The organism is Megasphaera vaginalis (ex Bordigoni et al. 2020), assembly GCF_900240295.1.
Classification (GTDB): domain Bacteria; phylum Bacillota; class Negativicutes; order Veillonellales; family Megasphaeraceae; genus Megasphaera; species Megasphaera vaginalis.
The window spans coordinates 57,672-115,136 of sequence record NZ_OEQB01000007.1 but is presented as its reverse complement, the minus strand read 5'-3'; the positions used below and the strand labels follow the sequence as shown (position 1 = coordinate 115,136).

Annotated in this window: 48 protein-coding genes and 1 riboswitch (1 of these 49 cut by a window edge); of the genes, 45 read left to right on the top strand and 3 right to left on the bottom strand. The window is 53.0% G+C overall.

Annotated features, from left to right (window positions below; genetic code table 11):
- The 12 genes from C0977_RS09480 to C0977_RS09425 form a co-directional block, all read left to right on the top strand.
- Nucleotides 1-1,333, top strand: a 1,333-nt coding sequence (locus tag C0977_RS09480; protein WP_101913225.1) for a TrkH family potassium uptake protein, incomplete at its 5' end; no start/stop codon positions are given.
- Between the two features lie 15 nt (nt 1,334-1,348).
- Nucleotides 1,349-2,800, top strand: coding sequence for a TrkH family potassium uptake protein (locus tag C0977_RS09475; protein ID WP_200814261.1), 1,452 nt, complete (start codon nt 1,349-1,351; stop codon nt 2,798-2,800).
- A gap of 115 nt (nt 2,801-2,915) precedes the next feature.
- On the top strand, nt 2,916-3,458 hold the full coding sequence (locus C0977_RS09470) for a helix-hairpin-helix domain-containing protein (RefSeq protein WP_101913217.1): 543 nt from the start codon (nt 2,916-2,918) through the stop codon (nt 3,456-3,458).
- Nucleotides 3,425-5,560, top strand: a complete 2,136-nt coding sequence (locus C0977_RS09465; RefSeq protein WP_145995091.1) for a ComEC/Rec2 family competence protein — start codon at nt 3,425-3,427, stop codon at nt 5,558-5,560. Before C0977_RS09470 ends, C0977_RS09465 begins: the two co-directional genes overlap by 34 nt.
- A complete protein-coding gene (holA, locus tag C0977_RS09460; protein WP_023052819.1) occupies nt 5,557-6,582 on the top strand; it encodes a DNA polymerase III subunit delta in 1,026 nt (341 codons plus the stop codon). Before C0977_RS09465 ends, holA begins: the two co-directional genes overlap by 4 nt.
- The gene (locus C0977_RS09455; RefSeq protein ID WP_101913215.1) at nt 6,582-8,066 is read left to right on the top strand and encodes a VanW family protein; all 1,485 of its coding nucleotides are present in this window, start codon (nt 6,582-6,584) and stop codon (nt 8,064-8,066) included. Before holA ends, C0977_RS09455 begins: the two co-directional genes overlap by 1 nt.
- Before the next feature lie 28 nt (nt 8,067-8,094).
- Nucleotides 8,095-11,700, top strand: coding sequence for a PolC-type DNA polymerase III (locus C0977_RS09450; RefSeq protein WP_101913214.1), 3,606 nt, complete (start codon nt 8,095-8,097; stop codon nt 11,698-11,700).
- 98 nt (nt 11,701-11,798) lie between these two features.
- Nucleotides 11,799-12,110: a YerC/YecD family TrpR-related protein gene (locus tag C0977_RS09445; protein ID WP_101913213.1), complete on the top strand. Its 312-nt coding sequence runs from the start codon at nt 11,799-11,801 to the stop codon at nt 12,108-12,110.
- 90 nt (nt 12,111-12,200) lie between these two features.
- On the top strand, nt 12,201-12,638 hold the full coding sequence (mscL, locus tag C0977_RS09440) for a large conductance mechanosensitive channel protein MscL (protein WP_101913212.1): 438 nt from the start codon (nt 12,201-12,203) through the stop codon (nt 12,636-12,638).
- 14 nt (nt 12,639-12,652) lie between these two features.
- A complete protein-coding gene (locus tag C0977_RS09435; RefSeq protein WP_101913211.1) occupies nt 12,653-13,210 on the top strand; it encodes a hypothetical protein in 558 nt (185 codons plus the stop codon).
- A gap of 63 nt (nt 13,211-13,273) precedes the next feature.
- A riboswitch (FMN riboswitch) is annotated at nt 13,274-13,408 on the top strand.
- An 87-nt stretch (nt 13,409-13,495) separates the two neighbouring features.
- Complete coding sequence (locus C0977_RS09430; protein WP_234987637.1) at nt 13,496-15,019, top strand: FGGY-family carbohydrate kinase; 1,524 nt, start codon at nt 13,496-13,498, stop codon at nt 15,017-15,019.
- A gap of 332 nt (nt 15,020-15,351) precedes the next feature.
- Entirely contained in the window at nt 15,352-16,209 is an 858-nt protein-coding gene (locus C0977_RS09425; RefSeq protein ID WP_101913209.1) for a 3-hydroxybutyryl-CoA dehydrogenase, read from the top strand.
- A 91-nt stretch (nt 16,210-16,300) separates the two neighbouring features.
- On the opposite strand, the gene C0977_RS09420 is transcribed toward C0977_RS09425, so the two are convergent.
- A complete protein-coding gene (locus tag C0977_RS09420; RefSeq protein ID WP_101913208.1) occupies nt 16,301-16,831 on the bottom strand; it encodes a hypothetical protein in 531 nt (176 codons plus the stop codon).
- Nucleotides 16,832-16,984: 153 nt separating this feature from the next.
- Between C0977_RS09420 and dcd the strand changes: the two genes are divergently transcribed.
- Both dcd and C0977_RS09410 read left to right on the top strand, forming a co-directional pair.
- Nucleotides 16,985-17,506: a dCTP deaminase gene (gene dcd, locus C0977_RS09415; protein ID WP_023053222.1), complete on the top strand. Its 522-nt coding sequence runs from the start codon at nt 16,985-16,987 to the stop codon at nt 17,504-17,506.
- 11 nt (nt 17,507-17,517) lie between these two features.
- Nucleotides 17,518-18,489 carry a P1 family peptidase gene (locus tag C0977_RS09410; protein WP_101913207.1) on the top strand — a complete coding sequence of 324 codons (972 nt, stop codon included), beginning with the start codon at nt 17,518-17,520 and terminating at the stop codon, nt 18,487-18,489.
- Between the two features lie 37 nt (nt 18,490-18,526).
- On the opposite strand, the gene C0977_RS09405 is transcribed toward C0977_RS09410, so the two are convergent.
- Complete coding sequence (locus C0977_RS09405; RefSeq protein WP_101913206.1) at nt 18,527-20,089, bottom strand: DEAD/DEAH box helicase; 1,563 nt, start codon at nt 20,087-20,089, stop codon at nt 18,527-18,529.
- Between the two features lie 241 nt (nt 20,090-20,330).
- Here C0977_RS09405 and secA point away from each other — a divergent pair, with 241 nt between their 5' ends.
- The 18 genes from secA to C0977_RS09315 all read left to right on the top strand — a co-directional run bounded on the left by secA (nt 20,331) and on the right by C0977_RS09315 (nt 39,503).
- Nucleotides 20,331-22,790, top strand: a complete 2,460-nt coding sequence (gene secA / locus C0977_RS09400) for a preprotein translocase subunit SecA (protein WP_101913205.1) — start codon at nt 20,331-20,333, stop codon at nt 22,788-22,790.
- A 77-nt stretch (nt 22,791-22,867) separates the two neighbouring features.
- Nucleotides 22,868-23,978, top strand: a protein-coding gene (gene prfB / locus C0977_RS09395) for a peptide chain release factor 2 (protein ID WP_419177286.1) whose coding sequence is annotated in 2 segments (ribosomal slippage) — nt 22,868-22,924 and nt 22,926-23,978 — 1,110 coding nt in all. Because the reading frame shifts where the segments join, the coding sequence is not laid out codon by codon here.
- Nucleotides 23,975-24,658, top strand: coding sequence for a DUF2993 domain-containing protein (locus tag C0977_RS09390; RefSeq protein ID WP_101913204.1), 684 nt, complete (start codon nt 23,975-23,977; stop codon nt 24,656-24,658). The genes prfB and C0977_RS09390 overlap by 4 nt, the downstream gene beginning before the upstream one ends.
- 21 nt (nt 24,659-24,679) lie before the next feature.
- Nucleotides 24,680-26,737 carry a DUF5693 family protein gene (locus C0977_RS09385; RefSeq protein WP_101913203.1) on the top strand — a complete coding sequence of 686 codons (2,058 nt, stop codon included), beginning with the start codon at nt 24,680-24,682 and terminating at the stop codon, nt 26,735-26,737.
- Entirely contained in the window at nt 26,730-27,824 is a 1,095-nt protein-coding gene (gene csaB, locus C0977_RS09380) for a polysaccharide pyruvyl transferase CsaB (RefSeq protein WP_101913202.1), read from the top strand. The genes C0977_RS09385 and csaB overlap by 8 nt, the downstream gene beginning before the upstream one ends.
- 26 nt (nt 27,825-27,850) lie before the next feature.
- Nucleotides 27,851-28,537, top strand: a complete 687-nt coding sequence (gene ftsE, locus C0977_RS09375) for a cell division ATP-binding protein FtsE (RefSeq protein ID WP_101913201.1) — start codon at nt 27,851-27,853, stop codon at nt 28,535-28,537.
- The gene (gene ftsX, locus C0977_RS09370; RefSeq protein ID WP_036242997.1) at nt 28,527-29,414 is read left to right on the top strand and encodes a permease-like cell division protein FtsX; all 888 of its coding nucleotides are present in this window, start codon (nt 28,527-28,529) and stop codon (nt 29,412-29,414) included. The genes ftsE and ftsX overlap by 11 nt, the downstream gene beginning before the upstream one ends.
- Before the next feature lie 3 nt (nt 29,415-29,417).
- Entirely contained in the window at nt 29,418-30,590 is a 1,173-nt protein-coding gene (locus tag C0977_RS09365) for a murein hydrolase activator EnvC family protein (protein ID WP_419177927.1), read from the top strand.
- A gap of 24 nt (nt 30,591-30,614) precedes the next feature.
- Nucleotides 30,615-31,748, top strand: coding sequence for a S41 family peptidase (locus C0977_RS09360; protein ID WP_101913200.1), 1,134 nt, complete (start codon nt 30,615-30,617; stop codon nt 31,746-31,748).
- A 72-nt stretch (nt 31,749-31,820) separates the two neighbouring features.
- Nucleotides 31,821-33,092: a GTPase ObgE gene (gene obgE / locus C0977_RS09355; protein WP_101913199.1), complete on the top strand. Its 1,272-nt coding sequence runs from the start codon at nt 31,821-31,823 to the stop codon at nt 33,090-33,092.
- A 16-nt stretch (nt 33,093-33,108) separates the two neighbouring features.
- Entirely contained in the window at nt 33,109-33,402 is a 294-nt protein-coding gene (locus tag C0977_RS09350) for a YhbY family RNA-binding protein (protein ID WP_023054142.1), read from the top strand.
- Nucleotides 33,403-33,414: 12 nt separating this feature from the next.
- On the top strand, nt 33,415-34,542 hold the full coding sequence (gene proB / locus C0977_RS09345; RefSeq protein WP_101913198.1) for a glutamate 5-kinase: 1,128 nt from the start codon (nt 33,415-33,417) through the stop codon (nt 34,540-34,542).
- Between the two features lie 19 nt (nt 34,543-34,561).
- Nucleotides 34,562-35,812, top strand: a complete 1,251-nt coding sequence (locus tag C0977_RS09340) for a glutamate-5-semialdehyde dehydrogenase (RefSeq protein ID WP_101913197.1) — start codon at nt 34,562-34,564, stop codon at nt 35,810-35,812.
- Between the two features lie 144 nt (nt 35,813-35,956).
- On the top strand, nt 35,957-36,574 hold the full coding sequence (gene nadD, locus C0977_RS09335; RefSeq protein ID WP_101913196.1) for a nicotinate-nucleotide adenylyltransferase: 618 nt from the start codon (nt 35,957-35,959) through the stop codon (nt 36,572-36,574).
- Nucleotides 36,556-37,155 (top strand): bis(5'-nucleosyl)-tetraphosphatase (symmetrical) YqeK, encoded by a 600-nt coding sequence (gene yqeK, locus C0977_RS09330; RefSeq protein ID WP_101913195.1) that lies wholly within the window; start codon nt 36,556-36,558, stop codon nt 37,153-37,155. The genes nadD and yqeK overlap by 19 nt, the downstream gene beginning before the upstream one ends.
- A gap of 2 nt (nt 37,156-37,157) precedes the next feature.
- The gene (locus C0977_RS09325; RefSeq protein ID WP_234987636.1) at nt 37,158-38,264 is read left to right on the top strand and encodes an LCP family protein; all 1,107 of its coding nucleotides are present in this window, start codon (nt 37,158-37,160) and stop codon (nt 38,262-38,264) included.
- Nucleotides 38,261-38,611 carry a ribosome silencing factor gene (rsfS, locus tag C0977_RS09320; protein ID WP_023054101.1) on the top strand — a complete coding sequence of 117 codons (351 nt, stop codon included), beginning with the start codon at nt 38,261-38,263 and terminating at the stop codon, nt 38,609-38,611. The genes C0977_RS09325 and rsfS overlap by 4 nt, the downstream gene beginning before the upstream one ends.
- A gap of 1 nt (nt 38,612) precedes the next feature.
- Nucleotides 38,613-39,503 carry a S1 RNA-binding domain-containing protein gene (locus tag C0977_RS09315; RefSeq protein ID WP_023054061.1) on the top strand — a complete coding sequence of 297 codons (891 nt, stop codon included), beginning with the start codon at nt 38,613-38,615 and terminating at the stop codon, nt 39,501-39,503.
- 70 nt (nt 39,504-39,573) lie between these two features.
- Here the strand turns inward: C0977_RS09315 and C0977_RS09310 are convergent, their stop codons facing one another.
- Nucleotides 39,574-40,842 carry a M18 family aminopeptidase gene (locus C0977_RS09310; protein ID WP_101913194.1) on the bottom strand — a complete coding sequence of 423 codons (1,269 nt, stop codon included), beginning with the start codon at nt 40,840-40,842 and terminating at the stop codon, nt 39,574-39,576.
- Nucleotides 40,843-41,128: 286 nt separating this feature from the next.
- Between C0977_RS09310 and C0977_RS09305 the strand changes: the two genes are divergently transcribed.
- The 13 genes from C0977_RS09305 to mreC form a co-directional block, all read left to right on the top strand.
- Nucleotides 41,129-41,431 carry a DUF2325 domain-containing protein gene (locus tag C0977_RS09305; protein WP_023054073.1) on the top strand — a complete coding sequence of 101 codons (303 nt, stop codon included), beginning with the start codon at nt 41,129-41,131 and terminating at the stop codon, nt 41,429-41,431.
- 283 nt (nt 41,432-41,714) lie between these two features.
- Entirely contained in the window at nt 41,715-41,957 is a 243-nt protein-coding gene (locus C0977_RS09300) for a FeoA family protein (protein WP_101913193.1), read from the top strand.
- A 3-nt stretch (nt 41,958-41,960) separates the two neighbouring features.
- Nucleotides 41,961-44,345, top strand: coding sequence for a ferrous iron transport protein B (gene feoB, locus C0977_RS09295; RefSeq protein ID WP_101913192.1), 2,385 nt, complete (start codon nt 41,961-41,963; stop codon nt 44,343-44,345).
- 19 nt (nt 44,346-44,364) lie between these two features.
- Nucleotides 44,365-44,550: a FeoB-associated Cys-rich membrane protein gene (locus C0977_RS09290; RefSeq protein ID WP_101913191.1), complete on the top strand. Its 186-nt coding sequence runs from the start codon at nt 44,365-44,367 to the stop codon at nt 44,548-44,550.
- A gap of 32 nt (nt 44,551-44,582) precedes the next feature.
- Complete coding sequence (locus C0977_RS09285; protein WP_306306243.1) at nt 44,583-44,900, top strand: GNAT family N-acetyltransferase; 318 nt, start codon at nt 44,583-44,585, stop codon at nt 44,898-44,900.
- A 629-nt stretch (nt 44,901-45,529) separates the two neighbouring features.
- Nucleotides 45,530-48,931, top strand: coding sequence for an ESPR-type extended signal peptide-containing protein (locus C0977_RS09280; protein ID WP_101913190.1), 3,402 nt, complete (start codon nt 45,530-45,532; stop codon nt 48,929-48,931).
- Entirely contained in the window at nt 48,928-49,761 is an 834-nt protein-coding gene (locus C0977_RS09275; protein ID WP_234987635.1) for a YadA-like family protein, read from the top strand. Before C0977_RS09280 ends, C0977_RS09275 begins: the two co-directional genes overlap by 4 nt.
- A gap of 107 nt (nt 49,762-49,868) precedes the next feature.
- Nucleotides 49,869-50,681: an amidohydrolase family protein gene (locus C0977_RS09270; RefSeq protein WP_023054076.1), complete on the top strand. Its 813-nt coding sequence runs from the start codon at nt 49,869-49,871 to the stop codon at nt 50,679-50,681.
- Nucleotides 50,682-50,801: 120 nt separating this feature from the next.
- Nucleotides 50,802-51,263 carry a MarR family winged helix-turn-helix transcriptional regulator gene (locus C0977_RS09265; protein ID WP_023054129.1) on the top strand — a complete coding sequence of 154 codons (462 nt, stop codon included), beginning with the start codon at nt 50,802-50,804 and terminating at the stop codon, nt 51,261-51,263.
- A complete protein-coding gene (locus C0977_RS09260; RefSeq protein WP_023054071.1) occupies nt 51,260-52,345 on the top strand; it encodes an efflux RND transporter periplasmic adaptor subunit in 1,086 nt (361 codons plus the stop codon). The genes C0977_RS09265 and C0977_RS09260 overlap by 4 nt, the downstream gene beginning before the upstream one ends.
- Nucleotides 52,342-55,377: an efflux RND transporter permease subunit gene (locus C0977_RS09255; RefSeq protein WP_101913189.1), complete on the top strand. Its 3,036-nt coding sequence runs from the start codon at nt 52,342-52,344 to the stop codon at nt 55,375-55,377. The genes C0977_RS09260 and C0977_RS09255 overlap by 4 nt, the downstream gene beginning before the upstream one ends.
- 133 nt (nt 55,378-55,510) lie before the next feature.
- On the top strand, nt 55,511-56,551 hold the full coding sequence (locus C0977_RS09250) for a rod shape-determining protein (RefSeq protein WP_023054103.1): 1,041 nt from the start codon (nt 55,511-55,513) through the stop codon (nt 56,549-56,551).
- A gap of 2 nt (nt 56,552-56,553) precedes the next feature.
- Nucleotides 56,554-57,465, top strand: the 5' portion of a protein-coding gene (mreC, locus tag C0977_RS09245) for a rod shape-determining protein MreC (protein WP_023054099.1). The gene runs 9 nt beyond the window's last position; only the first 912 of its 921 coding nucleotides appear in the window; the start codon lies at nt 56,554-56,556; the stop codon falls past the right edge of the window.

Genomic DNA, 57,465 nt, shown 5'->3' with positions numbered 1-57,465 from the left:
GGCCGTCTGCGTGGCGGCGGCGACGGGACTGGCGCTGCGTCTTGCCGGCAGGCGGATTGAAGATTCTCTGACCGTTCGCGAAGGCATCGCCATCACGACCTTTGCCTGGATACTGATCACTTTTCTGGGTCTCGTGCCGTACGTCGCCGGCGGGCATCTTTCTGTTCTCGACGGCATGGTCGAGACGATTTCGGGGCTGTCCGGGACGGGGGCGACGGTTATCGACGATGTCGAAAGCCTGCCGCCGAGCCTGCTCCTTTGGCGCAGCATGACCCACTGGTTCGGCGGGCTGGGGATCATCGTCATTTTTATCGCCATCTTTCCCCAATTCGGCCGCGGCGCCGTCCATATGTTCAACGCCGAAAGCACCGGCCCGATGGCGGAACGGATCGTGCCGCGTATCAAGGAAATGGCCAAGGAGCTTTTTGCGGTCTACGTCCTGTTTACGGCGACGGCGGCGGCCGTTTTCTGGCTTTGCGGCATGACGCCGCTGATTGCCGTCGATCATGCCATGTCGACGATTGCGACGGGCGGTTTTTCGCCTTTTAACGACAGCGTCGCGCACTTCCACAGTCCTGTCATCGAAGGAGCCATCGCCTTTTTCATGATTATTTCCAGCGCCAATTTCGGCATGTACGTGGCGGCTTATCACCGCGGCCCGTCGCTGATCTGGCGCGATACGGAGTTTCGCGCGTACGTGGCCATCGTCGCGGCGGCGACGTTGCTGTTGGCCCTCAATTTGGCGGCGGCCGGTCAGGCGGAGCTGCTGCCGGCGTTGCGGCAGTCTTTTTTTCAGGCCGCTTCGATTTCCTCATCGACGGGCTTCGTTTCCGCCGATTTTGACACGTGGCCGGCGTTCAGCAAATATATCCTGCTGCTGCTCATGTTCGTCGGCGGCTGCGCCGGTTCGACGGCAGGCGGTCTGAAGGTGACGCGGCTGATCTTGTTGTTGAAAATGACGGGTATCTTGCTGCGCCATGTCCTGCGGCGGCGGCAGGTTTTTTCCGTCCGTTCCAACGGCGAAGCTTATTCTGACGAAGTTTTGTACGGTATCGGCCGCTTTTTCTTTGTCTATTTTCTGCTCGACGTTCTTTGGACGGTGCTGCTCGTCTGCGACGGCGTTCCCACCTTTGACGCCATCGGCGTCAGCGTTTCGACGATGGGCAGCTGCGGCCCCGCCTTCGGTCTCTTCGGCGCGACCTGCACCTACAGCGCTCTGCATCCGTTCAGCAAGGTCGTCGTCGCCGTTTCGATGCTTATGGGACGGTTGGAATCTTTTACCGTCCTGGTGGTTTTGCTGCCGTCGTTCTGGCGGCGCCGCAAGGGTTGGTAAGAAGGAGTCGAAACCGTGAATTTTCGTATTGTCTGTCAATTTCTGGGAAAAATTTCTCTGGCCGAGTCTGCCGTCATGCTCTTGCCGTTGGCCTTGGCCCTGGTATTGGGAGAAGACGCGGCCGTAGCCTTTTTCGGCGCCGCCGCCGGTTGTTTCGGCACCGCCTTGGTGCTGCTGCGCCGGGGGCAGGTCCGAAAGCGGCTGCTGACGATGCGCGAAGGCATTGCGATCACCGGACTGGGGTGGCTGCTGGCGACGGGACTGGGGATGCTGCCTTATGTGCTGAGCGGGCATCTGGTCCTGCTCGACGGCGTTTTTGAAAGCATTTCCGGCTTTACCGGCACGGGGGCGACGGTTATCGACGATTTGGAAGTCCTGCCGCAGAGTCTGCTCCTCTGGCGCAGCATGACGCACTGGCTCGGCGGTCTCGGCATTGTCGTCATCTTCATCGCTTTACTGCCCGAGTCGGGACAGGATTCTTCGTATATCTACAACGCCGAAGCGGCGGGGCCGACGAAGGAGCGGGTGCTGCCGCGGCTGCGCGAGATGACGCAGGTCCTTTTTCAGCTGTATATGGCGTTTACGGTCATTGCGCTGGCCGTATTTATCGGCTGCGGCATGGATCTTATCAGCGCCGTCAACCATGCCTTGTCGACGATTTCGGCCGGCGGCTTTTCGACGTACAACGAAAGCGCCGCCCGTTTTGAAAGCCCGGCCATCGAAGGGTGGATGACCTTTTTTATGATCTTGGCAGGCGGCAATTTCGGCCTGTACTACCGAGTCTACCAGAAGGGCTTTGCCGTGCTGCGCCGCAATACGGAGTTCAAGGCGTATTTGACGATATTGGGAGTCAGTACGTGCCTGGTCGTCATCAACTTGATGATGTCGCTGGCGATTTCCTTGCCGGAGGCGCTGCGTTTCGCTTCGTTTCAGGTCGCGTCGATCGCCACGACGGGGTTCGTTTCCGCCGACTACGACTTGTGGCCGCCTTTTTCCAAGGGTGTCCTGCTGCTGCTCATGCTGTGCGGCGGCTGCGCCGGTTCGACGGCGGCGGGGCTGAAGGTTTCGCGTCTCGTCATCCTCGTTCGCACGGCGTGGGCGGCGGCCGTTCATGCCGCCTTTCCGAAGCGGTTGGCGGCGGTTACGATGAATGGCTGTGAAATAGACGGCAGCACCGTCATCCGCGTCGGGCAGTTTTTTTTCCTGTATATGGTCTTTATCGCTTTTTGGGCCGCGCTTCTGACTTTTGACGGCATTGCCGGTTTCGACGCCATCGGCATCAGCATTACGACGATGGGCTGCATCGGCCCGGCTTTCGGCGTTACGGGCGCGACGTGTACGTATGCGGAATTGTCCTCTTTTTCCAAGACGATTCTCTGCCTTTCCATGCTCGTCGGCAGGTTGGAGATCTTCACCGTTCTCGTCATGCTTCGGCCCGGTTTTTGGCGGAAAAAGGGGAACTGGTAAGTTTATTAAAAGCAAATGAAATGAAGATTAACGTTTGATGAGAAAGAAGATGTCCGGCAGGACGCCGCAGGGAAACGGAGAAGGTTCTCTTCCATAGAGGAGAGGAGGATCCCTGATGAAAAAAGTACTGCTTGTCATTCTTCTTTTTATTTTTCTTTTTTTCCTTGCCGGCCGGGACATATGGGATAAGGATTTCGCGCCGGCGGCGCTGACGGCAGATGTGGCGCAGCCGAAGGAGCCGCAGCATCGCGATGCCTATGTCTATATCAGCGGCGCCGTCAGGCGGCCCGGCGTCTATTCTTTTCCCGGTGACGTACGCGTCGGCGATGTCGTCCATGCCGCCGGTGACGTACTGCCGTATGCCGATAACGGCGCCGTTAATTATGCGGCTCCCGCCGCCGACGGCACGCACATTCACATTCCTTATGATCTGGACGGCGCTCCCGGCGGCGCGGCTCCCGACGACGGCAAGGTTCATCTCAATCAGGCCGACGAGCGGCAGTTGGTGACGCTGCCCGGCATTGGGCCGGTCATGGCCGGGCAAATCCTGGAATACCGCAGACGCCGCGGCGCCTTTACCAGTACGGAAGAGTTGAAGGAGATCAAGGGGATCGGCGCGGCGAAGTGGGAACAGTTGAAGGATCTGGTCGAGTTATGACCGGTCCTTCCGTTTTCCTGGTCCTTGCCTGGTGCGGCGGCATCTTTTTCGGAGACCATGTTCTCTTGTCCCGGACAGCCGCCGTCTTTGCGGCCGTCTTGTTCCTTTTCGCCGCCATCGGCTGCAGGCGCCGCCGCCGGACGGCATTGGTCTTTTTGGGCGCGCTGCTCTTTGTCTGCGGCAGTGTCCGTCTGGATTATAGTGACGGGCAGTATGCGGCGCTGTCTCATGGACTGGTCGGCGAACGCATCGCGGCGACAGGCGTAGTTGAAGAGAAGAAGGCGTCGTACGTCACGGACCGGGGCAAAAATACGCGTTATCTCTTCCGCCTTCACACCGTCCGAAGGCCCGGCGGCGCGGAAGAGAACGCTGCCGGAGCGCTGTGGCTGACGCTGCACGGCGAGACGGATTACGCCGCCGGCACGGCGTTGACCGTGCAGACGAAGGTTAAGGCCTTGGAATATTACAAGAATTTCGGGCTTTATGACAGCCGCCATCGCGATCGGCGTTTGGCCGTTATCGGCAGCGCTTACGGCGAAGAGAAGGACGTGTCGGCCGTCGCCGCGACGGCGGGATGGCAGGCGCAGCTGCGCCGGATCCGCGACGGGCTGACGGAACGGTTCGCCGCCTTCTTGACGGCGCAGGAGGCCTGCGTCCTCGCCAGTCTGCTGTTCGGCGGCCATTATGAGGAATTGGCGCCGGAACTGGTCGAAAGTTTTGCCGTCACGGGACTGATTCATATTCTCTCCGTTTCCGGTTCTCACGTCGTTTTGCTCTTCGCCGTCATTCGGATTCTGGGCGGCGCCGCGGGGCTCAGGCCGCTGCCGCAATTTGCGGTGGCGGCGCTGGCCGTTTTCGTGTACAGCGCCCTGGCGGAATTTACGGGACCTGTCGTACGGGCCGCGCTGATGGGGAGTCTCTGCGCCTTGAGTACTGTCGTCAAGCGCGAGTATGGGGGGATTCATTCCCTGAGTCTGGCCGTTTTCGTCATGACGCTGGCTGATCCGTACCTGCTTTTTGACCTGTCCTTCCGCCTTTCTTGCGGCGCGGCGGCGGGAATCATCCTTTTTCGGCCGCGTCTTCTGCCGTTCTGTCGTTTTCTGCCGTCTGCCGCCGCAGCCGCGCTGGCCGTCTGCCTGAGCGCGCAAATACTGCTGGTGCCGCTGCTGCTGGCCGAGTTTTCGTCACTGCCGGTCTATTCGTTTTTGGCTAACGTAACCGTCGGTACCGTGCTTGACGCCGTCATCGTTCTCGGTTTGTTGGCGGCGGCAGCGGCCTATGTCCTGCCTGTCGCGGCGACGCCGCTTTTATGGCTGATCAAGATCCTGTTGAACGCGGCTGTCGGCGCGAATTACGTTATCGCTTCTCTGCCGGGCAGCCGTCTGTGGCACGGCGCGTTGCCCTGGTTTGCCGTCGTTGCATACTACCTCTTCGTTGCCGCTCTTCTTGCGGCGCCGTATCGGAAACGGCTGCTGCTGGCAGGCGGCGTGCTGTTGTTCTCTTTTTCGCTGGCAGCCTGGGCGGCGCAAGGGGAGCGCACGATATATGTTTTTGACGTCGGCAGTGATCGGGCCACATGTCGGGTTGATGCTGAAGGAAACGCCGCGCTGTGGTATAATAGAAGCCGGTGGAGCAGTCCCGTTCGAAGCCAGGCCGTTTTGGCGCCGGCCCTTCGGCATGCCGGCGTTTTTCAGCTTCGGGAGCTGCATGTCGGCGGCTTTGAAGCGGAGCGGACGGCGGCGCAGCTGGGCCGTGCATTCGCCTGTCAGGCGGAGCGGATTCACATCCGGACCGAACTGACGGCGCCGTTGCGCCTGACGGAGAGCAAAACGCCGTACTATCTTTGCGCTAGTGCGGCGGCCGTGCCCGAGATGGCGGCGTTGCTGGAGATACGTTCCTGCGGCGGCGGTGATGGACTGCCGGCGGCTGCGGCGCTCATCGTCTCGGCGGCGCCGGAAGAAGAAAGGCGCTGCGCGGCGTGGCGTCGTGCAGCGGCGCGCGCGGGCATTCCTTTTTTTTCTCCTGCCGTTGACGGCGAGATTATCGCCGAAGAGAAGGCAGGTATATGGAAGATCAGAACATATGGCGGTGAAACCTTTTGAACTATATCCGATTGATCAACGGGACGGAATCCTATCTGATGGAACGGGAACGGCGCCGTTTTCTGGACGCCTGCAACCGCGACTTCGGCGCGGCTGCGGACGTGCGCCTTTTTTCCCGCACGGCCTCTGTCGGCGACGTGATCGCCGCGTTAGCGGAAGACTCGCTGTTCGGCGGCGCTGCTGTCGTCATCTGGACGGATTGTCCTTTTTTGCCGTTGCAGCGCGGCGGCAGGACGCGGACTAAGGCGACGGCGGAGGAACGTGAATTTGCCGACTTCCTCGGCAAGTTGCCGAGCAGGAAGGCGCTCCTTTTTTATACGGCCGGCAAGGTCAATGAAAAGGCTCCTTTTTTTCGTCTGATCAGCGCGCTGACGGCGTCGTCTTATTATGAAAGCGTTACGGACAAAACGGTCATGCCCTATGTCGACGCATACTTGAAAAAAAGAGGCAAGGTCTTGACCGGGAACAGCCGCGCGTATTTGCAGGAAATATTTCAGACGTGGGAAGAAATACCGTTGCTGTATGTCTTTACGGAACTGGACAAGCTCTGCATTTCCCTGGCCGCGGAAAGAGAGATCGACGTCGCCTGCCTGACCGGTCTTTTTGCCGGTTCGCTGGAAAAAAACATGTTTACCTTTACGGATTGTTTTTTGCGCCGCGACGGCGTGAAGACGACGCCTTTTCTGCCGCCGCTGTTTACCAAAAGCGACGTTTTTCTCAAGACTGTCGGATACATGGCTTCGCGCCTGCGCCTTCTTCTGGCGTATAAGGAACTGACGGCTGCCGGGCTGAGCGCAAGGCAGTGCGAGGCAGCCATGACGCAGATAAATCACGGCAGAAACGGCAAATATCTCATTTTTCACTTGAAAAAAGTGGCAAAGTATTGGAAAATGGAAGAACTGAAAGAATTGCTGCAGCGGCTGTTTACCCTGCAGCTTCACATGCGCCGCGGTACGGCTTCCGCCGACGATGTGGCGGCGCTGGTTTGTTTGTATTGCAGTAATAAAGGCAGGGTATCATAGTGACTGATGAAGAACGGGAACGAAAAGAACGATTGAAAGAATACCGTCGCCGCTATCGCGAGATGCACGGCAGAGAGACGAAGGGACGGCCGTGGAAAAAAGGCCTCCTTGCCGTCGCCGTTCTGGGGCTTGCCGGCTGCGGCGCTTTTTTTGGCGGCCAATACGCTGCCGCTTCGGCCGTTACCGTCGGCGGTGTCGGCTTCGGCCACGACGAAGAGGGGCTGAACGGTTTCCTCGATCAACAGGAAGCGTCCGCGGCGGGAGAGGAACTGACTTTGCAGATCAATGACGGCGGTGAAACGAAAGGGCTCGCCGATCTCGATGTTCATCTCGACAGGGATAAGATTCTGGACGAGGCGCTTCTGGTCGGACGCCGCGGGTCTTTTGCCGAACGGGTAAGCGACATCGCGTCGGTGCTGGTAAACGGCAAAGACGTGCCCTTGTCGCTCACTGTTGACGGCAATAAGCTCGACGCCTATCTGGACGATGTTCACCGGCGTTATGACCGGCAGCCGGAAAACGCTTTTGCCGAACCAACTGCGGAGGGCGTCGCGATCCATCCGGAAAAAGAAGGGGTGGTCATCGATACGTCGGAGACGAAGGCGCAGCTTGCGGACATGTTGGCGCAAGGTCATCTCAAACCGCTCGCCGTTCCCGTCGCCGAACGCAGCCAGGCCGGGGTCAAGGCCGCCGATTTGCAGCAAATCGATACGGTCCTGACGTATTATACGACGCATTTCGATCCTGCCGATACCAATCGTACGGCAAATATCGCCTTGGCGCAGAACTTGCTGAACCACGCTCTCATCAGCCCGCAGAGCCAGTTTTCTTTCAACGACTTCATCGGCACGCGGACGAAGGAGAAGGGCTATAAGGACGCGCCCGTCTATATGGACAATCAAGTGGTCATGGATGCCGGCGGCGGGGTCTGCCAGGTCAGTACGACCCTTTTCAACGCGGCGTTGCGGGCAGGCTTGATGATTTACGGCCGTTCGCCCCATTTTGCGCCGGCCGGCTACGTGCCTGTCGGCCTTGACGCGACAGTCGCCGACAACGGGCCGGATCTCGTTTTTTCCAATCCCTTTGATCATCCTATCTATTGTTATACCGTTATGGGAACGGACACGATCACCGTCTATATTCTCGGCAATCACGCCGACACGTGCAGCGTTTCCTTCCGGACGTTGTCGCAGAAGACGCTGCCGCATCAGGTTATTTATAAGCACCAAGACGGCATAACGGCGGAGCAGCGGCAGCAGGAAGGCTACGACGGTCATGAAATCAGTATTGCGCGGTACGTGCAATACAGCGACGGCGTGACCTATTCCAATGTGATCTCGTCCCGGTACGAGGCCAATGCGGAAATCATTCTGACGCCCGGCGCCGCTTCGGAAAAAACGGTGCAGACGACGAATCTCGGCGGCGAGCAGCTGCAGGATGCCATGATGAATTTCCCTCACGATCCTGTCATACCGGGAGCGTGAGTTCCTCGTAGCGGAGAAAGGCTGAAAAATGAAAGTTTATCGTATTATCCCCAAACAAGAGGTCAAGATAAAGATTCCCGACGGCCGCAGCGTATTCGTTTCGGAAATCAAGGGTTCGCCGACGGAACGGGCCTGGCAGGTTCGTACGACAGCCGCCTTCGATGCTGACGCGGAGCGGCTGGCCCGGCATCTCGGCGATTATTTTTCCCTGCCCGGGACGGTCGCCGTCGAACATGTGCGGCGTCCCGATTTCGATACGGTTAAAGAACTCGATAACGAATCGGCGCTGAACTGCAACGGCGGAGCTTCCGACGACGTTCTCGAAAGTTACGCCATTCCGCACGAAGATTGCTATGAAGATCTGTATGACGACGCCGGCGAGTTGTTGCGAGACGAAGAATATCAAAAAGTCTGCCGCGCCGCGCAGCGTTCCGACGGCGGCAAAAAGAAGAAAACCGCCGCCGCAAGTCCGGCGGAGAGCAATGTCTGGTTGGGAAAAGCTTTCCACGGCGCCGTGCAGAAGATCAACGACGTCCTCGGCGAAGAACAGAACAACGTCATCTTTGAAGGACAGGTCGTTAAAGTCGAGTTTCGCGAATTGAAATCGAAGCGGATTTTATTGACCTTTCAGATGGCCGATAAGACGAACGGTATTTCGGCAAAAAAGTTCCTTGACGTCGGCAGCGGCGGTAAATTTCGCCGTAAAGGGAGTCTGACGGCAGAGGAGATGGAGCTGTTGCAGCAGCGTTTCCGCAAGGGCTCTCAGGTCCGGGTCAGAGGCAATGTCCAATATGATACGTATCAAAGCGATTACGTCCTCAATGTGGAAGACATCATGCCTGCCGAAGGCGGCGCCGTGGAACGGGAGGACAAGAATCCGACGCCGCGCGTCGAGCTGCACCTGCATACGGTCATGAGCGACATGGATGCCCTGATTACGGTCAAGCAGCTGATCAAGACCGTAAAGAAATGGGGTCATCCGGCTGTTGCCGTTACCGATCACGGCGTCGTGCAGTCTTTTCCGCTGCTGCAGGAGATCTCACGGGACAAGACGAACGGCGTCAAGGTCATTTACGGTATGGAAGGATATCTTTTTGATGAAAAAATTGATGAATCCTACCATATCATCATTTTGGCGAAGAACCAGATCGGTATTCGCAATCTGTACAAATTGGTAAGCATATCGCACTTGAAATACATCTACCGCGGCCGGCCGCGCCTTCCGCGGGCCGTCCTCAACGAATACCGCGAGGGATTGATCTTCGGTTCGGCCTGTGAGGCCGGTGAGCTGGTTCGATCACTGGTGCAGAAGAAGCTGCCCTACGAGGACCTGAAACGGATCGCCGCCTATTATGATTATCTCGAGATCCAGCCGCTGACGAACAACCAGTTCCTGATTCGTGAAGGCTTCGTCGATACCGATGAAGAGCTGCGCGACATTAACCGGACCATTATTCGTCTCGGCGACGATCTCGGCAAGCTGACGGTCGCGACGTGCGACGCTCACTTCCTGAACCCGGAAGATAAGATTTACAGGGAGATCATGATGACCGGCAAGGGCTTCAAGGACGCGCAGTTTCAGCCCGATCTGTACTTGCGGACGACAGACGAAATGTTGGCGGAATTTTCCTATTTGGGCGCGGAACGGGCGCGGGAGGTCGTCATTATGAATCCGAACCGGATCAACGAGATGATCGACGACGTCAAGCCGGTACCGAAGGAAACGTTGTATTTTCCGCAAATTACGGGATCTTCGGAAGCGTTGAAGACGATGTGCTATGCCAAAGCCCATCAGATTTACGGTGAGCCGCTGCCGCAGATCGTCGCCGATCGCCTGACGGAAGAGTTCACCTCCATTTTGGGGCACGGGTTCGGCGTTTTGTACTATATCGCCCACAAGCTGGTCAAGCATTCCAATGACGACGGCTATCTCGTCGGTTCGCGGGGATCCGTCGGGTCTTCTTTCGTGGCGACGATGTCGGGTATTACGGAAGTCAATCCGCTGCCGCCGCACTATGTTTGCCCTCATTGCCGGTACAGCGAATTTTTTACCGACGGGTCCGTCGGCGGCGGTTTCGACCTGCCTGATAAAGCGTGCCCGGTCTGCGGCGAAGCGTTGCACAAAGACGGCCACAATATTCCTTTCGCCATTTTCCTCGGGTTTGACGGCGACAAGGTTCCCGATATTGATTTGAATTTCTCCGGTGAATATCATCCGAAAGCGCATAAGTATACGGAAGAACTGTTCGGCAAGGACAATGTTTTCCGCGCCGGCACGATTGGCGCCATTAAGGATAAGACGGCTTACGGCTATGTCATGAAGTGGGCTGAGGCGCGCGGCATCAAGGTCAATGAGGCCTATGTCAACAGCCTGGTCAACGGCTGCACGGGCATCAAGAATACGACGGGGCAGCATCCCGGCGGCGTCATGGTTATTCCGCGCGATATGGATATACATCATTTTACGCCGGTTCAATATCCGGCCAACAAAAAGGACAGCGGCATCATTACGACGCATTTCGATTATCATTCCATCGAAGGACGTCTGGTCAAGCTGGATATTCTCGGACACGATGATCCGACCGTTATCCGCATGCTCGAGGATCTGACGGGAGTCGACGCGACGACGATTCCCTTTGATGATCCGGCGACGATGAGTCTTTTCAGTTCGACGAAGGCCCTGGGCCTGACGCCGGAAGAGTTGGGTTCCGAAGTCGGCAGCTTCGGCATTCCCGAATTCGGCACGCCCTTCGTACGGCAAATGCTGGTTGACACGAAACCGCAGACCTTTTCAGGCCTGGTGCGAATCTCCGGTTTTTCCCACGGCACCGACGTCTGGTTGAACAACGCGCAGGATTTGATCCGCTCGAAAACGGTGGAATTGAAAGAAGCCGTATCGACGCGCGACGATATCATGAACTATCTGATCGAGCACGGCATCAAGCCGAAGACGAGTTTCAAAGTCATGGAAAATGTCCGAAAAGGGAAGGGCATCGATAAACTCGATAAGCTGGGCAAAAAGAATACGGACTACGAAGGCGAACTGAAAGCCGGCGGCATACCGCAGTGGTTCATCGAGTCGTGTCAGAAGATCGGCTATCTGTTTCCCCGCGCCCATGCCGTCGCTTACGTCATGATGGCCTTCCGTATCGCCTGGTACAAGATCAACTATCCCTTAGCGTATTACGCGGCGTATTTCACGATTCGCGCCAAGGCGTTCAATTTGCCGGTTATGACCGGCGGCCTGGAAACGCAGCGCCATAAGATGAAGACCATTGCCCAGCAGGGGAAGGACGCGTCCAAGATTGATCAGGATCTCTATTCGGCATTGGAACTTGCCGTCGAAATGAGTCTGCGCGGCTACGCCTTTTTGAACGTCGATATCAGCAAATCGGCGGCGACGAAATTTACGATCTGCGACGGTAAAATATTGCCGCCGTTTACGGCAATAGACGGGTTGGGAGAAAATGTCGCCGAACAGATCGTCACGGCCCGCCGGGAAGCGCCGTTCACGTCCAAGGCCGATCTGAAGCTGCGCGGCAAGGTCTCGCAGTCGCTGATCGAAACGATGACGGAATACGGCTGCCTCGGCGATATGGCGGAAGATGAACAGTATGATCTTTTTGCCATGTAATGTTTTTGTATGGATAGCTGTTTTTTGTCGACAATCTCTGAGATTTGTCTCATAATGTAAAAAAACTTTAATTTGATGAAGAGGAACAGTGATGCGCCATGAGCAGTAACGAACGGTTGAAAGATCATCTCCATGACCAGCTTTTTGAAGCGATTCTCGAATTGCGGGATTTGGAGGAGTGCTACGAATTTTTTGAAGATATCTGCACGATTCAGGAAATGAAAGCCATTTCGGCGCGACTGGAAGTGGCCCGCATGTTGAAAGGCGGAGAAATTTATGAAGATATCGTCAAGAAGACCGGCGCCAGTACGGCGACGATCAGCCGCATCAAACGCTGCCTGATGTACGGCAGCGGCGGTTACGGCAAGATCCTCGACAGGTTGGCGGAGAAAGAGGCAAAGACCGTCTGAAACTGATCCTGGGGCTTACAATTCCGTCTTGTCTCTGACAGGCGATATTATATACACGTAGTTGATTTTGCTGAACAACAGGAGGTACTTATGAAACAATTTATGGAAGAATTCAAAGCGTTTGTTTTGCGCGGCAATGTCATCGACATGGCTGTCGGCGTCGTCATCGGCGCGGCATTCGGCAAGATCGTCGCTTCGCTGATTGCCAATATCATCATGCCGCCTTTGGGGCTGATTCTCGGCGGCGTCGATTTTTCGAACTTATTCATTTCTCTCGGCAGCAAACATGTCGAAACGCTGGCGGAAGCGCAGGCACAAGGCGTTCCCGTCATCGCTTACGGGTTATTCATCAATACGGTCGTTGAATTTTTAATTATCGCCTTTGCGATTTTCGTGGTTATTTCCCAGATCAACCGACTCTCGAAGAAAGAAGAAGATGATGCTCCGGAACCGCGTCTCTGCCCTTATTGCAAACAGCCCGTAGCCGATGACGCGACACGCTGTCCGCATTGCACGAGTCAATTATAAGCAGGTCCGCGCTGATGAAGTCTAAAATTGATATCACCGTATTCGATAACGGCGAGGCGGCGATCATGAAGGCTTCGCTGACAGGCGAGCTTTGGGCCGATTATCAGGCCTTCGCGCGCTTGGCGGCAAAACGAAGAGAGAAGAACCGATTCCATGCAGAGAAGGCAGCACGCCGTTATGAACGTGCTGCTTCTTTGTCTCTCTTCGCCTTTTATGAAACGGTGCTGCACCGCTGGCTGCCGCACTTTGCCGAACAAGTAGACGTGCAGGCTTTTATTGACAAGCCGTTGGCGGAAAAATCGCGAATCGTCCTGCTGCAAGTGTTTCCCGACGCCGGTAAGGATCAGGAGTTTGCGCATCTGTGGGCGATCCTGGAGCGATACGATCTGCATAACGGCGCCTGGCTGGATGCGCTGACGGGCGAGACGCTCCTTGATATTGCGCAGTCGATGGATGCTTTTCTGTCTTGTATCGAGCAAAAAAGCGGCTTGCAGCGTTTTCCTGCTTGTGAGGCGTCGACGGATACGCTCGTTTCCAAATTGAGCAGCTTTTTTTTCCATCATGTCAAGTAAATCCTTCTTGCATTTTTTTAGCTCTCCCTGTATCATGAAGGGAAGAAAACAAATCGAATATAAAATCGTCTTTGGGGCAAGGTGAGAAGGGGCTTCCTTCATATTCCTGACCGGCGGTACAGTCCGCAAGCTCTGAAAAGAGTTGAATCGATGCAATTTCGATACCGACAGTTACAGTCTGGATGGGAAAAGACGGCTGCAGGGCCTGTTTGCCTTGCCTTGTTTCCCATGCAAAGACTGGTTTTTCCGGTCTTTTTTTCTTTGTGTCGAAGGCGTAAGGAGGCAATGATGGAGAAAAATTATTATCTCGGTTTTGATGCCGGCACGCAAAGCGTGAAAGTTGCCGTCTATGACGGGCAGATGAATTGCGTAGCCATGGACACGGCGAAGACGACGCTGTCTTATCCGCAGCCCGGCTGGGTGGAGATGGATATTGACGAGTACTATCGGCTGATCAAGCAGTGCATGCGTTCGTGCAGTTATCAGATGCGGCAGAAGCATTTATCCGTCAAGTCGGTACGGGCCATCATGGGCGACGGGATCATTTGCGGCATCGCCGGCATTGACGCCGCCGGAAATCCCGTTACGCCGTATGTCAATTATCTTGACAGCCGTACGGCAGATGATGTCGAACGGCTAAAGGCGCAGGGACTGCGGATCTGGGCTGAAGAGACGGGCAATGCCGAACCGAGCGTCATGTTTCCGGCCATGTTTGCGCGCTGGTTTCTGAAACATGTGCCGGCTTTTGCCGCCAAAGGCGTTAAATTCGTTCATAATTGCCCGTATGTTCTGCTGCACCTCGCCGGACTCGGCGGGAACGACGCCTTTATCGACTGGGGCACGCTTTCGGGCTGGGGATTGGGCTATCATGTAATGCAAAAGGAATGGTCGCCGCGGCAGTTGGAAATTCTCGGCATTGACGCGGCCTATTTGCCGCGCATTGTAAAACCGTGGGATATTATCGGCTCTTTGTGCGAAAAGGATGCCGAAGAAACGGGCTTTCCCGCCGGCATTCCCATCTGCGCCGGCGCCGGCGATACGATGGAATCCATGATGGGCAGCGGTATTCTCGAAGCCGGGCGCGGCGTTGACGTAGCCGGCACGTGCGCCATGTTCTGCGTGTCGACAGACGGCATCATTCCCGCTCTTTCCGTTCCCGGCAGCGGACTGATCTTCAATTCCGGAACGCTGGAAAACACGTATTTCTATTGGGGCTTCGTCCGGACCGGCGGTCTGGCGCTTCGCTGGTTCAAGGACAGCGTTTGTCGAAAGCAGAGCGATGAGTATTACGGTACGCTCGACGAATTGGCACGCCGTCATCCCGCCGGCTGCGACGGCGCGTTTTTTATCCCCTATTTGACCGGCGGCAACGGCGATTACCCGGATGTGCGCGGCGTTTTTTCCGGTTTGACGCTCGATTCCGATCAAGGCGCCATGTGGCGGTGCGTCCTCGAAGGGATCGGCTACGATTATCTGGAAATTACCGAACGTTACCGCAGCGCCGGCATCGACTTGTCGCAGCTTACGGTCACGGAAGGCGGCAGTCGTGACGCGCTTTGGAATCAGATCAAGGCCGATATGTTGGCGACGGAAGTCGTTACGCTGGAAGTGGCCGGCGGCGCCGTGCCGACCAATTGCCTGGTAGCGGCGTACAGCCAAGGCGATGTGACCGATTTGAAAGAAGCCTTGCAAACGAATTTCATCGTCAAAGATACTTTCTCTCCTCAGCAGTCTGTAACGGACTATTATCAGCAACAGTATGGACGGAGGAAAAAGCTGTTGGAAGCGCTGCAGGCAAGCGGCATATAAGCGCGGAAAGGCCGGATTATCCGGCCTTTTTTATTTGTCATATTGTGAAAAAGGGTGTAATGTTTTCGCTATTAGTGTCTCAAAAAAGACTTTGCGTTAGTAATAATTCCAGAAACGTATAATTAAAAGTCATAGGAATTCATACAGGACAGCGAAAAATATATATGTGGATATGGGTTTTAATGAAATATACACCCCATATGTAGTGGATTTTTTCACAGGAAGTGATATACTATGAGTGTAAGCAATGCATCTGATTTTTAATTTGCGTGCTTTTTTTTGGAACTGTTAAGTGAAAAAAATCACGCGACAATTTAAAGGAGGAGTTAGACATGTTTTGTAAAAAAGTAATGGTAATTGGTGCAGGTACAATGGGTTCCGGTATTGCTCAAGTCTTCCTGACAAAAGGCTGCGACGTTATCTTGAACGATATCAAACAGGAATTCATTGACGGCGGCGTTAAGAAAATCGACAAAAGCTTAACGAAACTGGTTTCCAAAGAAAAAATGACGCAAGCCGATAAAGACGCATGCATGGGCAAATTGACGGGCATCGTTGAAATTACGGAAGAAAACATGAAAGATGTTGATCTCGTTGTTGAAGCGGCTATCGAAAACATGAAGATCAAAGCGGAAATTTTCCGGAACTTGGGCGAAAAATGCCCGGCGCATACGATCTTGGCTTCCAACACGTCTTCCTTGCCGATTACGGAAATCGCCGCAGCTACCAATCGTCCGGATAAAGTTATCGGCATGCATTTCTTCAATCCCGCTCCGGTAATGAAATTGATCGAAGTTATTAACGGTATTGCTACGTCTGAAGAAACATACAAAAAAGTTGAAGAAGCTTCTATCGAATTGGGCAAGAGTCCTGTAAAAGTTGCCGATTTCCCGGGCTTCGTAGGCAACCGTGTCGTCATTCCGATGATCAACGAAGCGATCCAAGCTTTGATGGAAGGCGTCGCTTCCAAAGAAGATATCGACAATGTCTGCAAACTCGGTTTCAATCATCCCATGGGACCCTTGGCTCTCAGCGATTTGATCGGTAACGACGTTGTTCTTCATATCATGAACGTTCTTTACAGCGGTTTCGGCGATCCTAAATATCGTCCGTGCCCGTTGCTCGCCAAATATGTTCAGGCCGGCTACCTCGGCCGTAAAACGGGCAAAGGCTTCTACGATTATGAATAATTCGCCTGCTTTCGGCCAGGTGTAAAAGAAAAGCCTCCACATTGCGATTTTACGCAGTGCGGAGGCTTTTTTGATCGGCTGCCGCCGTTTTTCAATAAAAGAAGAAAGAGCCGGCAATCGTATCGAACAGCGGCAGTGCCGTTTCTTTTCTTTTTTCTTCGACACTGTTCATCACGGTAATGATCTTGTCGCCGTCGGTAAAGATAATGCGTTCGACGTACAACGCGAGGGTATCATTGCCGTAGGGAAGGGTGCAGGTATAAGAAATGCGCAGACATTGGCGCCCGTTCAGGACGGTGAGTTCGTGGTGCAGTCGGGAAATGCCCGCATCCTTAGCGAGTGCGGCAAGATATGATTTTTGCCAATTCAGCAGGCGATTGCCGCCCTGTTTTTTTTCCGCGTCGCTCCAGGGTTCTTCAGAAATCTGCGTGCAGATTTTGCCGTCGGGACGGACGGCGGCCAGTTTCACTTCCCGGCGCAGCGGCGTGACGACGGTAAAGCTGTCTGGCAGGGACAGGGTAAATCTGTTTTCTCTGTCCGTGTAGGTATGGTACGTTTCGGCCGCCGCTGCACCGGTGATGAAAGATGCGGCAAGCGCTGCGGCGAGAATCATTTTTTTCATGATCGATCGCTCCTTTGACAAGATCCCTTTCAGTATACGGCATTTTGGGACAAATGCAAGACCGTCGCGCAGTGTTATAAAAAAATGACGGCGCACGCCGTTTTCGCCTTGTGGTATAATAGAACAAATTCATAGTTGCAAAGGATGATGAAGATGATTCTTTCCGGTAAGGAAATTGTAAAGCACATGGGCAAGGAAATTATAATCGAACCCTTTGATCGGAGCCGCGTCAATCCGAACAGTTATAATCTTTCCCTGTATCATGAACTGATGGTTTACGATCACCAGGAGCTGGACATGGCAAAGGAAAATACGGCTTCAACCATTACGATTCCGGCAGAAGGCTATGTCTTGCAGCCGAATAAGCTGTATCTCGGCAGGACGAACGAGTATACGAAAACGGAAGGCTACATCCCCATGCTTGAAGGCCGTTCTTCCGTCGGCCGATTGGGCGTTTTCATCCATGTGACGGCGGGCTTCGGCGATGTCGGGTTTTCCGGGTATTGGACGCTGGAAATCTTCTGCGTCCAGCCGATTCGCATTTATCCGGACGTGGAGATATGCCAGATTTATTATCATGATATTGACGGCGAATACGATACGTACCGGACCGGGAAGTATCAGAACAATACGGGAATCCAGACCAGCATGTTGTGGAAGGATTTTCGCAAATAGGAGTTGGGGTTATGTTGAAGGAAATTGCCATTCATGAAATTGAAGGCGTACGCATTGGACACGGAGAAAACCGCGATGCCGGCACGGGTTGTACGGTTATTATCTGCCCGGCCGGCGGGCCTTGCGGGGTTGACGTGCGCGGCGGCGGACCGGCAAGCAGGGAAACGGAATTGCTGCGGCCGGTGGCGGCTGCAGAGGTGATCCATGCCATCGTGCTTTGCGGCGGCAGCGCGTTCGGTCTCGATGCCGCCGGCGGCGTGATGCGGTATCTGGAGGAACGGGATATCGGCTTTGCGACGTCCGTCTGCAAGGTGCCTCTCGTCGTCGCGTCTTCCATTTTTGATCTGGTTTGCGGCAGCAGTACCGTGCGCCCCGATGCCGCCATGGGGTACGCCGCCTGCGTCCACAGTGAAGAGAACCGGCCCCAAGGCGGTAATCACGGCGTGGGCATTGGCGCCACTGTCGGCAAGTACGGCGGCGCGGCGACGATGATGAAAGCCGGTTTGGGAATTGCCGCTTTTCAAGCTGGCGACGTCAAAGTCGGCGCCCTTGTCGTCGTCAATGCTCTCGGCGACGTGTACGGTGAAGATGGACGGATTCTGGCCGGAATGTTGACGAAAGAAGGAGAATTTGCCGATACGGTGCAGTGTATGCTGGGCGATCTGGAGCGGTCCGCGGCGGTTCCCGGCGGCTGTACGACGAATACGACGATCGGCGCGGTCGTTACGAATGCGGCTCTGGATAAAACGGCGATGAACAAAGTCGCCGCTTTGGGCAGTAACGGTATTGTCCGCGCCGTCAGACCGGTCAACACGATGGCAGACGGCGATACGCTCTACGCCTTGAGCACAGGCGGCGTATCGGGTGAGGTCAACAGTGTCGGAATCCTGGCGGCTTACGCCGTAGAAGAAGCTGTCCGTCGCGCCGTTCGGGATGTCGCCGGCGCTTACGGTATTCCGGCTCTGTGCGACATGGACAGATAGAAAAAAGGATTTCAGCTGTTGGCTGAAATCCTTTTTTCTATACCTTGAAATATGGTTTAAAAACGGAACGGTTCGGCTCTTTCCGTTCCTTCTTCTCTTTTTTATCTTTGTGTTCCGACCGGTGCTGCGTCGTTCGTTCTTTCTTTCCTTCGCCTTTGCCGAATTTGCCGGCACCGTGTTTTTCTCCTTTGCCGTCACGGTGTTCGCCGGCGCCTGGGCGCCGCCCTGTATGGTTCCGTTTGCCGCCGCCCTGTTTTCTGTCGCGGCGCACGCGGAGCGGAGCCTCTTCCGTAATGGTTACCGGCGTCGTATCCGGTTCCTTTGTCAGCAACTTGATGGCAGACGCGACCAGCGCGACGGAATCGTAATGAGAGAGCAGTTCTTCCGCCGTGGCTCTGTACGCATTGCCCGCGCCGTCTTCCGCGGCTGCCGCCAGACTGCGGATGGCGGCTTGCTGCGCGCCTTCGAGGGCTTCCGAGAAGGAAGGCGCTTTGCGGCGTTCGATGCGGCGTTTGATCAGGCGTTCAATGGCGCGGAGATGATCGATTTCGCGAGGAATGACGAAGGTCGTCGCTTCGCCGCTGTTGCCGGCGCGCCCTGTTCGGCCGACGCGGTGGACGTAGCTTTCCGGATCCTGCGGCAGGTCGTAGTTGAACACGTGCGTAACGCCGCTGATATCCAAGCCGCGGGCGGCGACGTCCGTGGCGACGAGGATATCGATCGTCTTTTCACGGAACTGGCGGATGACGGTGTCCCGTTTCGCCTGGGTCAAGTCGCCGTGGATACCTTCGGCGGAATAGCCGCGCTTTTTCAGCCCTTCCGATACTTCATCGACGCGGCGTTTGGTACGGACGAAGATGATGGCCAGATCCGGTTCCTGTAAGTCGAGCAGGCGACAGAGAATGTCGAATTTTTGGCGATCGGGAACTTCAATATACGATTGATTGATAAGATCGATCGTTACCTCTTTGGCCTTCATGCGGACGATTTCCGGATTGTGCAGGAACGTTTCGGCCAACGTCTGGATCGGCTTCGGCATCGTGGCCGAGAACAGGAGCGTTTGCCGCGTTTCCGGCGTAGCGGACATAATCAGGTTAATGTCATCGATAAAACCCATATCGAGCATTTCGTCGGCTTCATCAAGGACAATGGAAGAGATCGCATTCAGCCGAATAGTACCGCGCTTCATGTGGTCGATCAGGCGGCCCGGCGTGGCGACGACGATCTGCGGATTCTTGCGCAGACGGCGCAGTTGCCGTTCTATATCCTGGCCGCCGTAGATAGGCAGCGCCTGGATCGATGTAAATTGCGCCAGATGGTTGATTTCTTCTGCTACCTGCATGGCCAGTTCACGCGTCGGAGAAAGGATGATTGCCTGCAGTTCCGTGCTCTCCGGCGCGGCGAGTATCTTTTCCAGGACGGGGATCCCATAAGCCGCCGTTTTTCCGGTACCCGTCTGTGCCTGGCCGATCATATCCCTGCCGGAAAGCGCTGTAGGAATGGAGCCGGCCTGTATCGGCGTCGGTTCTTCAAACCCCATTTCGTTCAATGCGCGGATGATAACGTCACTTACTTGTAATTCTTGGAATTTTTCTAACATGTATACCTCCTCAATAATATAACTTATTTATTATACCACAGCTCAGTATAGTAAACCACCGTTTCGTCCGGCCGATTCCGCGACAGATTGCCGCTCCGGGAAGAGATTCGTCCGTGTGCGGCGCGGCAGGCGGCGTAACCATGCCTGTCAGTCAGATATTGCAATTTATATTGTTGAGGGTGTATACTGTATAATTGATATAAAATATATGGTCACAGACAATTACGGGAGGTCTTTACACGTGTTCAACAGATTTATACAGCGATTGCTCGGGAACAATACCGAATATGAATTGAAAAAGATGCGCCCCATTGTGCAACAGATCAACGAGTTGGAACCGACGCTGGCATCGCTCAGCGATGCGTCGCTGCAAGCCAAGACATTTGAATTCAAAAAGCGTCTTGCCGACGGCGAGACCTTGGATGATCTTTTGCCGGAGGCCTTTGCCGTTATCCGTGAAGCGTCGCGCCGTGTGTTGGGCATGCGTCATTTTGATGTGCAGCTCCTGGGCGGTATCGTATTGCACCGCGGCGATATCGCCGAAATGAGGACCGGCGAAGGGAAGACATTGGTAGCGACGGCTCCGGTATATTTAAACGCTTTGTCCGGAAAGGGCGTGCATGTCGTCACGGTCAACGACTATCTGGCTACTCGCGACAGTGAGGAAATGGGACAGATCTACCGTTTTCTCGGGCTTTCCGTCGGCCTGATCGTCCATGATCTGGATTACGAACAGCGGCGCCGCGCCTATAATTCCGATATCACCTACGGTACGAATAATGAGTTCGGCTTCGATTATTTGCGTGACAATATGGTCATCAGCAAGGATCAGATGGTTCAACGGCCGCTAAACTACTGTATCGTCGATGAAGTGGACAGCATCCTTATCGATGAGGCGCGGACGCCGCTGATCATTTCGGGTCCCGGTGAAAAATCTACGGAGCTGTACAGCACCTTGGCGGCTATCGTCAAGCGGCTGGCGCCGGAAGATTACACGATGGACGAAAAGCAAAAAACCATTGCGCCGACAGACGAAGGCGTCGTCAAAATAGAAAAAATGCTCGGCATAACGAACATGTTCGATAATGACCATCTGGAATTGAATCACCTGGTCATCCAGGCGCTGCGTGCCAATTTCATGATGCACCGCGATAAGGACTACGTCGTCAAGAACGGAGAAATCGTCATTGTCGATGAATTTACGGGACGACTGATGTTCGGCCGCCGTTTCAGCGACGGCCTGCACCAGTCGATTGAAGCGAAAGAAAACGTTAAAGTTCAGGGCGAAAGCAAGACGTTGGCCACGATCACTTTCCAAAACTACTTCCGCATGTATCGGAAACTGTCCGGCATGACCGGTACGGCGAAAACGGAAGAAGAAGAATTCAACAAGATCTATAAGCTCGACGTCTATGTCGTTCCGACGAACAAGCCGTCTCTCCGCAAGGATTTGCCCGATGTCATTTATAAGACGAAGAACGCCAAGTACCGTGCCGTTGTCCGCGAAATCGTCCGCTGTCACGCGACGGGACAGCCGATTTTGGTCGGTACGACTTCGATTAATCAGTCGGAAATTTTAAGCACCATGCTGAAACAGGAAAATATCGTACATAATGTGCTGAATGCCAAGTATCATGAGAAGGAAGCGGAAATCATCAAAAATGCCGGGCAGATGAATACGGTCACCATCGCGACGAATATGGCCGGCCGCGGCACGGATATCAAGCTGGGCGCAGGCGTGCCTGATCTGGGCGGCTTGATGATCATCGGTACGGAACGGCATGAAAGCCGCCGTATTGACAACCAGCTGCGCGGCCGCGCCGGCCGTCAGGGTGATCCGGGGCTCACGAAATTCTATCTTTCCCTGGAAGATGATCTGATGCGGATCTTCGGTTCCGAAAGCATCTCCAAATTTATGGATAAGCTCGGCATGGAAGAAGATGAGCCGATCGAACATGCCATGATTTCCCGCTCCATTGAAAAAGCGCAGAAAAAAGTGGAAGCGCACAACTTTGAGATCCGTAAATATGTTCTCGAATATGACGATGTCATGAATCAGCAACGTGAAGTTCTCTACGGACAGCGTCGCGAAGTATTGGTCGCCGAATCGCTGAAGGACACGATCCTGACGATGGTTGACGATATCATTTTGGACGGCTTGGCGCGGTATGCCAATGAGAAGCTGTATCCCGAAGAATGGGATTTTGCCGGTCTTCTGGCGCAGATGGAGCAGTATTTCGTGCCTCGCGGAACCGTTACGGTCGAAGAACTGGAAAACCTCAGCCGCGTAGAAGTCCAGGATAAGCTGAAAAAGATCGCCGTCGATCTGTATGATTCCCGAGAAGAAGAAATCGGCGCGCAAACGATGCGCGAATTGGAAAAGGCGATTATGCTGCGTGTCGTCGACAGCAAATGGATGGAACATCTGGATGCCATGGATGCTTTAAAAGAAGGCATCAACTTGCGTGCTTACGGCCAGAAAAATCCTTTGGTCGAATATAAATTCGAAGCTTATGAAATGTTTGAAGAAATGGTCGATTCCATCAAGCGGACGGTTATTACCTTCCTTTATCACGTGCAGGTAACTTTCAACCGGCCGATTCCGCAGGCAGAAGACCATTTGCAGGGAGCTAAGGAAGTTCATCGGGACGTGCCGGAAAATCCGGCGCTGGCCGCTGAAAGCGAAAGACCGCAGGACTAGTTTGGCAGGAGAAAAAACGCATAATTTATTAACTTATTGGTAAAACGAAAGATGGTGATCTTGTGTTATTGGAAGAAATGAAAAAACCGATAGAAGACTTACAACAACGCATACAGGAAATCGGGGATTCACTTTAACCTCGCTCGCAAAAAAGAACGCATTATGGAATATGATATGCTGATGAGCGATCCGTCTTTTTGGGACGATCCCGATAAAGCGAGGTCGATCTCGCAGGAAGCGACGGCGTTAAAAACGGAAGTGGAAGGCCATGAAGCGCTGGTACAGAAAGCCGTCGATTTGAGCGATTATCTGGAAATGGCGATGGAAGACGGCGATACGTCCTTGGCCGGCGACATTGAAACCCAGTATGACGGCGTTTTGAAAGAAATTGAAAAGCGGGAAGTTTTACTTCTTCTGTCCGATGAATACGATCGCTGTAACGCCATCGTGACTTTTCACGCCGGCGCCGGCGGTACGGAGGCGCAGGATTGGACGCAGATGTTGGTGCGCATGTATACGCGCTGGGCCGAACAAAACGGTTACCATCTGACGATTATCGACATGCAGCCAGGCGATGAAGCCGGCGTCAAGAGCGCCGCGTTCACAGTGGAAGGCGAATATGCGTACGGGTATTTGAAGTCGGAAAAAGGCGTGCATCGTTTGGTGCGCATTTCTCCCTTCGACGCCGCAGCCAGAAGACACACATCCTTTACCGCCGTCGACGTCATGCCCGAGCTGCCTGACGATGTGGAAGTCGAGATCAATATGGATGACGTCCGCGTCGATTATTTCCGCGCTTCCGGCGCCGGCGGACAGCACGTCAACAAGACGAGTTCCGCCGTGCGCATGACGCATTTGCCGACAGGGATTGTCGTCCAATGTCAAAACGAACGGTCACAGGTACAGAACCGGGAAATGTGCATGAAGTATTTGCGGGCCAGGTTATTTGAGCTGGAACAGGAAAAGCAGGCTCAGCTGAAAGCCGAGATCGGCGGCGCTCACCAGGCGATTGAGTGGGGCAGTCAGATTCGCTCCTACGTTTTTCATCCTTACAATCTGGTTAAGGATCATCGGACCAATGTGGAAACAGGAAATGTTCAGGCCGTTATGGACGGTGATTTGGAAGCCTTTATGGAAGGCTTCCTGCATCAGGAAAAAGACAGAAAGTTAAATCGACAGGAAATATGATCAAAAAAATAATTGTTTTTCTTCTCTTATTGGCTGGTATCGGCGCCGCCGCCGAATATGGCGGTCCGCAAATGGCGGAACGGGGAATATATTATTCGTTGGGACAGCGCCTGAATCTTGAACCGGGTGCCGTCCGCGTCAAGGCCGACCCCGGCATCAAGGTGCTTTTCGGTGATCTTGACGCTGTCACGATTCACAGCGATTCCTTTGCAGACGGCAGGCTTTCGTTCCGTTCGTTCGACTGCGATCTTCGCGATGTTCGTTTCAGTCCGATACGGTCGCTTTTGGACGGGCGGTTCCGCTTGCTTCAAGCCGGATCGGGAACGGTTTCGGCGTCAGTCGGCAGTGACGATTTACGCCGTTTTCTGACGGAAAGGGTCGAAAATCTTTCCGACGTTTCTGTTGATTTTGCAGACGACGGTGTGCATGTGACCGGCAAAATCAAGCTCGGAGGCTTGTTGACAGCCTCTGCTGATATGGCCGGTCAATTTGCTGTTGTCGGCGACAGTCTCTGTTTTGTTCCGCGCGATGTTCGGATCAGCGCAATGGGAATGGCGTATCAAAACGACAGTATGAAAAAAATAGAAGTATATAATTTTAGCGATTTTCCGTTGGGAATCAAAGCGGACCGCGTTGTCATGGAAGATGGACTGCTGCGGATCTACGGCAGTATCAAGTAAGATATGAATAAGGTGAAGATAATGGCAATCAACAACAAACGAAGTCTCCTGGTTCTTACGGCAATCATAGCGGTCGGTTTTTTACTCTCTCTTTGGCTGTGTTTTTCCCGCTATCAGGTGGAAGAAGAAAACATGACGATCGAACAGGTCATGGATTATGATGCCGTCGTGTCAATGGGAAAAAGCGACGGCTATGATCTGGAACAGACACTGGCCTTGTGCCGGGACGCGGGGATCACGAGTTTTGCGATTTACGATGCGACGTTGAATAAGCTGACGCAGCGCGGCGAGGTTTCGTTGATTACCCGTCTCGGGTGCCAATTGTATTATCCTCAGTTCGGGATCGGCGATTTGCAGTATGACTACTATCTGATCGGCAAGCCTCTCAATGAACGGGATTTGTATTTTGATGAACTTGTGCAGGATCTTGCGTTGCGTCTCGGCGGCGACAAGGTGCAGGTGCTTGCCAATGATCAATATCGAATTGCCGGTCTGCGCGGCGTCATGCCCGCTTTGGGCGAAATGAATCTCGGTATTCTTTCGGCCGATGCGAAAGCAATTGCCGCAGCCGGATTCCATGTTGTCCTGCGGCCGACTAATTACAGCAACGCCGCAGCCGGTCAGGTGCAGGCCTTCTTCGATCGCGCCCGTACGATACCCGACATTTCGGGTATCATGTTCGTCGGCAAAGAGGTCATGGGATATACGGCGCAGGAAGAAAAACGCGAAGATATGTTGGAATCTACGGCGGCGCAGATGAAGCAGGGGAATTATCCCTTTTACATGATCGAATCGGTCACGCAACTTCAGTACAATACGCAGGACGGCATGTACGAGTTGGCGGAACTTCTGGGATACCGTACGGCCCGCGTCTACGCCATGAGTAAGGAAGAACTGGAAAAGGTGTCGCCCGAAGAGGCGGCTATGCGTTATTATATCAGTGATCTTGAACGAAACGTGCGCGTAAATCTCTATCCCCTTTACAAAAAACCGCTGCACGGCATGAATTTGACGCAGACGAACCTGGATTATATCAAACAGGTATCGGACAAGTTGGGAGAACGCGGTTATTCTCTCGGTAAAGCGTCCGTCCTGCCCATCTATTATCCCGAACGGGTACTGTTGGCGCTGACTGCGGCAGCTGCGGCCTGCGGTTTTCTCTTTACCTTTAATCTCCTTGTGCCGCTCGCGGACAGAAAAAATTATCTTCTCACGGCGTTGGCCTGTCTTGCCGGTTGCGGCGGCGCCTTTCTTGCCAAGGGCGCGCTCTTTCTGCAAATAATGGCCATCGGCTGTGCCGTAACGGCGCCGACTGCCGCTATCTTGCTGCTTCTCGATTGGTTCAGCCGCAAGAAACTGGTGCGTCAGGCTTCGTATGCCAAGGTCATTCGTGACGGCGTTCTCGGTCTGACGGCGGCAGTCGCCGTCGCCATGATCGGCGGTTTCTTTATTGCCGCTATGCTCGGTAATATACGCTTTTTCCTGGAATTCGATTTTTATCGCGGCGTCAAGCTGACCTTCCTGCTGCCTATCGTGTTGGCTGCCTGGGGATATTTACGCCGTTTCCCGCTCATGGGGCATACGTTGGCGTCGCCGCAGGACTTTATTTCCTTTGCGAAAGATTTCCTGGCCGTGCCGATTCGGATGAGCACCTTGCTTTTGCTCGCTTTTTTCGGTGCCGCCGCTTACATTTTTATCGGCCGCAGCGGTCATACGGCAGGCGTTCCCGTTCCCGGCGCCGAAGTGGTTATGCGCCGCTTTTTGGAAAATGTCATGTACGCGCGACCGCGGGAAAAGGAATTTCTCATCGGACATCCGGCGTTTTTCCTGCTCGTCGCGGCGATTTATCGCAAATGGCCGCAGTTGCTTCATTTCTTCCTGGTTCTGGCTTCCGTCATCGGCGTCGGTTCCATGGTGGAAACCTTTGCGCATATACGGACGCCATTTTTGATGTCCTTTATCAGAGGCGTAAACGGGTGGGTGACGGGCATGATCCTCGGCATACTCTTGATTGTTGCCGTTGCCATATTGCAATATAGTACGACATGGTTGAGAAAGGAGTTGTCCAAGGGTGACTAAGATCGTCATTTCCGGGTATTACGGTTTTGCCAATGCCGGTGACGAGGCGATGCTGTCTGCGTTGGTCACCTCTCTTCGCGAATATATTTCTGATGCCGAAATTACCGTCATTAGCGGAAATCCCGCCATGACCGGCGCCAATCATCAGGTTCGGACGGTGCATCGGTTCAATCTGCCAGGTATCGTTGCGGCCGTCCGTTCCTGCCAGATACTGATCAGCGGCGGCGGCAGCCTGCTGCAGGATGTGACCAGCGCCAGAAGCATTTACTACTATTTGTTCATTATCAGGCTGGCTGAGTTTTTCGGCAAACCGGTCATGCTTTATGCCCAGGGTATCGGTCCCGTCACCAGACCACGGGCCAGAAAGGCGGTTCGTTCGGTTTTGCAGAAGGTGCAGATGATCGGCGTCCGCGATGCCGATTCGCAGACTGAACTGGAAGTAATGGGCGTCACGGCGCCGCCGATTTACGTGACTGCCGACGCCGTGCTGTCCATGCGGCCTGCAGACAGGGAAATCGGCGCTGCCATTTTACAATCCCGCAATTTAAAGGACAGACGTAAAAAAATCGGTATCGCCGTGCGGGACTGGCAGGGACTGACGACGTATAAAAAGGCCCTTGCCGAAAGCGCCGACGCGCTGTACCGTCTTTACGAAGGACAAATCGTATTTATCCCGATGCAGTATCCTGCCGACAGCGCAACGGCAAAAGAAATTATGTCCTATATGGAATGTCCGGCTGTCAGCCTTGAGTCCGCCTATTCGGCTGCTGAGCTGATGTCTCTCTTGGGGGCGATGGATGTCGTCATCGCCAACCGGCTGCACGCGCTGGTTTTTGCTTCCCTGATGGGAGTACCGGTTACGGCCATTTCTTATGATCCGAAGATTGACAGTTTCATCAATCTGATCGGCGAGAAAATCTGCGGTACCGTTGACACGATACGGGCCGAGGCGATTGTCGCCGATGCTGCGGCGAAGTTGGCGGCAGGCGCGCAACGCCGCGAAGTGAAGGAAAAGTTGGACGCTTTGCGGCGCCGGTCTTTGCAAAATGCCGATTTAGCCGTACAAGCCCTACATCGGAAAGGGTAAGGTAATTTGTTGAAAAGAGGGTATTCATGATTTATTTTAATGATGTATCGAAAATCTATGACAACGGTTCCGTGGCGCTCAGCCATGTATCGACGCATATCGAAAAAGGGGAATTCGTTTTTGTCGTCGGCGCCAGCGGCGCCGGTAAATCGACCTTTATCAAGCTGCTGTCGCACGAAGAGCTGCCGACGGAAGGTTCTGTCATCGTTGACGGTACGACGGTCAATAAACTGAAAAAAAGCCGCGTGCCCTATTTGCGGCGGCGGCTGGGCATCGTCTTTCAAGATTTCCGACTTCTGCCGAATAAGACGGCGGCGGAAAATGTCGCCTTTGCCATGGAGGTCATCGAAACGCCGCGGAAGATCATTAAAGAACGTGTACGCAACGTCCTCGATCTGGTCGGTCTTGCCGGCAAAGCTGACGAACTGCCGAATAATCTCAGCGGCGGCGAACAACAGCGCATTGCCATCGCCCGGGCTATCGTCAACAGGCCGCTGTTGCTGATTGCCGACGAACCGACAGGAAATCTGGACCCCGATACATCAAAGGATATTATGGATATTTTCAGAAAAATCAATCACATGGGCACGACTGTCGTCATGGTCACCCATGATAAGCAAATGGTTGACATGATGAATAAACGCGTCCTGGAAATCGTTGACGGTTCCCTTGTTCGCGACGAACAGCGAGGGGGGTACGGCGATGAAGATTAGAACGATGCGATATTATATTTCCGAGGCGCTGACCTCTTTTTGGCGCAACAGCTTCATGTCTGTCGCCTCCATTGCCACCGTTGCGCTGGCCCTCTTTATTCTGGGGCTTTTTTCCCTGATGGCGGCCAACCTCGATTACTTTGCGGAAAATCTGGAAAGTCAGGTGCAGATCAGCGTTTACCTGAAGGACGGCTTGACGACGGATCAGGTCATGGCTGTCGGCAAGGAGCTGAAGCAATTATCCGATGTCAAGGAAATTACGTTTACCAATAAAGATCAGGCCATGGAGCGGTTAAAAGAACGCATGAAAGATCAGCCGGGCATCTTGGACGCACTGGACGGCAAAAATCCGCTGCCCACGTCATATGAGATTACCTTTTCCAATCCCGATGCGGTAAAGAAGGCGGCCGAGAAAGCCGCGGCTATTCCCGGCGTCGAAAGCACGCATTACGCGCAGGAAATCATTGAACAGCTCTTCCAGATCACGACCGTTATTCGCTGGGGCGGCATTGCGCTGATCGTTTTTCTGGCCTGCGCCACGCTTTTTATCATTTCCAATACGATTCGTCTTACCGTTTTCGCGCGACGCCGCGAAATCGCTATCATGAAATACGTCGGCGCGACAAACTGGTTTATTCGCTGGCCCTTTTTGCTTGAAGGCTTGTTGTTAGGGTTTATCGGCGGTTTGATCGCCGATATGGCGCTGTTTCAATTCTATCGTTTCGTCCTTACGGAAGTACACGTCTCTCTGGCGTTCTTGCCGCTGGTCAGCATGTACCCCTTTATTTATCAGCTTGGCGGCTCGCTCTTGCTCATCAGCATGATCATCGGCGCCATAGGCAGTACAATTTCATTAAAACGGTATATGAAGGTGTAGGTAATGATGAACTATACAGATAAATCGAAAAAATTTCTTGCCCTTTTTGCCGCCGCCGTCTTGTTGAGTCCTACGGTGTTGTCATTGGCTGAAGATGAGGATCTTCAAAATCAACTTTCCGATGTTCAGAGCCAGATGGCGGTACAGCAGCAGAAGAAGAGCGACGCCGAAGGTGTCATTACGGACGTTTTTGAACGACTGCGCGTCATTCAGGAGCGTCTGGATGCCGCCGTCAGCGCGTATAAGTCTATTACGGCGGAACTGACGGCGACAGAAAAAAAGATCGGCGACGCCGAACGGGAAATGGCTCAGGCGGAAGAGCGGTTGAAGACGCGGGAGAACGTTTTGAGCCGCCGGATGCGCGACATTTATATGCACGGCCAGCTCAACTATCTTGATGTCGTTATCGGCGCGAAAGATTTCAATGATTTTGCTAATCGGGTGGAATTATTGCGCCGTGTTATTTCTTCCGACATGTCGCTGATCTCTTCAATCAAGGAAGAACGGAGCCGTATTGCCGCAGCCAAAGCCGTTCTGGAAGAGGAACGGGCGCATCAGCAGCAGTTGCAGGCCGATGCGGCAGCCAAACAGGCTGAAATTGAAAAGACGAAAGCCGAACAGCAGGCGTTGCTGGAAAAAGCGCAATCCGACAAAGCGACGGCAGAAGCGGCGCTGGCCGAATTGGAAGCCACTTCGCAGTCTATCGGCGCGATGCTGCGCCAGCGTCAGGCCGATCGGGCCGCAGCAGCGTCTGCCGGCGGTACTGCCGATTCCTTCCAGGCTGTCAGCGGTTCCGGCGTCTTTATCTGGCCGGTGAACGGGCCGATCACATCGCCCTTCGGTTATCGTAACCACCCGATCTTCGGGCGTGCTATTTTCCATTCCGGCATCGATATCGGCGTCGATGAAGGGACGCCCGTTCATGCGGCTGACGCCGGCGTCGTCGTCGAAGCCGATTGGCTCGGCGGTTACGGTAATGCCGTCATTATCGACCATGGAAACGGGTTATCGACCGTTTACGGTCATAACTCGTCCTTAGCCGTCTCGGCGGGACAGTCCGTTGCCAAGGGAGAGGTCATTGCCTATGCCGGTTCGACGGGAAATTCCACAGGCCCTCACGTTCATTTTGAAGTGCGTTCCGGCGGAGAGCCCGTTGATCCGATGGGATATTTATAAAAGAGGGGAAAGGACAAGGGGGAAATGAAATTTCTTGTGAAAGTCTGCGCCTGGATTCTTTCCGTTTTTGCCGGCGCGCTGTTGGTGCTCTGTCTCCTGTCATATGAATTTATCGGTACGCCGTGGGGAATGATCAAGCTGCTGCGTACGTTTCAGATCGTCGAGATGTATTATGCCGGCAACGTCGATAAGGAATCACTCTTGACCGGAGCCCTGGAGGGGATTGTGGCCGATTTGGAAGATCGTCATTCCCTGTATCTGGACGGTGAAGTTCTGGAACAGTTTACGGAACAGACGCAGGCTTCGTATGCCGGCATCGGCGTGTATATCGCCGCCAGCGACGGCGGTAAAGGCGTCCTGGTCGCCGGTACCGTCGATGACAGTCCTGCAGGAGAAGCCGGTTTGCAGCGAGGCGATCTGATCATGGCCGTTGACGGCGTCGAGACGACGGGACTGCCGTTGGAAGAGGTATCCAAAAAAATTCGCGGCAAGGCGGACAGCATCGTGACGTTAACCGTTTTGCGCGGCGCCGAAACACGGGAGTATACGTTGACGCGGCGCCGGATACAATTGAAAACGGTGGCCGGCGAAATGGTGAAGGACAGCGATATCGGTTATATACGGATCATTTCTTTCAGCGAAAATACGGGAAAAGAATTCGGCGATACTTATGAAAAACTGAAGTCCCAGGGGATGAAACGCATTATCCTCGATCTGCGCAACAATCCCGGCGGACTGGTCGATCAGGCAGCGGCTGTTGCCAACTATATCATGCCTGCCGGGACGACGGTCGTTTCGTATACGAAACGTGACGGCGCCGAAGAGGTGACGAAGACGGACGGACAGGAAGAACTCCTGCCTCTCGTCGTACTGGTCAACGAGAATTCGGCCAGCGCCGCCGAAATTGTTTCCGGCGATATACAGGATTTGGGTCTCGGTACGATTGTCGGCGTGAAGACGTACGGCAAAGGCACGGTGCAGGGGGTTTACCCCGTTGACGGCAGTGATGCCGTGAAGCTTACCGTAGCCAAGTACAAAACGGCCAAGGGCAGAGAAATCGACGGCGTCGGCGTCGTGCCCGACGTGGAAGTAAAATTGCGCGACGGCGACACGCGCGATTATCAGTTTGATAAAGCGGTGGAATTATTGGTACAATAGAGAGGACAGCCAGACAGGAGACATAGTATATGGATGCTGTGTCTCTTTGGCGTATTGGAGAAGGAGAACAGCATGTTTATTGATAGAGCCAGAATTTTTGTACAATCCGGCAAGGGCGGTGACGGTATGAGCAGTTTCCGTCACGAAAAATTCGTGCCCAAAGGCGGACCGAACGGCGGCGACGGCGGTCAGGGCGGAAACGTCATCCTCGTTGCCGACAGAAACGTCAATACCCTTGTCGATTTCCGTTATCGCCGTCTTTTCAAGGCGAAACCGGGCGGCAAAGGACAGGGAAGCAACAAGTTCGGCCGCGATGCTGACGATTTGTTGATCACCGTGCCTGTCGGCACGATCGTAAGGGATGAAGCTACCGGTGCGGTGATGGCCGACTTGAGCCGTGACGGACAGCAGGTTGTCGTTGCCAAGGGCGGTCGCGGCGGCCGCGGCAATTACCATTTCCGCACCAGCGCCAACAGAACGCCGACGTTTGCCGAAAAAGGCGAACCCGGCACGGAACGCTGGTTGCGTCTGGAGTTGAAAGTGCTGGCCGACGTCGGCCTCCTCGGGTACCCCAGCGTGGGCAAGTCCAGCATTCTTCGCAAAGTATCGGCGGCGCAGCCGGAAGTGGCGGCGTACCATTTTACGACGTTGAATCCGATCCTCGGCGTCGTTTATCTGTCGGATCAGCGCAGTTTCGTCATGGCGGATATTCCCGGACTGATCGACGGGGCCAGCGAAGGCGTCGGCCTGGGACATGACTTTTTACGGCATATTGAGCGGACGAAGGTCTTAGTCCATGTTCTCGACGTTTCGGGGACGGAGGGCCGCGATCCTATTGACGATTATGAAAAAATCAACGGCGAATTGGCCAGGTACAGCGAGAAGTTGGCGAAGAAGCTGCAGATCATCGCCGCCAATAAGGTCGATCTGCTCGGCGAGTCCGGAAATCTGGAAAAGCTGCAAGCCTATATGGCGGCGCAAGGACGCGAAGTGTATCCGATCTGCGCGCTGACCGGCGAAGGACTGGACAGTCTTTTGGAACGGGTCTGGACGTTGATTCAGGAATACGTTCCCGAGGCGGACGACAACAGTGATGAAGTCGTTTATAAAGCGGCGGAAAAACCCGATTTTGAAATCACGCGGGCTGACGACGGCGCATTCGTGATTACCGGCATGCGCATTGAACGGTTGGTGGCGATGACGAATTTTGACGACGACCAGTCGCTGCGCCGTTTCCAACGAATCTGGCGCTACATGGAGCTGGATAAGCTGTTAAAGGAAAAGGGAATTCAGGAAGGCGATACGGTCCGCATTTACACGATGGAATTTGAATATCGTCAGTGAGTAAAGGAGCGATACTGTGACAGGAAAAGATAAACAGGCGTTAAAAGCGCTGGCAAGTCAACTGCCGTCAGTCGTACAGATCGGCAAGGAGGGTTTGAGCAATCCCGTTATCGATAGTGCCAGAGCGGCATTGTCGGCGCGCGAGCTGATCAAAGCCCATGTTTTGAACAACGCGGCTTTGGATACGAAGGAAACGATGCAAACGCTGGCGGATATGTTGGGCGCCGAACTGGTACAGGTCATCGGCCACTACGGCGTTCTGTTCAAAAAGAAGAAAGAAAAGTCTCACTTTGCATTTATCAAAAACTAGGATGTGTTTCTCATGACGGAACGAGAAGCCGCGTTTGCCGGCAAAAAAAGAGTCGTCGTCAAGATCGGCTCCAGCTCCTTGACATATGCGACGGGAAAATTGAATTATCACCGTATGGAACAGTTGGTGCGGGAAATTGCCGATCTGGCCAATTCCGGTCGGGAAATGATCCTCGTTTCTTCCGCTGCCGTCAGCGCCGGCATGGCCTCGCTGGGCCTTTCGGAGCGACCTAAGGAAATACGCAGAAAGCAAGCGCTTGCCGCTGTCGGGCAGGGCTTATTGATGCATACGTATGAAAAGCTGTTTCGCGAATACGGGCAGATTGCGGGACAAGTATTGCTGACACGCATGGACGCACAGGACAGAAGCAAATTCATGCATTCCCGCAATACGTTGTTGACGATGATCGACATGCATATTATTCCGATCATCAATGAAAACGATGTCGTCGCCGTCGACGAATTCAAGATCGGCGACAACGATACGTTAGCGGCGATGGTGAGCAGTATTATTGACGCCGACTTACTGATTCTCCTCTCCGACGTGGACGGCTTGTATACGTCCAATCCGCAACATGACAAGGGCGCGCAGATTATTCGCGTCGTTGAAGAAATCGACAAACATTTTTATGATATTGCCGGCGGCGCCGGGAGCGTTTTCGGAACAGGCGGCATGTACACGAAAATCAAAGCTGCGGCCATGGCGACCTCGGCCGAGGCCGATATGGTCATCGCTTCCGGCAGTGAAGACGGCGTCATTCGCCGGATTTGCGCCGGTGAACCGGTAGGAACTTGGTTCAAAGCTAAGGAGTCCCATTTACATAGCCGCAAACGATGGTTGCTTTCCGGCGGCAAGGCACAGGGGACATTAATTGTCGACGAAGGTTGTCGTAACGCTATCGTTTATAAGGGCGCCAGTCTCCTTCCCGTCGGTATTTGCCGGATTGAAGGCGACTTTTGTGAAGGCGATATCGTCGCCGTCGTTTGTGAAGGGATTACGATTGCCAAAGGCATTGTCAATTATGACAGCAGTTCCATCGCGGCGATTAAGGGCAAGAAGACGGAAGAGATAAGCGCGATTTTAGGCTACGACGGTCTTTACGATGAAGTGATTCATCGCGACAACCTCGTGGCCATATAAGAGAAAGGGGTTTTCTCCCATGGCATCTGAAGTACTGGAAAAGGCCAAACAGGCGCAGGCGGCAGCCGCTATCCTGGCACTGGCAAGTGAAGAAGAAAAAAACAGGGCGCTGTCTTATATGGCGGCAGCATTGGAAGCGGAAACGGAACTGATTTTGGCGGCAAACAGAGAAGACGTGCTGCAAGTTGAGGGAAAAGGTATGGCGCCGGCTATGCTGGATCGCCTGACCCTGACGGCGGCCCGGATCCGTGATATGGCTGACGGTGTGCGGCAAGTTGCCGCGTTACCGGATCCGACAGGTGCGCAGCTTGCCGCCTGGGAGCGGCCGAACGGCTTGCAGATTGAACGCGTTGCCGTGCCCCTCGGCGTTATTGCCATTATTTTCGAGTCCCGTCCCAATGTCACCGTCGATGCCGCGGCCCTTTGCCTTAAGACCGGTAACGCCTGCATTCTGCGCGGCGGCAGCGAGGCGATTCGTTCCAATTTGGCGCTGGCGGCGGTATTGCAGGAAAGTCTGCAGCGTGCCGGCCTGCCGCGGACCGGGCTGGCAATGCTGGAGAACACCGATCGGGCGCTGGTCCGGGAACTTCTGACGCTGCGCGCATATATAGACCTGGCCATTCCCCGCGGCGGCGCCGGTTTGATCCGGATGGTCGTTGATACGGCGACGGTTCCCGTCATCGAGACAGGAAGCGGTATCTGCCACGTTTACGTCGATGCAGCCGCCGATCTTGACATGGCGGCCCGAATCGTTGAAAATGCCAAGATTTCCCGTCCCTCTACGTGCAATTCCATGGAAACGTTGCTGCTGCACCGCGAGATTGCCAAAGAAGCGTTGCGGAAGCTGGTGCCGCTGTTGACGGCAGACGGCGTCGAAATGCGCGGCGACGGGCGAAGCCGTTCCCTTGACGCCGCGATCGCTATTGCCGGCGAAGACGCGTGGCATACGGAATATAATGCGCTGATCATGTCCGTCAAGATCGTCGATTCCTTTGAAGAAGCAGTGGAACATATCAACCGATACGGCACTCACCATTCGGACTGCATCGTGACGGACAATGCGGAGGTGGCTGAAGCCTTTCTCCGTCGCGTCGATTCGGCCGCCGTTTATGTCAATGCGTCGACGCGATTTACTGACGGTTTCGAATTCGGGTTCGGTGCGGAAATCGGCATCAGCACGCAGAAGCTGCACGTGCGCGGGCCGATGGGATTGCAGGCCTTGCTGACGTATAAATACAACATCCGCGGTCAGGGGCAGATTCGTGTATGATCCGGCTCCTGCGCGGTTATTGGCGGACTCTGCGGCAATATGCGGCGGCGCCGAAGACCCGTTATGAGTATAAGCATTACTTGATCTTTCTGATTCTTTACGGCTTAGTTTTGGCCGTCGTTTGGGGAGGAATTTATTTTTATTATGGAAACCACCAGATTGGGAATCATGGGAGGAACGTTCAATCCGATTCATTTCGGACATTTGCTGATTGCCGAGGAAGCGCGCCAGCAGCTGCATCTGGACCGCATTCTCTTCATCCCCTCTTATGCGACGCCGAATAAGGATATTTGCGGTGCGACTGCGGAGGAGCGCCTGGCCATGGTGCGCCTTGCCGTCGACAGCAATCCCCACTTTGTCGTAAGCGACATGGAGATTCGCAGAAAAGGGCCGTCTTATACAGTCGATACGCTGCGACTGCTGCGAACCGTATACGGCAAGGACAGCGGACTTTATTTCATTTCCGGAACCGATACGATCCACGATCTGCCTAATTGGCACAAGCCGGAAGACGTCCTTCGCCTTTGCTATTTTGTCGGTGCTTCACGGCCGGACGGTACGGAAGAGATTGCGCCGATCATTACCAAGTACGGTGATCTCGGCTGCAAGATTATTCCTCTGGCGGTGCCGGAATTGGAAATCTCTTCGACAGAAGTGCGGCGCCGCCTGCAGGCGGGCTTATCCGTCCGCTATATGATTCCCGATAACGTTGCTGATTTCATTTATAAAAACGGAGTATATCAATGTGTACACAAGAAATAAACGAACGGATCCGCCAAGAACTGCAGCAGTCATTATCTCCCCGGCGCTATCGCCATACCTTGGGCGTCGCCGCCGCGGCGAGACGGCTAGCACTTGCCAACGGCGTCGCAGCGGACAAAGCGGAAACGGCCGGGCTGCTGCATGACGCGGCAAAGGAACTGCCGTTGCCGGATATGCAGCGATTGGCTGTGCAGGAGTACGGCCGTACGCTGCCGGAGACGATTTTTCGGACCGCCAGCCTGCTGCACGGTTATGCCGCGACGACGATCGCCAGGGAGCGGTATCAGATCGACGATGACGATATTCTGAAAGCCATCGCCCATCATACGACAGGCGCCGCGGCCATGGGGCTGTTGGAAAAAATTATTTTCATGGCTGATTATATCGAGGAGAATCGCGATTTCGAAGGCGTCGAGACATTACGAGAAATTACGGCACGCAGTCTGGATGAAGGCGTTCTGGCAGGGTACGACATGACAATTCTCCATTTGCTGGAACAACACAAGACGATCTATGCCGGTACCGTGACGAACCGCAACGCTCACTTGCTGCAGATGCAGTCACAAGGCGGGAGGGACTGACATTGGAACGAAAGGAACGTGAAGGGCGGCGCAAAAATGTCCGTTTACGCCTGCAACATACGAAAAAGAAGAAAGGACACGGCAAAGCGTTTCACATTTTGTTGACGCTCGTCCTGATTTTTGCCGCCGTCGCTGCCGCCGCATACGGCTGGTATCAGTATCAAGCTTTCCGCGGCGACACGGAACCGGCTCGGGGCAATACGGCTACGGAGGCTTTCGATCAGGTAAGTCCCGACATTCCGCTTTATGTCCTTATTATCGGAGTAGACGATGAAAAGGACAGGCAAGCCAACTTTGTGGCTGTCGCAGCCATTAACAAAGAAAAACAGACCGTTGATTTTATTTCTCTGCCCGATAATACGCGTATTGACGGCAGAAAAGAAAAGGGACCGCAGACGTTGGCGTCCGTTTATACCGAAGGTGGCCTGACCTTGGTACAGGCGGTCATTGAAGACATGTTTCATATTCCGATCAAGTATTATGCCGTCTTTACAACGGACAACTTCCGCAAAATGATGGATATGAACGGCGGTCTCAATTTGTATGTGGAAAAAGACATGTATCATGAAGACGCTGCCGGCGTGACCGATATCGATCTGCAAAAAGGGTATCAATATCTGAACGGCGAGACAGGTATCGGCTACCTGCGTTATTTGGATGCAGACGGCGACCTTTCCCGCGTGCAGCGTCAGCTGCGTTTTATCAAATCTTTTTACCGGCAGGAAAAGGAAGCATGGGTTGTTCGGTCCATGCTGAATATGTATCGTTTCTGGACTGCCGTTGAGTCCAATATTTCCGCCAAGGATATGGCTCGTCTTGTCTGGACCTTTCGGCATGTCGGCGCTGACGATGTCAAGTTCTATATCCTTCCCGGCGAAACGGCCAAAAATGCCAATTTGCAGGGAGACGGCACGAATTACTGGATTGCCGATCCCGTAGAGGTGCAGCGGATTATCGGCAAGACCAACAACACGATCGTTTATGACGACGCCAAGACCGGAAAACAGACGAGTGCGAAAAACGCCGCTCCCTCCGGAGCCGCAAAACGTGAAAATCAGACGGCAAACGCCGGCAACACAGAAAACAAACCTAAAGGAGATCAGGAATGAACACAAACGTAAAAGAATATGAAATTATCGCTAAGTCGATTGCAGATAAAAAAGGCTGGAACATCGTCATTTTGGATATGTCCGAAACGACAATATTGGCTGACTGCTTCGTTATTTGCAGCGCCCGGAACGTACGACAGGCCCAGAGCATCGCCGATGCCGTGGAAGAGGCGTTGAAGAAGGAAGGGCGCGCCGTACGTCACCGGGAGGGATATACCGGCGGCCGCTGGATCCTCTTGGATACGGGCGACACGGTCGTTCATATCTTCATGGAACAGGAACGGGACTATTACGGTCTGGAAAATGTATGGAGCGATACGGAACGAATTCCGTTTGAAGGAGCGTAACATGGGTACGTTATTACAGGAAAACAGCATTGCCGAACTGGAAGTGCTGCGGGTCAGCGATGCCGGCGCATTTCTGAACGGCGGCACGGGAAATACGAACGATGATATTCTTTTGCACAAGAACCAACAGCTTGAACCGGTTTCCGTCGGTGCCGTTGTCAAAGTTTTTCTCTATCATGATCCGTCAGGACGGCTGACAGCCAGTATGCGGTTGCCGAAGATCAAAGTCGGCCAGATCGGTTATGCACCGATCATCAATACGACGCGGTTCGGCGCTTTTGTTGAAGTCGGCACGGAACGGGGCATATTCATGCCCTTTGCCGAAATGAAAGGACGCCCTAAAGAAGGCGAATACGTATGGGTCAAACTGTATGAAGATAAGTCACACCGCCTCGCCGTTTCCATGGAAGTGGAAGATGAAATGCGCCGCGCCTCCGTCGCGGCCGACGATGCCAGAATCGGCGCCTGGGTAGAAGGTGCCGTTTACAATATCAATGAGCAGGGAGCGTATTTAATGACGCGCGAACGGTGGATTGCCTTTCTGCATCGCAGTGAATGGCTCGGGCCCGTACTTATCGGCCAGATGATCAAGGGTCGGATCACGTTCCTGCGCGACGACGGCAGGATCAATATCTCTCTTCGTCTTGTCAAAGAACAGGCGATGGACGCGGACAGCGAAAAAATACTTGCCTTTCTGAAAGAACGAAACGGAAAAATGCCGTATTGTGACAAGACCGCGCCGCAGGTTATCAAAGCGAAGTTCAATCTGAGCAAGGCTTCCTTCAAGCGCGCACTGGGACATTTGATGAAGGAGAAGAAGATTCGCCAGGAAGACGGGTGGACGTATGCCGTAGCAGAGGCGGAGATTACGGAAAAAGAAGGTACGAAATAAAGAAGGAACAGCAGAAAAGAAGTCTCCCGGCAGCGTGCAGGCGCCGCCGGGAGACTTCTTTTCTGTTTGACTAAGATTGTAAAAACGCCGTTGTCAACTTTTCCAGCGATGTCTGGTCCGCTCCGCCCATGAGCTCGCGGGCCGAGTGCATGGCCAGGACCGGAACGCCGACGTCCATCGCACGCATAGCCAAATGGGCTGAAAGTACGGAACCCAGCGTGGAACCGCCGCTCATATCGGAGCGATTGACGAAATACTGAAGAGGAATGCCTTCACGCCGACATAAGGCGATGATGACGGCAGCTGCTTCGGCATCGCCGGCGTACCGTTGGCTGCAGGCTGTTTTCAATACGGGGCCGCCGTTCAAAAGAGGAAAGTTCGTGATGTCATTTTTCTCCGGATAGTTGGGATGCATGCCGTGGGCGACATCAAGAGAGAGCAGGAAACCCCGGCTGCGGCAGGCCATGTAGTCTTCATAGGTAAAGCCGAGATTCAGATAAATACGCTGCAGCAATTCCGGCAAAAGAGAAGACGCGGCACCTTGTTTCGTATGGTTACCGACCTCTTCATTATCAAACAAGGCGACCAGGCGGATTCCCTCTCTGTGCCGCCGGGACGAGATCGCTTCCAGACAGGCCTTGACGGAAGTCAAATTGTCGAGCCGCGGCGATGACAGAAATTCGTCGTTACAGCCGGTGCAAGTGCCGTGCTCTGTCGGATAGACAGTCAGGTCATAGGATACTATCTCCTCTTTCGGTATGCCGCAGCAGCCGCTCATGAAGGTGAGAAAGTCCGATTCATCATGGCCCGTTCCCATTAGGGGCAACATTTCCTTTTGCGGATTTAACGACAGTCCGTCATTCGTTTTCGGATTCATGTGGATTGCCAGACGCGGAATCGTCAAAAACGGTTTACCGATATCAATCAGCATGGTTCTGGGTTGAAAAGCGTCGCTGCCGCAGAGGGTCAATTTTCCGGCGGCTGACAGGGGACGGTCAAGCCATGACTCGCGAATCATGCCGCCGTATACTTCGACATTCACTTTACGGTAGCCGTGGACGATCAGATCGGGATTCGGCTTTATGCGCAGACAGGGGAAATCCGTATGAGCAGCCGCCAAACGCAGGGAAGCGCATGGCTCGGCGCCGATGGTAAAGGCGATCAGCGTCGAATCATATACGGATACCATGTAGGCCTTTCCGCTTTGCAGGCGCCACGTATCGGCGAGTTTCAATTCTTCAAAGCCGTTGTTGCCGAGGACTTCCGTCGCCTTGCGGATAACGTGAAAAGGGGACGGGCTTTTTTTTATAAACTCAAGTAATGACGATATATGGGACATATGTATTCTCCTCTCGTTTTTTATATTATATCATAACCATACTAAAGAATAATTTATCTCATTAGCAAGAACGGACATGCTATTAAATAAAATCACAAACTTTTCTTTTTTAGTGAAATATTATGTCATAAATCGCTTATTTTACCTGTTAAAATAAATACTAATATTCACAAAGATAGGTAAAATATCTTGACAAGATACTTATCTTCCGATATACTCATCTTTGTAATTGAAAAGTAATATCAAATAAAAGTGGGAAGCATACTTTGTAGAAAGGAAGATGAAGATGAGTGTCGTAATTGTCGGTGGAAATGATTGCATGGTCTGCAGATATAAAAACCTCTGTAAAAAATACGCGTATAAAGCAAAAGTATTTACCCAGGTCCCGAGTGATTTTAAATCGAAGATCGGTTCTCCGGACCTCGTCGTTCTTTTTACAAGTACCGTCAGCCACAGTATGGTACGCTGCGCACTGCGAGAAGCACAGCGTAAGAATGCGGACGTAGTTCGCTCTCATACGAGCAGTTCAAATGCGCTACAGTCAATTTTGGAAGAGCACAGTAAACAACACGTCGATCAGGCCTATTAAGTTTGTTCTCATCTGTTTTTGACACTATTTATTAAGATATGTATCATTTTTATTCAGCGCGGTACAGGATCGCTTAATCGTCTCCCATTGACATATGTTCTTGTTTTGAAAATAATTACAAGGTAAAAAACAGATAAAAAGGAAGATAATTATCAAAATAAATGACCGAATGCCGATAATTGATGATAAATAGGTATGTATTTTAAGAAAAAATTTTATTTAGAATGGTTGCCAAAAAGTAGTAATATGAGTTATTCTATTATTAACAGGAGGAAACGTCACGATGAAGATAATGAAGCTATGCGACATGGAAACAGGTGCATCGGGAACCATTGAAACGCTCGAGGGACGAGGGAATATACAACATCGGCTGGTTGATATGGGCGTTGTAAAGGGTTCTCATATTTCCGTCGTTAAAAGGGCGCCCTTAGGCGATCCGATTGAAGTGAAAGTAAAAGGCTGTTCGTTGGCACTGCGTTTGAGCGAAGCGGCCATGATTGATGTTATTGTTGCAGAGGGGGAGTAGGAAATGACTGAAGCGGGAAGAATCAAGATCGCCCTTGCCGGTAATCCCAATTGCGGCAAAACCACTATTTTCAATAATATTACAGGCGCTAAACAGCATGTCGGCAATTATCCGGGCGTAACAGTGGAAAAGAAGGAAGGCCACTGTACGGTAGACGGAAAAGAGTTGCTGTTCATTGATCTGCCAGGCACGTACAGCCTAACGGCCCGTTCGCTGGATGAAGTCGTTGCGCGTAATGTTATCATTAATGACAAACCTGATATTATTGTCAATGTTCTCGATGCCTCCAATTTGGAACGAAATCTGTACCTGGCCGCGCAGATTATTGAACTCGGCTGCCCTGTCGTCGTAGCTTTGAACATGATGGATATTGCGCAGCGTATGGGTATAGAAATTGATTTAAAAAAGCTTGGGGAAAAACTTGGCGCCGTCGTTGTGCCGCTGATCGGCAGTAAGAATATCGGAACTAAAGAATTGTTGCAGACGTTGGCAAGTATGCCGCAGCAGGAAAAAAGAGAAAATGCCGTCATTGACTACGGTTCGGCCGTAGAGCCGTATATTGCGCGAATGACGGATGCGCTGAAAGAATCCGGCAGTATTCATTATCCGTTGCGTTGGCTGGCTGTAAAGCTTCTGGAAAATGACAGTGATGTAATCGGCAAGGTGAAGGCCGTCGACGGAACGGAAACGATGCTGGCGCTGGCCGATTCGATGCGCAGCGAGTTGCAGCAGACCGTCGATCTGGATTTCTATTTCGCCCAATGCCGACATCAGTTTGCCGTCGATGCCTTTAACGGTGCAATCGTCGAGAGCGGCAGCACCGACAGCCTATCCGACCGCATCGACGCCGTGTTGACGAATCGCTGGCTCGGATTGCCGATCTTTTTTGTCCTCATGTGGGTCATGTTCAATGCAGTTATCAATCTTGGCGCCTATCCGCAGGGATGGCTGGAAAGCGGCTTCGGAGTCTTAGGCGATTATTTTGGCGAAATCATTGCCGATGAGCAGCTCCGCTCCCTTGTCGTGGACGGCGTCATCGGCGGCGTCGGCGCCGTTATCAGCTTTGTGCCCCTGATCGTGCTCTTGTATCTGTTTATCGGTTTGCTGGAAGATTCGGGGTACATGGCCCGCGCGGCCTTTTTGATCGATCGTATTATGCGTACTTTCGGATTGCATGGCAAATCGTTCATACCGATGATTCTCGGCTTCGGCTGTAATGTTCCGGGAATCATGGCGGCCCGCACACTGGACAACGAAAAAGACCGCATGGTCACGATTCTGGCGTCCCCTTTCATGAGCTGCGGCGCTAGACTGCCTGTATATACGCTGTTCATTGCCGCTTTTTTCGGCGCTACCGGTTATGGCGGTACCGTTCTCTTCGGCCTGTACGTACTGGGCATCGTCGTTGCTATTTTGGTGGCCATTATTTTGCGCAAAACCGTTTTCAGCGGTGAACAGGAACCGTTTGTCATGGAAATGCCGCCTTATCATGTGCCGACGCTCCGCGGCGTCCTGATGCACATGTGGGAACGGTCCATCCTTTATTTAAAAAAAGCCGGTACCATTATTCTCGGCGCTTCTATTCTGGTCTGGTTCCTGACGGCATACCCCATGGACGTGGACTATACGAAAGATTACGATGCGGCCAGAGCTTCCGTAACGGCACAGGCTGAACGCGATACAGCCGCACTTCTGACAACTTACGGTCTGACCGCGACAGACGAGGATGGGGAACTGCAGACCATGTTGGATGAAATGACGGCCGCTGCAGAAGACGAAAAAGCGGCTGCCGAAGAAGAACAAGACGTCGAATCTGTCGCCGATGCCGAAGCGTTGCAGCAAAAGTCGCCGTATCCGGAAGCATTCGCCGCGTTGGCGGCGGAAAATCCCGTTGCATATGAAAAAGCGCTGCCTTTGTTTACGATACAGCAAGACGCCGATGAGGCTATTGCCGTTCTGGACGAAGAGGAAACGTCGGAAAAACTTTCGCAAAGTTACGCCGCCCGTTTGGGACACTTTATCGAACCGGTTATCGCGCCTCTCGGCTTTGATTGGAAGATCGGCGTCGGTCTTGTCGCCTGCACGGCAGCAAAAGAAGTCATGGTTTCCACGTTGGCAACGATTTACAGCGTTGAAGCTGATGATGCCCATCAGGCGAGCCTGGTTACCTATTTAGCGAATGATTCGAGTTTTAACCCCGCCATTGCCCTGTCGCTGATGGTTTTCAGTCTGTTGTACATGCCCTGCATTGCCGCATTGGCCGTTATCAAGCGGGAAACGAACTCGTGGAAGTGGATGGGATTTTCTGCAGGTTTAGGTCTGGCCCTGGCCTACGGGTTATCGTTTATCACCTATCACCTGGCTTTGTTGGCAGGATTGGGTGCGTGATCAGAAAGAAGGGGGAAATATGAGTCCTGCACTGCTTATCGTTATTATCGCCGCCATTGCCTTAGCCGTTTACGGCATCCGTCATCTTCGCGCGCTGTTGCGCGGTACGGCAGGTTGTTCCTGCTGCAGCGGCTCAAAAGGAGGCTGCAGCGGCTGCGCATCGCACGGGGCCAAGCACCTGTCCCGCTCGACTGTCGAAAAATAGTATTTGCATATTGAAAAACTCTCCTTTTCGGTATAGGATTAAAGGAGAGTTTTTTTATTAAGGAGGAATATACGATGGACTTTCACTATAGTGAAGATAAAATCTGGCTTACTGACGAAAAAGGAATAACGATTGCAGAAATCGATTTTCCGAAGAACGGCGACGGCGAACGTACGATAACGCATACCTTTGTCGACGACTCGCTGCGCGGTCAAGGCGTAGCCGGCAAATTGGTCCGCGCTGCTGTCGAGCAAATCCGCGGCGCCGGAGAAAAGACGAAGGTTACCTGCTCCTATGCCGCCGCCTGGTTGCAGCGCCACCGCGAATATGATGATCTGCTGATCAGGTGATATCGTCGACTTTAGACTGTTCGATGCTGGTGCAAAATACGTGAGTGGGTATGGCCTAACTTTTTTGGGCATTGCCAGTCTTGCCAAAGACGAATGCATAAAAGAACCTGTCGGGAATGGCGGCAGGTTCTTTTTTTGTGCGTCAGAAAAATTAAGGGAGAATTATTTTTTGGGATGATACACAGATAGTTTTGAAAAGCGGAAAAAATTATTAACTGCAACAATTATAAAAATTTTACAATTATTGATAAAATTTAGATATGGATGAAAAACAAAAAATTAAGTATATAGGTAAATAATTTTCTCAAAGAAACAGTGTGCATAATTGCTGTTTTTTTTTGAACGGAATATTCTCTAGACGTTTCACTGTTGAGAAAAGACGTGATTTCCAAGGAAAAGAGAAAATGTATTTATGATTTTATAAATGAAGATAATGCACTTATCAATCCAATGACAATATGTTCATGTTTTAACATAATTATAAAAGCCTGCAGCGATTAAAGTCTAAAAAAGATTTCGTCTTAACTGTAACTACTGGACAAAACTATTCATAAATGTTATGTTATGTTATTTTGGATAAAAAATGGTAAGTATTATTTAACGAAGCGGGGATTTGGGGGCATCAATCAATGAATCATTTTTATCGTGTAATCTGGAGCAACGTAAAAAACAGCTATGTTGTTGTCGCTGAGATTGTGAAAAACAGCGCAAAGAAACGAAGCGGCAAAAAAGGGGTTTCTGCAGCGCTATTCTTAACGGTGCTTATGTTGACGGCATCGACTGCCGGCGCTGAAAATTTTACGGTAGGAACGGGAACAACGACAGGGGCGAATAGCATCAGCACCAATTCTGATGCCATTTTGCTTGTCGGCAGCGGCAATGCAGTCAGCACGACGACAGGCGCCAACCTGATCGGCACTGATAATACCATCAAAAACCGGCCTCATACGAATGCGGCGGATACAATCATCGGCCATGGGAACGTTGCCGATGATAATGACCCATGGCCCGATTTGACACAAACGGTTACGGTTATCGGCAATAATAATAAGCTTGCCAGTGCCAGCACCGGCATCGTTATCGGTGATAATCAAACGCTTGGCGCCCCTCGGGATACGATTGTCATCGGGTCCATGAACGCAGATGAGGCGGCAGATGCGGCGGTCAAAGAAGCGGGGCAAGGCGGGGACAGCGTCGTCATCGGTTATCACGCTCACAGCAGAGGGATTAACGGCGGCGGCATGAACGTCGTGGTCGGGGATCGGTCCAAGGCGGATGGATGGCAGGAAACGGTGACCGGGATTAAATCCGTTGTGGAAGGCGGCGACTATAGTACTGACGGCTATCTTGCCTCTGTTTACGGAGCCTTGAATCAAGTCGCGTCCGGCGGCAGCCAGACGGATTTTGACGGAACGGCAAATAGCATTGTCGGCGCAGTCAATAAAACGGAAAATGCCAATGGCGCCGTTATTATGGGAGCCGGAAACAAAGTTACGCATTCTTACGGGAAATCCGTGCTGGCTGCGGATGGCTCAGGACTGCCTATGGGATGGTATTGGCAAGGGAATCTTTCTTTGGGACAGTATTATGCCCTTGACAAGGATAACATCAGTTACGACGATCTCCTTTCCACAATGGGTACCTATCTGTCGACCAGCGGTGGTTCCGTCGTTGCTTTGGGGAATGGAAATACGTCGGACTACGCTGTCGACTCTCAATTGATCGGCGCTGGAAACGTGGTCAGCGGTACTGCCGATCGGACGAGTTTCAATAATACGATAACCGGTTATGCCAACAAAGGCGTCAATATCAATCACGTATCCGTCGTAGGTACGGGGAATACGCTGTCCGCGTCCTCTTCGGATGTCGTCATCGGAGATTACCACGAAATGTCTGGCGGTAAAAACAATGTAGTCATCGGTTCGATGGCCTCAAAAGAAACTACGGTTACGAAGCACTATACGATTACAGTAAAAAATAACGATACCGGTGAGATCATACCGGAAGATATTCCGTATACGGTAACGGAAACAGTACCGGTCAAAGGGCATGCGGTAAATGTAAATAATACAGTCATGATCGGTTATAACGCAGACGCAACCGGTGATAACAGCATTGCCATCGGGACGAATGCACAGACGGTTCAAGGACATCCGATGAGTCCCGTACGCGGCATAGCTACAGGCGCCTCAGCCGTCGCCATCGGCTCGGCCGCTACCGCTGCCGGTTACAGTTCCGTTTCTGTCGGAAATGAAGTCGGAAAGGGCTCCAGCGGCTATTACAACTTCGCTTTTGGTTCAGAATCAGGACAGAATCTCAGCGGAGAAGAAAATGTTTCCATTGGGAGATGGGCAAATAATAATACCAAGACAAGTCAAAATATCGCCATCGGTCTGAATGCCTTAAATGGTGCTGAGGATTTAGCCAATGCGCCCAAGGTTATTTCTGATTTCTATGCGTCCGGCGGGAACTCCGCCATCGGATCCGGCGCGCTGCAGGGACTCAGGGGTTCGAGCAACGTGGCTTTAGGAACTCGTGCCGGTTGGGGAATGCGGGGATCCGGCAATATCATTTTGGGGACTGTAGCAGGATCCAGCGCAGGCGTCAATGCAGACAATACACCTCTTTCCAACTCTATCATCATGGGAACACAAGCCGGAAATCATACCGGCGGAAACATGGACGTCATTCTTGGTAATTTCCAGAATAATAACGTAGTCGCCAGCAATGTAGTCGCTGTCGGATCCAATTCGATAATCAGCAAGCAGTTCGGTTTGGGCATCGGTCACGGTATCATGAATGATGCCGAATATGGTCTTGCAGTAGGCTCCTATAACAAGTTGGCCTCTACGGCGAAAAAGTCAGGCGTATTCGGAATCGGTACTGACGACGGCGTCACGACTATCTCCGGAGCAGGTTCTTATGCCGTAGGGAATGACAATACCATTGCTTCTGACGACGGTTTTTCCGTCGGCAACAATAATCATATTTCCGGACATGAAGGCAATACGGCTATCGGATCGGGCAATACGATAGAACAAGGAACAAAAGATATCCTTTTCGGAGATAATCATAAGCTGGCCGGAACGACGTCTCACAATATCGTGCTTGGTTCTTCCGATTCCGGGACCGCTTTAAACGGTATCAACGAAACCGTCAGTATCGGTCATAATTCGGCGGCGACCGACAATCAAGCCATCGCCATCGGTACCGGCGCACAGGCGACGGGCGCGAAGTCTATTTCTATCGGTACGGGCAATACCGTTTCCGGCAGCGGTTCCGGGGCAATCGGCGATCCGAGTCTTGTCAGTGGCAGCGGTTCCTATGCAGTGGGGAACAATAACACCGTAACGACAGACAATACGTTTGTCTTCGGAAATAATGTAACGAATACAACGGCCTCTTCCGTATTTCTCGGAGACGGTTCCGCTTATGTGGCGAAGGATATCACGACCGAAGGAAGCGATAAGACTTATACCCATGATACGATAAGCGGGAAGACGTTACGTTTTGCCGGCGGTGACGACGTCGTCGGCGTTGTTTCCGTCGGGTCCGCTACGCAGACACGCCGGATTCAAAATGTAGCACCTGGCCTTATCAGCAGCGCGTCAACGGATGCCGTCAACGGCAGTCAGCTGTATGCCGTCGCCGCCGCATTAAACAACTCGATCACTGCCGTAAATAATGAAACGATGACCTTTACCGGTGATACTGGCCGTGTCGACAGAAAACTGGGTACGGCCATTACCGTTACGGGTGACGCCAATATTACGACGAAAGCGACGGAGTCAGGGATACAGGTCAATTTGAATAAAACGATTGATCTCGGAACGGACGGGAGCATAAAAACGGGGAATACGGTCATCAATACGGAAGGGATCACGAGCAAGTCTGTACGCGTCGGAGCTACGGCCGTCACCTCTGAAGGAATGACCGTTACCGGCGGTCCGACGGTGACCAAGACGGCTGTAGATATGGCCGGGCAGCAGATCCAAAAGGGACGAACTATGCCGGCGACAAGGGAGCGGTGATTCATCAGGATTTGGGAAGTACGCTGAAAGTAACAGGCGGCGCGACTGGTGAACTTTCGGACAATAATATCGGCGTCATATCGGAAAACGGCGAACTGAAAGTTAAACTGGCGAAAGAAATCACAGGGCTTACTTTTCTCAAGGTGGATAAGCTGGAAGTAGGACAAAACTCCACGGAGATCACGGATACGAGTGTCGAAACGGATACGCTGAAAGTCGGGAAGATGACGATAGATAAAGACACGGGGATCGATGCGGGACAGACGGCTATACATAACCTTGCCGACGGTACGAGCGACAGCGATGCGGCCACTGTGGGACAGGTAAAGCGCTCATTCGGTGAAATCGACAATAAACTCAACGCGATCGGCACGCGTGTTGATCGTGCAGGGGCCGGGGCGGCGGCACTTGCGGCATTGCATCCGCTGGATTTTGATGCCGATGATAAATGGGACTTCGCAGCGGGATACGGCAATTACGCAGGAGCCAACGCCGTGGCGGTAGGCGCTTTTTACCGGCCGGACGAAGATACGATGTTCAGTGTCGGCGGCAGCTTCGGCGGCGGTGAGAATATGATTAATGCCGGCGTTTCCTGGAAACTGGGGCGCGGTAACCATGTTTCCACATCTAAAAAAGAAATGGCCAAAGAAATTGCAGAATTAAAGGGGGCAGGTTCAACAATTGACGGCTTTAGTCCAGCAGTTGACGGCAGACCGCAATACGGTTGCCGCCAAGGCATAGTATTTCGACAGGAAGGTAAAACATTATTCATGATTAGAAGAGAGTTGCATTTATGCGGCTCTCTTTTTCTTTCGCCGTCGATGGCATGATAAGCTTCCAGCTCTGTACTGCGGCAGCTGCAGATTGGAGGGATGCGCAGCTGTAGAAACTGTGGTATGATACATAGCGTACAGGTATATAGGGGGAGTAGGAATTAATGAAAATTATAGACAGTCATTTCCATTTCAGTGATTTTCCCGGCTTTGATGAACTTGCCGTTGCGGCAGGTCATGTCAATTCTGCCGATCATTTGCGCCGGGCATATGCGGAAAACGGCATTATTCACGGCGTTGTCATGAGCAACAGATCGTTGTATCCGGAAGATCATCACTATCCTGATTTTATGAGTTATTGTATCGGATTGGACCATATGGATACGGATACCCGTTCCCTGGCGGAGCAGGCGGTTCTCGTCGAAGAAAATTTGAAACGGCCGTCTTGTGTCGGTATCAAGTTGTATCCCGGATATAATCATTTTTACGTTTACGATGATTTTCTCGATCCCTTTTATCAGCTGGCAAGAAAATACGACAAACCTGTCGCCATTCACACGGGCTTGACGGCGACGTCGCGGGCTCTTTTAAAATACAGCCAACCGCTGACGCTTGACGAGGCGGCCGTCAAGTATCCGGATGTGCAGTTTGTCATGTGCCATTTAGGTAACCCCTTCCTTCAGGATGCGATTGCCGTCATGGAAAAGAATGGCAATGTCGCTGCCGATCTGTCAGGACTGCTGGAAGGAAAGATGGCTGATCGGGCTGCCTTCTTCAAAAAGAAAAGAGGCTATCTGGAGCTGTTGCGCAATTGGCTCGAATATCTGGACTGCTACGATCGTTTCATGTTCGGTACGGATTGGCCTTTAGCCAATCTTGGCGATTATATTTCCTTTACCCAAGAAATTGTACCGGAAAGCGAGTGGAATACCGTTTTCTATGAAACGGCGAAACGGTTATATAAATTGCCGGTATAAAGAAAAGGAAGTTTCTTTTCTCTAAAGAGACTTCCTTTTTTGTTGCAGAACGACATAAAGTCTGGTATACTTTTCATAGCATATTGTTGATCGAATCAACTAACAAAAGAGGGATACATAATGGATTGCATGAGTGTCGGCCGTAACTTCGGTATTTTGAATCGAAGGACGCAGCTGTATATTACGAACTGCTGCCGGCAATGGCGAATTTCCTATTCGGAATACGTACTGCTGGAACAGCTTTACGTGACGGAAGGGATTACACAGGATGAATTGGCGGCCTTGCTCTATATCGACAAGGCTATGGTGGCCCGCGGTCTGAAATCGCTTGAAGAAAAAGGCTATCTTTACCGACTCAAAGGCGAGCGGGACAAACGGCAAAAGACGATCCGTCTGACGGTCAAAGCCAGAAATATCGAGGCTGTATTCCATGATGTCGTGCTGCAATGGCTGAAACGCATTACGGTTACCATGAGCGAAACGGATTTGCAACGGATGTTGGACGACTTGCGGGAAGTGACGAAAAACGCTGCGGAAGCCGATCTGAATTTAAAGGAAAGTGATGAAGGTGATGCACTATGAATAAACACGTATATGCCGGCGCCGTCGTTCTGGCGCTTTGTCTGTCGGCAGCGCTCGCCGGTTGCGGCAATGAACAGCAGGCTGCGGAGAAACCGCTGCTTGTACGTACGGAAACGGTCGGCACGAAAAGCGGTGCGACTGCGGCCGATTATGCCGGCGTAGTAAAGGGCCGGTATGAAAGTAACCTTTCGTTTCAAGTCAGCGGCCGGATCACGTCTCGCAATGTGCAACTCGGCAGCGTAGTCCACAGCGGCGAAGTCTTGATGACCGTCGATCCGAAAGACGTACAGCAAGGTGTCAACCAGGCTGCTGCCGTCACGGCGGCGGCACAAGCCCAATATGATCTGGCGGCATCCAATTTGGCCAGATACCAGGCCCTGTATACGCAGAATGCCGTCAGCGCGGCGCAGCTTGATCAGTATCAAACAGCCTATGATCAGGCCGCGGCCCAGTATCGTCAGGCTGCGGCGCAGGCCCAGTCCCAGCAGAATCAACTCTCTTATACGGCGTTGACTGCCGATGCGGACGGCGTTATTGCCGCCGTCAGCGGCGAAGTCGGCCAGGTGGCCGCCGCCGGTCAGCCGGTATTGACCTTGGTCCATTCCGGTGACTTGGAGGTTGAAATTCACGTTCCTGAAAATCATGTCGATGATTTCCGCGCCGGAAAAGAAGTAACCGTTTCCTTCTGGGCCCTGCAGCAGCAATCGGCGCAGGGGATCGTCCGCGAAGTGGCGCCGATGGCGGACAGTGTGACGCGGACGTATACCGTCACGGTTTCTTTGCCGTCGCCGCCGCAGGGAATGCGGCTCGGCATGACGGCTACGGTAACGGCCAAGGGAGAAACGCCCGATACGACAGCTTACGTGTTGCCGTTGTCAGCCATTTATCAGACAGGAAATACGCCCTATGTTTGGGTCGTAACGAAAGATCATGCCGCAACGCTGAAAAAAGTGACCATCGTCTCCTTCGGCGATGATAACGTACAGGTAACCGGTCTCGCTGCCGGCGACGTCGTCATCACCGCCGGCGTACACCTCCTTCAGGAAGGGCAGCCGGTGCGATTGGAAGGTGACGAAGGGTGAGAAATCTGAGTGAATTGGCATTGAAAAACAAAGCTCTCGTCTGGTATTTCATTATCGTCATCGCCATTGCCGGCGTCTTCTCCTATATGAAACTGGGCCGCATGGAAGATCCTTCTTACACTGTGCGGCAAATGGTCGTTTACGTTTCCTGGCCCGGTGCCACGGCGGAACAGATGGAAGAGCAGGTTACCGATAAGCTTGAGAAGAAACTGCAGGATACGCCGCACCTCGATTATTTGAAGAGTTATTCCAAAGCGGGACAAGCCGTCATTTACGTGACCCTTGATGATAAACTCGATACGGGAAAGGTGCGCGCTACGTGGCATGAAGTGCGGAATTTGGCGAACGACGTGGCCAAAGATCTGCCGGAAGGCGTTTACGGTCCCTATTTCAACGACCGGTACGATGACGTATACGGTTCCGTTTACGCCGTTACCGGCGACGGCTATTCCTATGAAGAGCTTCGTCAGAAAGCGGAAACGATACGCCGCGCCATGCTCGGCGTAAAGGATGTCGGCAAGGTGGAACTGCTGGGCGTACAGTCGGAAAAGGTATATGTCGAAGTAGAGAACGAAAAACTCGCCTCCCTGGGGATTCCGCCCGGCGCCATTGCCGCCGCCGTCAAAGGACAGAATGCCATGACGCCTGCCGGTATGGTGGAAACGGCATCTGATAACGTGTACCTGCGTATTACCGGAACTTTCACGGATCTCGATTCCATTCGCAGTTTGCCGATTAACGGTAACGGCCGAATCTTCCGACTCGGCGATATTGCTACGGTGGAACGGCGTTTTGTCGAACCGGCGGAACCGAAAATGTATTTTAACGGCAAGCCGGCGATCGGTATTGCCGTTTCCATGACTGACGGCGGCAATATACTCACCCTCGGTGAGAACTTGAAACGCTTATGCGGCGAAGCCGAAAAAGATCTGCCTGCCGGTATGACGCTGCAGCAGGTTTCCGATCAGCCGAAGGTCGTTGACGAAGCGATCGGCGATTTTACCAATTCACTGCGCGAAGCGATCATCATCGTCCTGCTCATCAGCTTCATCAGTCTCGGTCTCCGCACCGGTCTCGTCGTAGCCTGCTGCATCCCCCTCGTTCTTACCGGCGTTTTCTGCGTTATGGAAGTCGCCGGCATTGATTTGCACAAAGTCTCTTTAGGCGCCCTTATCGTCGCCCTGGGCTTATTGGTCGACGACGCCATTATTGCCGTCGAAATGATGAGTGTGCAGTTGGAGAAGGGCTATGGCCGGCTGGAAGCGGCATGTTACGCTTTCAAGGCGACGGCAAAACCGATGCTGACAGGCACGTTGATCACCTGCGCCGGCTTCATTCCCGTCGCGTTTTCCCAGGGAGCCGCTGCAGAGTTCTGCAAGGCTCTGTTTCCCGTCATTACGGCGGCGCTCTTGATCTCCTGGATCGTTTCCGTTATGGCTGCGCCTCTTTTCGGATACTATTTGATCAGGATAAAGCGGGAAGAGACGGAAAAAGAGCTGTACGGTTCCGCTTTTTACCGCTGGTTTCGCAAAACGCTGACGTGGTGCCTGCTGCATCGTAAGAGCGTCATCATCGGTACAGGCGTGCTATTTGCCGGGTCCCTTTTTTTACTGAAATTTGTGCCGCAGGAATTTTTTCCGCCGTCACTGCGCCCTGAGGTTATCGTTGAAATGCGGCTGCCTGAAGGCGCGTCGCTGCAAGCGTCACAGAAGGAAGCTGCCGTCCTGGCCGCTTATCTGGACGGTCAACAGGATAAGATCGCCTCGTATTCCTATTATGTCGGTGAAAGTGCACCTCGTTTCGTCCTGACGACGGAGCCTGTTCTGCCGACGGATAATTACGCTCAGTTCGTCGTCGTCGCCAAAGATACGGAAGCGCGGGCCGAACTCGTCAGGCTGATCGGCGAGGAAATGGCTGAAAAGCAGCCGAATGTGCGCGGTAATATTAAGTTCATCGAAATGGGACCGCCTTCCAATTATCCCCTCATGCTGCGCGTCTCAGGTCCCAATATCGATAAGGTGAAAGGCTATGCCGCCGCAATCAGAAAAAAATTGTCGCAAGATCCGAATCTGCAAAATGTTCATCTCAACTGGAGTCAGAAAAGCAAGGTCATGCATCTGACGCTGGACCAGGACAAACTGCGCGCCTTGGGACTGGCCGGACAGGACGTTGCCAAAACGCTGTATACGGAGCTGTCTGGCGCGACTATTGCCGAATATTATGCCGGTGACAGAACCATCGGGATTCAGTTGCGCTTGCGCAGTGCCGATCGTTCGGACTTGTCGCGAATCAAGGATATTCCGATTACCGTCGGTAATGGCGGCACCGTGCCGCTGGAACAGGTGGCAAAGATTTCCTACGAAGGGGAAGACGGCATTATTTGGCGCCGCGATCTCAAACCGACAATCACGATTCAGGGAACCGGTCTGTCAGGAACGGCCAACGACATAACGCAGAAAGCCTATGACGACATCGCCGATATTCGCGATTCCATGGGCTTCGGTTATACGGTGGCAGTTGACGGGGCGCTGGAAAACAGTCGCAAATCGATAGACTATCTGCTGCAGCCGGTGCCGATCATGGTCCTGGTCATCATGACTCTGTTGATGTTCCAACTGCGCAGCTTTTCCTTGATGGCGCTGACGCTGATCACGGCGCCGATGGGGATCATCGGTGTCAGTATCGGCCTGCTGCTTTTCGGCAAATCCCTCGGCTTTGTCGCCTATATCGGTGTCTTGGCCCTGGGCGGCATGATTATTCGCAACTCGGTCATTCTCATTGATCAGATTGATAAGCATATGGCTGCCGGGGAAAGTCCGTGGGACGCCGTCATCGATTCGGCGATCATGCGTTTCCGCCCCATCATGTTGACGGCAATGGCGGCGATCTTGGGTATGATCCCGTTGATGCGGAGCGTCTTTTGGGGGCCGATGGCCGTAGCGATCGCCGGCGGTCTTCTGGGGGCGACGGTACTGACGCTTCTCGTTTTGCCGACAATGTACGCCGCCTGGTTCAAGATCGGAAAAAACTAACAAAAAAAGGGATTCTCCGCACGCCGCGGGAGAATCTCTTTTTTACTAAATCGGCCTGTTCGCTTATTCACTGGACGCATTGTTTGTGGTAAAATAATAAGACGACTGCAATTAGCTTAGGAAGGAATTTCTCATGTCTTCTATCTTCTCTCCCTTGACCAAAAATATAGGAATCGATCTCGGCACATCGACGACGCAAGTCTACGTGGAACGGCGCGGCATTATACTTTCCGAACCGTCGATCATCGCGACTGACGAACGGAATAATAAGATCGTCGCCGTCGGCAGGGCTGCCGACGAGTTGTTGATGAAATCGCCGCAAAGTGTCCGCATGCACCGCCCTCTGGTGAACGGCGTCATTTCGGATTATACCGTCACGCGGGCCATGATCGGATATTTGCTGCGCAAAAGCGTTCGGACCGTTCAGCGTCTGCGAATCATGGTCGGGGTGCCGGCGTCGGCTTCAAATGTGGAGAAACGTGCCGTTATGGAAGCCGTTTTTCAGGCCGGCGCCAAAGAGGCATACCTGATTGAAACGGCGGCGGCCGCCGCCATCGGCTTGGGACTGCCCATTTACCATCCTATCGGCAGCATGGTCATCGATATCGGCGGCGGTACGACGAATATCGCCATTCTTTCTCTCGGCGGCATCGTGCTTTCCCGGTCCATCCATTTGGGCGGTCTCGATTTCAACGATGCGATCCGCGATTATCTGCGTGATACCTTTGCCGTCGTTACCGATGATGCGACAGTGGAAGAAATGAAGACGAAAAACGGTTCGGCTGTGCTGCCGCTGGAGGACAAAAGCTATTATTTTACAGGGCGGGGATTAGATGACGGCTTGCAGAAGGAGCTGGAAATCAAGGCCAGTGAAATATACACGGCTTTAGGCCGTCCGTTGGTAAAAATTTTGGATCTGGCGAAAACGGTTTTGCGGGAAACACCGCCGGAAATCGCCGCGGATATCATGGAAAACGGCATCTATCTTACCGGCGGAACGTCGCAACTGAAAGGGCTCGACCAATTGTTGCAGCAAGAGCTGGATGTACCTGTCAATCTTGTCGGCAATCCTTCGGAAGTCGTTGCCAGAGGAGCCGGTATAGCGTTAAGTCAACGAGAAAAACTGATGTCCCTGATTCAGGGAACACAGCACATTTATAGAAGGAGATTTTAACAGTGTTTTCGTTTGGGAAAAAGAGCGTCGCAGCAGTTCTCATTTTATTGATCCTCATTGCCGTTGTCGGTTGGGCCTGGCGGCAGCGCAGTTCGCTCCCGTACATCACAAAACCGCTGCAACTGGCGGCGGCTCCTTTTGAATACGGCACGGCGTGGATTATGGATAAATTTTCGTCGGCAGCGTATTTGGTGGAAATCAATTTAAAGAACCGTATCGAATGGGAAGCATTGGAAAAAGAAAATGCCGCCTTGAAAGAACACAGCGTCGATTACGATGAACTGGCGGCGGAAAATAAACGGCTCCGCGATCTTCTCGACTTTCGCAATACGCACGGCCAGTATAAATTATTGGCAAGCTCCGTTATTTCACGTGATTACGGTACATGGAGCAATACGCTGATCATCAATGCCGGCAGCAAAGACGGCGTGGAGATGAATATGCCCGTCATTACGCCGAACGGCGTTGTCGGCTTTATTTCCGACGCTTTTGACTATTCCGCCCGGGTACAGCTGATGACGGATCCGCGGACCAGCGTTGGCGCCATTGTCGAGCGTCCCGAATCACGGGTATCTTCCGTCGTTCGCGGAAACGGCAACGTACCGACGGAGCCGCAATTCGTCAATATTGCCAAAGATGCCGATATTCTGGAAGGTGATACGCTGGTGACTTCCGGGTTCGGTTCGATTTATCCGAAAGGAATCTACATCGGCAAAATTACGTCCATCCATCAAAATGACAGCGATTTTGTCAAATACGCCGTCATCGAAACGGGCGTCGATTTTTCCAAATTGGAAGAAGTTTTTGTCATCCTCAATGCGCAGAGCGGACAAAGCTATGACAAGCCGGGCGTTGAGCCGAAGCTTGTACCGCAGACGAAGCGTGACAAAGTGGAAGGGGTCAAAGGGGCGGCT

Bases quoted from the DNA above. Each gene is read 5' to 3' on its own strand.
- C0977_RS09445 (WP_101913213.1), top strand. From the start codon at position 11,799: ATGAGCAGTAACGAACGGTTGAAAGATCATCTCCATGACCAGCTTTTT.
- nadD (WP_101913196.1), top strand. From the start codon at position 35,957: ATGGAAACCACCAGATTGGGAATCATGGGAGGAACGTTCAATCCGATT.
- C0977_RS09435 (WP_101913211.1), top strand. From the start codon at position 12,653: ATGAAGTCTAAAATTGATATCACCGTATTCGATAACGGCGAGGCGGCG.
- C0977_RS09260 (WP_023054071.1), top strand. From the start codon at position 51,260: ATGAATAAACACGTATATGCCGGCGCCGTCGTTCTGGCGCTTTGTCTG.
- C0977_RS09315 (WP_023054061.1), top strand. From the start codon at position 38,613: ATGGGTACGTTATTACAGGAAAACAGCATTGCCGAACTGGAAGTGCTG.
- ftsX (WP_036242997.1), top strand. From the start codon at position 28,527: ATGAAGATTAGAACGATGCGATATTATATTTCCGAGGCGCTGACCTCT.
- feoB (WP_101913192.1), top strand. From the start codon at position 41,961: ATGACTGAAGCGGGAAGAATCAAGATCGCCCTTGCCGGTAATCCCAAT.
- C0977_RS09390 (WP_101913204.1), top strand. From the start codon at position 23,975: ATGATCAAAAAAATAATTGTTTTTCTTCTCTTATTGGCTGGTATCGGC.
- C0977_RS09425 (WP_101913209.1), top strand. From the start codon at position 15,352: ATGTTTTGTAAAAAAGTAATGGTAATTGGTGCAGGTACAATGGGTTCC.
- obgE (WP_101913199.1), top strand. From the start codon at position 31,821: ATGTTTATTGATAGAGCCAGAATTTTTGTACAATCCGGCAAGGGCGGT.
- C0977_RS09310 (WP_101913194.1), bottom strand. From the start codon at position 40,842: ATGTCCCATATATCGTCATTACTTGAGTTTATAAAAAAAAGCCCGTCC.
- yqeK (WP_101913195.1), top strand. From the start codon at position 36,556: ATGTGTACACAAGAAATAAACGAACGGATCCGCCAAGAACTGCAGCAG.
- ftsE (WP_101913201.1), top strand. From the start codon at position 27,851: ATGATTTATTTTAATGATGTATCGAAAATCTATGACAACGGTTCCGTG.
- dcd (WP_023053222.1), top strand. From the start codon at position 16,985: ATGATTCTTTCCGGTAAGGAAATTGTAAAGCACATGGGCAAGGAAATT.
- mscL (WP_101913212.1), top strand. From the start codon at position 12,201: ATGAAACAATTTATGGAAGAATTCAAAGCGTTTGTTTTGCGCGGCAAT.
- C0977_RS09410 (WP_101913207.1), top strand. From the start codon at position 17,518: ATGTTGAAGGAAATTGCCATTCATGAAATTGAAGGCGTACGCATTGGA.
- C0977_RS09305 (WP_023054073.1), top strand. From the start codon at position 41,129: ATGAGTGTCGTAATTGTCGGTGGAAATGATTGCATGGTCTGCAGATAT.
- C0977_RS09405 (WP_101913206.1), bottom strand. From the start codon at position 20,089: ATGTTAGAAAAATTCCAAGAATTACAAGTAAGTGACGTTATCATCCGC.
- C0977_RS09360 (WP_101913200.1), top strand. From the start codon at position 30,615: ATGAAATTTCTTGTGAAAGTCTGCGCCTGGATTCTTTCCGTTTTTGCC.
- C0977_RS09365 (WP_419177927.1), top strand. From the start codon at position 29,418: ATGATGAACTATACAGATAAATCGAAAAAATTTCTTGCCCTTTTTGCC.
- proB (WP_101913198.1), top strand. From the start codon at position 33,415: ATGACGGAACGAGAAGCCGCGTTTGCCGGCAAAAAAAGAGTCGTCGTC.
- C0977_RS09300 (WP_101913193.1), top strand. From the start codon at position 41,715: ATGAAGATAATGAAGCTATGCGACATGGAAACAGGTGCATCGGGAACC.
- C0977_RS09450 (WP_101913214.1), top strand. From the start codon at position 8,095: ATGAAAGTTTATCGTATTATCCCCAAACAAGAGGTCAAGATAAAGATT.
- C0977_RS09420 (WP_101913208.1), bottom strand. From the start codon at position 16,831: ATGAAAAAAATGATTCTCGCCGCAGCGCTTGCCGCATCTTTCATCACC.
- C0977_RS09265 (WP_023054129.1), top strand. From the start codon at position 50,802: ATGGATTGCATGAGTGTCGGCCGTAACTTCGGTATTTTGAATCGAAGG.
- C0977_RS09290 (WP_101913191.1), top strand. From the start codon at position 44,365: ATGAGTCCTGCACTGCTTATCGTTATTATCGCCGCCATTGCCTTAGCC.
- C0977_RS09250 (WP_023054103.1), top strand. From the start codon at position 55,511: ATGTCTTCTATCTTCTCTCCCTTGACCAAAAATATAGGAATCGATCTC.
- C0977_RS09470 (WP_101913217.1), top strand. From the start codon at position 2,916: ATGAAAAAAGTACTGCTTGTCATTCTTCTTTTTATTTTTCTTTTTTTC.
- C0977_RS09385 (WP_101913203.1), top strand. From the start codon at position 24,680: ATGGCAATCAACAACAAACGAAGTCTCCTGGTTCTTACGGCAATCATA.
- rsfS (WP_023054101.1), top strand. From the start codon at position 38,261: ATGAACACAAACGTAAAAGAATATGAAATTATCGCTAAGTCGATTGCA.
- C0977_RS09270 (WP_023054076.1), top strand. From the start codon at position 49,869: ATGAAAATTATAGACAGTCATTTCCATTTCAGTGATTTTCCCGGCTTT.
- C0977_RS09340 (WP_101913197.1), top strand. From the start codon at position 34,562: ATGGCATCTGAAGTACTGGAAAAGGCCAAACAGGCGCAGGCGGCAGCC.
- C0977_RS09280 (WP_101913190.1), top strand. From the start codon at position 45,530: ATGAATCATTTTTATCGTGTAATCTGGAGCAACGTAAAAAACAGCTAT.
- C0977_RS09430 (WP_234987637.1), top strand. From the start codon at position 13,496: ATGATGGAGAAAAATTATTATCTCGGTTTTGATGCCGGCACGCAAAGC.